45 protein-coding genes (2 of these 45 only partly in view) are annotated in these 57,671 nt (G+C 57.4%); 14 read left to right on the top strand and 31 right to left on the bottom strand.

What is annotated here, in order from left to right; genetic code table 11:
- The 3 genes from RBB76_RS05165 to RBB76_RS05155 form a co-directional block, all read left to right on the top strand.
- Positions 1 to 1,770, top strand: partial view of a CRTAC1 family protein gene (locus tag RBB76_RS05165; protein WP_429628476.1) — the 3' portion only. Its footprint begins 105 nt before the window's first position; 1,770 of the gene's 1,875 nt are visible here — the last part of the coding sequence; its start codon lies off the left edge, out of view; its stop codon occupies positions 1,768 to 1,770.
- 114 nt (positions 1,771 to 1,884) lie between these two features.
- Positions 1,885 to 2,466: a YceI family protein gene (locus RBB76_RS05160; protein ID WP_429628477.1), complete on the top strand. Its 582-nt coding sequence runs from the start codon at positions 1,885 to 1,887 to the stop codon at positions 2,464 to 2,466.
- Between the two features lie 344 nt (positions 2,467 to 2,810).
- Positions 2,811 to 3,587, top strand: a complete 777-nt coding sequence (locus RBB76_RS05155; protein WP_429628478.1) for a hypothetical protein — start codon at positions 2,811 to 2,813, stop codon at positions 3,585 to 3,587.
- Between the two features lie 24 nt (positions 3,588 to 3,611).
- Here the strand turns inward: RBB76_RS05155 and RBB76_RS05150 are convergent, their stop codons facing one another.
- Together RBB76_RS05150 and RBB76_RS05145 are read right to left on the bottom strand one after the other, a co-directional pair.
- A complete protein-coding gene (locus RBB76_RS05150; protein WP_429628479.1) occupies positions 3,612 to 4,136 on the bottom strand; it encodes a hypothetical protein in 525 nt (174 codons plus the stop codon).
- Between the two features lie 151 nt (positions 4,137 to 4,287).
- A complete protein-coding gene (locus tag RBB76_RS05145) occupies positions 4,288 to 4,548 on the bottom strand; it encodes a GlsB/YeaQ/YmgE family stress response membrane protein (protein ID WP_183978459.1) in 261 nt (86 codons plus the stop codon).
- A gap of 268 nt (positions 4,549 to 4,816) precedes the next feature.
- On the opposite strand from RBB76_RS05145, the gene RBB76_RS05140 reads away from it, so the two are divergent.
- A complete protein-coding gene (locus RBB76_RS05140) occupies positions 4,817 to 5,548 on the top strand; it encodes an MgtC/SapB family protein (RefSeq protein ID WP_429628480.1) in 732 nt (243 codons plus the stop codon).
- 269 nt (positions 5,549 to 5,817) lie between these two features.
- On the opposite strand, the gene RBB76_RS05135 is transcribed toward RBB76_RS05140, so the two are convergent.
- From RBB76_RS05135 to RBB76_RS05105, 7 genes are all read right to left on the bottom strand, one after another.
- Complete coding sequence (locus tag RBB76_RS05135) at positions 5,818 to 6,333, bottom strand: DUF3617 domain-containing protein (protein ID WP_429628481.1); 516 nt, start codon at positions 6,331 to 6,333, stop codon at positions 5,818 to 5,820.
- A 187-nt stretch (positions 6,334 to 6,520) separates the two neighbouring features.
- Positions 6,521 to 7,621 carry a YXWGXW repeat-containing protein gene (locus tag RBB76_RS05130; protein WP_429628482.1) on the bottom strand — a complete coding sequence of 367 codons (1,101 nt, stop codon included), beginning with the start codon at positions 7,619 to 7,621 and terminating at the stop codon, positions 6,521 to 6,523.
- Between the two features lie 129 nt (positions 7,622 to 7,750).
- The gene (locus tag RBB76_RS05125) at positions 7,751 to 8,095 is read right to left on the bottom strand and encodes an STAS domain-containing protein (protein WP_429628483.1); all 345 of its coding nucleotides are present in this window, start codon (positions 8,093 to 8,095) and stop codon (positions 7,751 to 7,753) included.
- Positions 8,096 to 8,235: 140 nt separating this feature from the next.
- On the bottom strand, positions 8,236 to 9,234 hold the full coding sequence (locus tag RBB76_RS05120; RefSeq protein ID WP_429628484.1) for a carboxypeptidase-like regulatory domain-containing protein: 999 nt from the start codon (positions 9,232 to 9,234) through the stop codon (positions 8,236 to 8,238).
- A 168-nt stretch (positions 9,235 to 9,402) separates the two neighbouring features.
- Positions 9,403 to 10,329 carry a transporter gene (locus RBB76_RS05115; protein WP_429628485.1) on the bottom strand — a complete coding sequence of 309 codons (927 nt, stop codon included), beginning with the start codon at positions 10,327 to 10,329 and terminating at the stop codon, positions 9,403 to 9,405.
- Positions 10,330 to 10,449: 120 nt separating this feature from the next.
- Positions 10,450 to 10,650, bottom strand: a complete 201-nt coding sequence (locus RBB76_RS05110; protein WP_429628486.1) for a hypothetical protein — start codon at positions 10,648 to 10,650, stop codon at positions 10,450 to 10,452.
- A 123-nt stretch (positions 10,651 to 10,773) separates the two neighbouring features.
- Entirely contained in the window at positions 10,774 to 11,451 is a 678-nt protein-coding gene (locus RBB76_RS05105; RefSeq protein ID WP_429628487.1) for an HAD family hydrolase, read from the bottom strand.
- 257 nt (positions 11,452 to 11,708) lie between these two features.
- Between RBB76_RS05105 and RBB76_RS05100 the strand changes: the two genes are divergently transcribed.
- Entirely contained in the window at positions 11,709 to 12,314 is a 606-nt protein-coding gene (locus RBB76_RS05100; protein ID WP_429628488.1) for a hypothetical protein, read from the top strand.
- A gap of 149 nt (positions 12,315 to 12,463) precedes the next feature.
- On the opposite strand, the gene RBB76_RS05095 is transcribed toward RBB76_RS05100, so the two are convergent.
- The 8 genes from RBB76_RS05095 to RBB76_RS05060 form a co-directional block, all read right to left on the bottom strand.
- Positions 12,464 to 12,892, bottom strand: a complete 429-nt coding sequence (locus tag RBB76_RS05095) for a hypothetical protein (RefSeq protein ID WP_429628489.1) — start codon at positions 12,890 to 12,892, stop codon at positions 12,464 to 12,466.
- 270 nt (positions 12,893 to 13,162) lie between these two features.
- Complete coding sequence (locus RBB76_RS05090) at positions 13,163 to 13,399, bottom strand: hypothetical protein (protein WP_429628490.1); 237 nt, start codon at positions 13,397 to 13,399, stop codon at positions 13,163 to 13,165.
- A 142-nt stretch (positions 13,400 to 13,541) separates the two neighbouring features.
- Positions 13,542 to 13,964 carry a hypothetical protein gene (locus tag RBB76_RS05085; RefSeq protein ID WP_429628491.1) on the bottom strand — a complete coding sequence of 141 codons (423 nt, stop codon included), beginning with the start codon at positions 13,962 to 13,964 and terminating at the stop codon, positions 13,542 to 13,544.
- Entirely contained in the window at positions 13,957 to 15,003 is a 1,047-nt protein-coding gene (locus tag RBB76_RS05080) for a hypothetical protein (RefSeq protein ID WP_429628492.1), read from the bottom strand. The genes RBB76_RS05085 and RBB76_RS05080 overlap by 8 nt, the downstream gene beginning before the upstream one ends.
- A gap of 5 nt (positions 15,004 to 15,008) precedes the next feature.
- Positions 15,009 to 16,022: a trypsin-like peptidase domain-containing protein gene (locus RBB76_RS05075; protein WP_429628493.1), complete on the bottom strand. Its 1,014-nt coding sequence runs from the start codon at positions 16,020 to 16,022 to the stop codon at positions 15,009 to 15,011.
- Positions 16,023 to 16,174: 152 nt separating this feature from the next.
- Positions 16,175 to 18,520 carry an SIS domain-containing protein gene (locus RBB76_RS05070; RefSeq protein WP_429628494.1) on the bottom strand — a complete coding sequence of 782 codons (2,346 nt, stop codon included), beginning with the start codon at positions 18,518 to 18,520 and terminating at the stop codon, positions 16,175 to 16,177.
- A 9-nt stretch (positions 18,521 to 18,529) separates the two neighbouring features.
- Positions 18,530 to 19,321, bottom strand: coding sequence for an FkbM family methyltransferase (locus tag RBB76_RS05065; RefSeq protein ID WP_429628495.1), 792 nt, complete (start codon positions 19,319 to 19,321; stop codon positions 18,530 to 18,532).
- The gene (locus tag RBB76_RS05060; protein WP_429628496.1) at positions 19,318 to 20,526 is read right to left on the bottom strand and encodes an O-antigen ligase family protein; all 1,209 of its coding nucleotides are present in this window, start codon (positions 20,524 to 20,526) and stop codon (positions 19,318 to 19,320) included. The genes RBB76_RS05065 and RBB76_RS05060 overlap by 4 nt, the downstream gene beginning before the upstream one ends.
- A 253-nt stretch (positions 20,527 to 20,779) precedes the next feature.
- Here RBB76_RS05060 and RBB76_RS05055 point away from each other — a divergent pair, with 253 nt between their 5' ends.
- Positions 20,780 to 21,979 carry an acetate/propionate family kinase gene (locus RBB76_RS05055; RefSeq protein WP_429628497.1) on the top strand — a complete coding sequence of 400 codons (1,200 nt, stop codon included), beginning with the start codon at positions 20,780 to 20,782 and terminating at the stop codon, positions 21,977 to 21,979.
- Positions 21,980 to 22,043: 64 nt separating this feature from the next.
- Positions 22,044 to 24,467, top strand: a complete 2,424-nt coding sequence (locus tag RBB76_RS05050; RefSeq protein WP_429628498.1) for a phosphoketolase family protein — start codon at positions 22,044 to 22,046, stop codon at positions 24,465 to 24,467.
- Positions 24,468 to 24,542: 75 nt separating this feature from the next.
- Here the strand turns inward: RBB76_RS05050 and RBB76_RS05045 are convergent, their stop codons facing one another.
- Positions 24,543 to 27,956, bottom strand: coding sequence for a TonB-dependent receptor domain-containing protein (locus RBB76_RS05045; protein ID WP_429628499.1), 3,414 nt, complete (start codon positions 27,954 to 27,956; stop codon positions 24,543 to 24,545).
- 499 nt (positions 27,957 to 28,455) lie between these two features.
- Here RBB76_RS05045 and fabF point away from each other — a divergent pair, with 499 nt between their 5' ends.
- The gene (gene fabF, locus RBB76_RS05040; RefSeq protein WP_429628500.1) at positions 28,456 to 29,709 is read left to right on the top strand and encodes a beta-ketoacyl-ACP synthase II; all 1,254 of its coding nucleotides are present in this window, start codon (positions 28,456 to 28,458) and stop codon (positions 29,707 to 29,709) included.
- Between the two features lie 2 nt (positions 29,710 to 29,711).
- Here the strand turns inward: fabF and RBB76_RS05035 are convergent, their stop codons facing one another.
- Complete coding sequence (locus RBB76_RS05035) at positions 29,712 to 30,530, bottom strand: glycosyltransferase family 2 protein (protein WP_429628501.1); 819 nt, start codon at positions 30,528 to 30,530, stop codon at positions 29,712 to 29,714.
- Between the two features lie 37 nt (positions 30,531 to 30,567).
- Positions 30,568 to 31,080, bottom strand: a complete 513-nt coding sequence (locus tag RBB76_RS05030; protein WP_429628502.1) for a hypothetical protein — start codon at positions 31,078 to 31,080, stop codon at positions 30,568 to 30,570.
- Between the two features lie 163 nt (positions 31,081 to 31,243).
- Between RBB76_RS05030 and RBB76_RS05025 the strand changes: the two genes are divergently transcribed.
- Positions 31,244 to 32,791, top strand: coding sequence for an MFS transporter (locus RBB76_RS05025; protein WP_429628503.1), 1,548 nt, complete (start codon positions 31,244 to 31,246; stop codon positions 32,789 to 32,791).
- Between the two features lie 30 nt (positions 32,792 to 32,821).
- On the opposite strand, the gene RBB76_RS05020 is transcribed toward RBB76_RS05025, so the two are convergent.
- The gene (locus RBB76_RS05020; protein ID WP_429628504.1) at positions 32,822 to 34,057 is read right to left on the bottom strand and encodes a beta-ketoacyl-[acyl-carrier-protein] synthase family protein; all 1,236 of its coding nucleotides are present in this window, start codon (positions 34,055 to 34,057) and stop codon (positions 32,822 to 32,824) included.
- Between the two features lie 409 nt (positions 34,058 to 34,466).
- On the opposite strand from RBB76_RS05020, the gene RBB76_RS05015 reads away from it, so the two are divergent.
- Positions 34,467 to 35,048 carry a hypothetical protein gene (locus tag RBB76_RS05015; RefSeq protein WP_429628505.1) on the top strand — a complete coding sequence of 194 codons (582 nt, stop codon included), beginning with the start codon at positions 34,467 to 34,469 and terminating at the stop codon, positions 35,046 to 35,048.
- A 12-nt stretch (positions 35,049 to 35,060) separates the two neighbouring features.
- Here RBB76_RS05015 and RBB76_RS05010 read toward each other — a convergent pair whose 3' ends face one another.
- The 5 genes from RBB76_RS05010 to RBB76_RS04990 all read right to left on the bottom strand — a co-directional run bounded on the left by RBB76_RS05010 (position 35,061) and on the right by RBB76_RS04990 (position 40,633).
- On the bottom strand, positions 35,061 to 36,506 hold the full coding sequence (locus tag RBB76_RS05010) for a PP2C family protein-serine/threonine phosphatase (RefSeq protein ID WP_429628506.1): 1,446 nt from the start codon (positions 36,504 to 36,506) through the stop codon (positions 35,061 to 35,063).
- Positions 36,507 to 36,782: 276 nt separating this feature from the next.
- On the bottom strand, positions 36,783 to 37,043 hold the full coding sequence (locus tag RBB76_RS05005) for an acyl carrier protein (protein ID WP_429628507.1): 261 nt from the start codon (positions 37,041 to 37,043) through the stop codon (positions 36,783 to 36,785).
- 91 nt (positions 37,044 to 37,134) lie between these two features.
- Positions 37,135 to 38,280, bottom strand: coding sequence for an NAD(P)/FAD-dependent oxidoreductase (locus RBB76_RS05000; protein WP_429628508.1), 1,146 nt, complete (start codon positions 38,278 to 38,280; stop codon positions 37,135 to 37,137).
- A gap of 223 nt (positions 38,281 to 38,503) precedes the next feature.
- Entirely contained in the window at positions 38,504 to 39,580 is a 1,077-nt protein-coding gene (locus RBB76_RS04995; RefSeq protein WP_429628509.1) for a type III polyketide synthase, read from the bottom strand.
- 171 nt (positions 39,581 to 39,751) lie between these two features.
- Positions 39,752 to 40,633, bottom strand: coding sequence for a hypothetical protein (locus tag RBB76_RS04990; protein ID WP_429628510.1), 882 nt, complete (start codon positions 40,631 to 40,633; stop codon positions 39,752 to 39,754).
- A gap of 451 nt (positions 40,634 to 41,084) precedes the next feature.
- On the opposite strand from RBB76_RS04990, the gene RBB76_RS04985 reads away from it, so the two are divergent.
- Positions 41,085 to 41,798 (top strand): PEP-CTERM sorting domain-containing protein, encoded by a 714-nt coding sequence (locus tag RBB76_RS04985; protein WP_429628511.1) that lies wholly within the window; start codon positions 41,085 to 41,087, stop codon positions 41,796 to 41,798.
- 123 nt (positions 41,799 to 41,921) lie between these two features.
- Here RBB76_RS04985 and RBB76_RS04980 read toward each other — a convergent pair whose 3' ends face one another.
- On the bottom strand, positions 41,922 to 42,893 hold the full coding sequence (locus RBB76_RS04980) for an SDR family oxidoreductase (protein WP_429628512.1): 972 nt from the start codon (positions 42,891 to 42,893) through the stop codon (positions 41,922 to 41,924).
- A gap of 393 nt (positions 42,894 to 43,286) precedes the next feature.
- On the opposite strand from RBB76_RS04980, the gene RBB76_RS04975 reads away from it, so the two are divergent.
- Positions 43,287 to 44,654 carry a nucleotide sugar dehydrogenase gene (locus RBB76_RS04975; RefSeq protein WP_429628513.1) on the top strand — a complete coding sequence of 456 codons (1,368 nt, stop codon included), beginning with the start codon at positions 43,287 to 43,289 and terminating at the stop codon, positions 44,652 to 44,654.
- A gap of 118 nt (positions 44,655 to 44,772) precedes the next feature.
- On the opposite strand, the gene RBB76_RS04970 is transcribed toward RBB76_RS04975, so the two are convergent.
- On the bottom strand, positions 44,773 to 50,130 hold the full coding sequence (locus tag RBB76_RS04970; RefSeq protein ID WP_429628514.1) for a beta strand repeat-containing protein: 5,358 nt from the start codon (positions 50,128 to 50,130) through the stop codon (positions 44,773 to 44,775).
- A 565-nt stretch (positions 50,131 to 50,695) separates the two neighbouring features.
- Positions 50,696 to 51,871, bottom strand: a complete 1,176-nt coding sequence (locus RBB76_RS04965) for a glycosyltransferase family 87 protein (RefSeq protein ID WP_429628515.1) — start codon at positions 51,869 to 51,871, stop codon at positions 50,696 to 50,698.
- Between the two features lie 349 nt (positions 51,872 to 52,220).
- Here RBB76_RS04965 and RBB76_RS04960 point away from each other — a divergent pair, with 349 nt between their 5' ends.
- Positions 52,221 to 53,192 carry a class I SAM-dependent methyltransferase gene (locus RBB76_RS04960; protein WP_429628516.1) on the top strand — a complete coding sequence of 324 codons (972 nt, stop codon included), beginning with the start codon at positions 52,221 to 52,223 and terminating at the stop codon, positions 53,190 to 53,192.
- A gap of 39 nt (positions 53,193 to 53,231) precedes the next feature.
- Positions 53,232 to 54,134: a glycosyltransferase family 2 protein gene (locus RBB76_RS04955; RefSeq protein ID WP_429628517.1), complete on the top strand. Its 903-nt coding sequence runs from the start codon at positions 53,232 to 53,234 to the stop codon at positions 54,132 to 54,134.
- Here RBB76_RS04955 and RBB76_RS04950 read toward each other — a convergent pair.
- Both RBB76_RS04950 and RBB76_RS04945 read right to left on the bottom strand, forming a co-directional pair.
- On the bottom strand, positions 54,131 to 55,918 hold the full coding sequence (locus tag RBB76_RS04950; RefSeq protein WP_429628518.1) for a hypothetical protein: 1,788 nt from the start codon (positions 55,916 to 55,918) through the stop codon (positions 54,131 to 54,133). The genes RBB76_RS04955 and RBB76_RS04950 overlap by 4 nt on opposite strands.
- Before the next feature lie 161 nt (positions 55,919 to 56,079).
- A protein-coding gene (locus RBB76_RS04945) for a putative Ig domain-containing protein (RefSeq protein WP_429628519.1) crosses the window boundary here: on the bottom strand, positions 56,080 to 57,671 show its 3' portion. It continues 1,087 nt past the right edge of the window; 1,592 of the gene's 2,679 nt are visible here — the last part of the coding sequence; its start codon lies beyond the right edge, outside the window; its stop codon occupies positions 56,080 to 56,082.

Genomic DNA, 57,671 nt, shown 5'->3' with positions numbered 1-57,671 from the left:
CCAGCGAAGGGCATAGGCCCGCAGGAACGCAGCTATGACGCAAAGCCCGCACCTCCGCCGCAGGGAGAGAAGTCTCCAATAGAGGACACGCCGTTGGGGGTGAGTTTCCTCGACGTCGCGAAGGAAGCAGGCCTTACGGCGAAGACGATCTATGGGGGCGAAGCAAAGAATAAATATCTGTTGGAGACCACTGGTTGTGGTTTGGCGTTTTATGACTATGACAATGACGGCTGGCTTGATCTGTTCCTCGTGAACGGATGGCGACTGGAGGGTTTTCCTACGGGACAGGAGCCTCGTTGCCACCTGTTCAAAAATAATCGGGATGGAACGTTCACTGATGTAACTGCCGGCTCCGGCCTGGAACATAAGACGGGCTGGGGGCAAGCCTGCTGCGTTGGTGACTATAACAACGACGGCAATGACGATTTGTTTGTGACGTACTACGGACAGAACGTCCTGTATCGCAATAACGGCAACGGAACCTTTACCGACGTGACGCAACAGGCAGGTCTTATTCAGCCTGGACCGAAGGTGCGCTGGAATACGGGATGCACGTTTGTCGACTACAACCGTGATGGACACCTTGATCTGTTTGTAGCGAACTATGTCGATTTCGACTTGAAGACCGCGCCGTTGCCGGAGGATGGACCGTGTACTTATAAAGGGATGCTGGTGGCGTGCGGCCCTCCGGGCCTACCTGGCGGCCGAAATATTCTTTATCGCAACAACGGCGATGGGACCTTCAGCGATGTCAGTGAGAAGTCCGGAATGTGGACTGCTGTAGGAACCTATGGGCTTAGTGTTGCTGCGTCGGATTTGGATAACGACGGTTGGCCGGATATCTATGTTGCGAATGATTCGGCGCCAGCTACGCTCTATCTGAACCAGAAGGACGGAACCTTTCGCGATATCGCAATCGAGGCCGGGGCGGCACTGTCGGCCGAGGCCAAACCGCAGGCAGGGATGGGCGTCTCGATCGGAGATTATAGCCACAGCGGCAACCTCGACATTGTGAAAACGAATTTTGCAGGTGACACGGATTCGCTGTACACCAACATGGGAGATGCGACGTTTGAAGATCACACCTATCCTAGTGGTCTGGGCGAAAATACGCGGTTGCTCGGGTGGGGGGTTGGCTTCTTCGACATGGATAACGATGGATGGCTCGATATTCTGATGTCCAATGGTCATGTTTATCCTGAGGTCGACAAATCGAAGGCCGACCTAAAGTACGCAGAACATAAGTATCTTTATCGGAATTTGCGCAACGGCCGTTTTCAGGATGTCACGAATAAAGGTGGCACTGGGATTCTGGAGGATGTGCCCGCTCGCGGCTGTGCTTTCGGCGACTACGATAACGACGGGGATTTGGATATTGTCGTCAACTGCATCAATGCGGGGCCTCAGCTTTTGCGTTGCGACTCGACGCTGAATCGAAACTGGATCAAGATCAAACTGGTTGGAGTGAAGTCCAATCGTTCAGGGATTGGAAGCCGTGTGATTGTAACTGCCGCAACAACACCTGATGCGGCGAAGCCTTCGAGACAGCTCGATGAGTTACGGAGCGGCGGAAGTTATTTTTCGCAAAACGATATGCGTATGCACTTCGGGCTGGACCAGGCGAAGAAAGTAGATTCGGTGGAGATTCGCTGGCTTAGTGGGCAGATCGATGTCCTTAAGGATCTTGAGGTCAACCAACTCTATGTCGTTCAGGAAGGTGGAAAGATCTTGAAAGCGGGCCCACTCAAAGCGGGAAAACGAAAAGCTTAGTCGCTTAGGTTCGCCTCCATAGCGCGAAATTTGGTTTAGTCCTGAAGGAATCGTAGCTCGTTTGGTTACATCTTCTGTTGACAGCGAGGCAGAGACCGTTCAAACTCAAGCACCATGCGACTATCTATTCTAAGTCTTGCGGCAATCGTTTTGCTACCGTTGCCAAGCCGGGCACAGGTCCCTGTCTTCAAAACGACTCCAGAAGGCAGCGCAATCAAATTCTATGTTAAGGCTTCAGTCGCTCTCGTCGGAAAATTCGACAAGTGGGATGCCAATCTGACCTTTAGCTCTTCGGATGTAACGACAGGTGTTCTGGATATTAAGATTGCTGCAGCTACAGTGAACACTGGAAGCGGGGTAAAGGACGGCAAGCTGAAGAGTAAGGATTTTTTCAATGTCGAGCAGGATCCGACGATCGAATTTCGATCGACAAAGGTTGTGCAGACTAGTCCAGACACTTTTGATATCGTGGGGAATTTTTCCATCCGGGGTGTCTCCCGACCCGAGACGTTGAAGCTGACGGTTACGGGCAAGGGCACTGGCGCGGGCTTTATCAAAGGTGTTATGGCGTTCGATCGGAAGGATTATGGCATGACGAGTGGGATCCCGTTTGTGAAGATCGCCGACCGCGTTGAGGTAGATGTGGATCTGAAAGTACAGCAGGTTAGCGGGCCCCGGCTGGTCTACAAAGAATAAGCTGTTCGTTTCTGATTTCTCCGTGCATGGCTGTTAATGGGTAGAGCCGCAGTCAAATCCTTCTTTGAATTCAGATACCGTTGTCTCCCCAAACAGTGGGTGCTGGCGAGACTGCGCCGCGAGAGGATCGATACTTGTCTTCGAGACCTGTCCGCGCACAAACTCGTCGCTTCTTGCGGACCTATTCGACTTTTCTAATATGGTTTTGGGCACGATGGGAGTAGAACGGTTTTTGACGTTGCGGTGGCTATGTCAAATGTCGCTGAGGTGGATCTGGTACGCGCGATTGAATGGTGAATCAATGGTGTCAAGGCTGGTTTCGGTAGCCACGAGCGGGGGCGGAGATGGTTCACATTCGTTGCATGATCTTGGCGGGGTTGGTTTGCGAAGTGGTGTTGCTGACCGCATTGCCGGGACACGCCTGGCAACAGGACCAGCAGAAGGACGGCATGGCCGGAATGAACATGAGTGGCGGCAAGGGCAACATGAACGATATGGCTGATATGAAAAATATGGGGCCGAGTATGGCTGCCATGGCCGGTCACATGACTATTACTCCGGTGTGGCCGAAGCAGCCTGGCGATGAGGCGCGGGCGAAGGAGGTAGTGGCCGAAGCCAAGGCGACCATGGAACGTTACAAAGACTATCGAAAGGCTTTAGCCGATGGATATGTGATCGCGAATCCGAAGCTCGAACAGCCGCAGTACCACTTCACGAAAGAGGACAACGCCCGAGTGGCGGATCTGCACTTTGACCCAACCAAACCGACGTCGCTGCTTTATCGTAGAACTCCTTATCAGCAGTACAAACTAGAGGGCGTGATGTATACGGCTCGGCCAAACGCAACCGAAGAGGACCTGAACGGCCGCATTCCGCTCAGCATCGCGCGCTGGCATGAGCATACGAACTTCTGCGAGGCTCCTGCAGACCGGGTTAAGGACTACCAGGCCGCCCATCCGAAGTTCGGCATGTTCGGCTCCATCAACACGAAAGAGGCCTGTGAGGCCGAGGGGGGCATCTTTCACCCTTATATGTTTACCTGGATGATCCATGTCTTCCCTTATGAGAGTGACTTTAAGGACGTCTTCTCGATGAATGATGACGTGCCTCATGTCCACTGACACTCTTCGGAAGCAGGATGATTGCTATCTCGAGATCACGAAGGATTTCAGGTGGGTGCCATCGTAGTAGAACTGATTTGCTGGGCCTACGAGTTTTTCGTAAACGAAGGACTCTCGGGAGATTGTGGCTTTGGTGCCGTATAGGTCCTGGTAGTGGCCGGGTCGGAGTTTCCAGACGACGAATGGGTCCGCGACCTGGGTGGGAGGGACGACGACTGCGGTGACGGGGAGGTCTTTCTTAAAGAAGACGAGGGTGAGCTTCTCAGTCGGGTTTTTCTGATCGTCTCGGTGGATCGTCGCGACCAGATAAGACGACTTTCCTTTGGGGTAGAAGTTTCCAACAGTTACTCCCGGGCATTCGCCTGGATGATTGACCCGGAAGATTTGAGGATCGTTGCCTGAGAGATCCTGCGGTTGCACGATCGTCCAATTGTCCTGCTCAACGGCCGACCTGACAGACTGGGGCAGGTTACTCAGGCAGTCTTCTGCGCGGGAATATGTGGCGAGGCAGGTGAAGATTGCCAGGAGCATGCCTTTATAAAAGCTCATGGGATTAGCTTCATCCCGCGTGCTGGGTTTGGGCGATACATCCTTTGGGGGAGAGAGAACGGTTGGGATCCAGCGAAGACCCCCACATCTCCGAGTCGAGATGTGGGGGCGGTGGAATGCCAGGCGTCTTCGCCAGTGACGGCGACTGGAGTTAGAGGTTTCGAGCTCTGTTACCGGTTACCAGGCGCAGGAGCAAGGTGAGGAGAACAGCTCCGACAATAGCTACGATGACGGTGTAGATGAGGCCACCGGAACCGGCATAGCCGAGTTTCTGCATGATGAAGCCGCCGACGATGGCTCCGATGATGCCGATGACGATATCTCCGATTGCGCCGTAGCCGCTGCCCTTCATGAGCTTTCCTGTGAGGAAGCCAGCGATGAGGCCTACGATGATCCACCAAATGATGAACATTTGTATTTCTCCTTATTATTTTTGAATTGGGCCCGCGTCGAGTGCCTGACAGACAAGCGGAATGGCGTCCGATCATTACTTGCGGCTCACTCCGGCGTCTTAGGTGTCAGACCCGTTTCTTTCGCTGTGGGTTGTTTGTCTTCAATACTTTATGCATAAATTCGACGGATGACTCACGAAAAAACTTCGGGGATTGCAGCATCGCCGATGGCTGCCCGGCGACCATGGACGGGATGCCTCCCGCGAGTTGTGACGTAAGATTGCCTGCGTGATAGCAAATCATCTTCCCTGGCACTCTGCGGTGAGCGCCCTGGGGCAGACAACTTTTGGGCGACTCCTATCGGCCTTGACGCTTGGCGCTTGTGTGGGCGCGGAGCGCCAGTGGAGACAGCGCGCGGCGGGCTTGCGCACCAATACCTTGGTCTGCTTTGGGGCTGCGGCTTTCGTCGATCTAGGAGTGACGATTGCGCCGGGAACGACGCAGGTGATCGCATATGTAGTGTCTGGTGTGGGATTTCTCGGCGCGGGCGCCATCATGAAAGACGGTGGGAATGTGCGCGGGTTGAACACGGCCGCGACACTGTGGTGCTCTGCCGCTGTTGGGGCCTATGCTGGCGCAGGCAAGATCTTTGAGGCTGCTTTTGTTGCGGCTTTGCTGGTGGCGATCAATTCGGTGCTTCGTCCACTGTCGCGGTTTATCGATCGACGTTCTCTTTCGGTGGTGGAGACGCATGCGCTTTACCGATTGAGGCTTATCTGCGATGTGGAACATCAGACGGAGGCGGAGTATGAGTTGACTCGCGCGATCGCGGAACGTTCCCTTGTGCTGCAAAAGACGCACGCGGAGCGGGTGGAAGATACGGATCACTCGATTATCCAGGTGATTCTGGAATCGCCTACGCACGATGCCAGTGTTTTGAATGCGCTGGCGGCGGAGATGCGGGCGTATCCGTGGACGGAGTCTGTGGAATGGACTGAGACTGGAGGCGAGGCGGAATAGAACGTTGTGTTTTCGTCGACGGAAACATGGTGTGCGCCGCATTATTTTTTCTGGCGGGAGATTCTGTGGTTGTGCTGGGTATTTTGCGGAAAAGCATGTTTCGATATGGTTTTTTGGTGGTGAGAACGTGGTGGAATGCGTGGTAAACGTGGTGTTTTGGCAGTCGCTTTTTCGGTGGTGAAAAATGCGCCAGGTTTTTGGGATTTATTTTTCGGCTTCCCGTCTTGGGAGGCTAAGCTCGAGTGAGCGTCGGGAGCGTGCTGTTGGATTTATTTTTGGGGAGATTGGTCGGTGAGGGGTTTGACGTCGCCGCAGTTTGAGGAGAGAAACTTTGCGGTGAAGGTTTTGCTCATCTCCATGTTGATGGGATGGTCGTGGGAGGTGCCGATGACTGTGGAGTGACTGGTGCCGGTGAAGTGTTCGGAGTCCGCGAGTTGGAAGTCGGAGTGAGACTTTGAAGTGGCGTTGGGGCCGGTGCAGGTGGTGTCGAAGGCGATCTGGTTTGCGGTCTGAACCTTGTTGGACATGGTGCACTGGACGTTTGGCGCGGATTTGGTCATGGCGGCGAGATAACCGCTGATGGTGGTTCCGGCGGTGAAGCAGGCCTGGCTCACGATGGGTTCGTTGTCGTTGTCATTAAGGCCGATCTTTGCGACGACCTGGGTATTCCAGAGTCCCGGTTTGATGGGGATGTCGGCGAGCTGGCCGGGCAAAGCTGAGACGCCGATGAGGAAGAGCGATGCCGTGCAAAGGGTGAGGTGGCGGGAGGGTCTCCGAGGGTTCATTTTGGATGCTCCTGGAGTGGATGGTTACCGGTGCACGGGAGGAGTTTAGCACGCAGGTTTACTGACGGTTGGAGCGGAAGAGAAGCGCGCTGCTACACGAATGCTCACTCGTACGATGAAGCCGCATGAGTGAGCACCGTGGGATCGAGGACGGCTATCGCTCACAGCTGGGTCATCCTGGCCTTTGTCATTTTGGATGACCCTCGCTGTGGTTTTCCGGCTGGCGTTGTTGCAGCTGTTGCTGTTGCGCGGTGTGGCGCTGTTCCATTTGCTGAGTTTGCTGTTGGTGCCGTTGCTCCATCTGCTGTTTTTGCGCGTCGTTTGCGGCCTGCTGCGTCGCTCGCTGATGCTCAGCATCCTGTTTTTGCTGAAGCTGCTGGTGCTCCTGGTTCTGTTTTGCGATGAGTTGGTTCTGCTGCTGCTGATATTTTTGATCGAGTTTGGCGTTTCCAGTATTGGGCGGTGGAGGCGCCTGGTGGGGCTGTACCTCGCTCGCATGGTTCGTGTTCGTTGGGTGAGATTCTGTGTTGGGTCGATTGGCCGGTGGGTGATAGGGCGCACCTGCTTCGTGAGCGGCGACGACGTCATGGCCGCTAAACTCGCCGGGTCTCGCGGTTGCGGCGATTGGAGGCTTGCCCTGATTTGCGGAAGCGCGGAGCTGTGGGTTGGAGCGTGCTGCCTGGAGATGTTGCACCTGCGCGGGGACGGGTGCGATGTGCCGTTCGCGCTCCGCCGCTTCTTCTTGTGGGGTAGCACGTGCTTCGATGCCGCCATTGCCACCGTTGTAGCTGACGCGGTTGATGACGGTGGTGTTGTGAACGATGGTGGTGTTGTAGGTGTTGTGAATGTTGGTGACGTTTATGTTGTTGACGGTGCGGTTATAGAAGAAGTGTCCACCGTCCCATCGGCCTCCCTCGTAGCCGTTTCCGAAGTAGCCGAAGCCGTAGCTGATGCCGCCGTAGAAGCCGACCTGGGAGCCCCAGTAGCCCTGATGAAAGAGGAATCCGCTACCACCCCAGCCCCACCAGCCGGGGGTCCAAAGATAGCCAACCTCGGGGGCGAGAACCCAGGTGCCTGGAACCCAGTAGTAGTCGCCGTAGTCGGGGTCCCAGGCCCAGTAGCCGGGGGTCCAGATGTAGCCGTCGCCCGGGCAGAGGGGCTGCGTGTAGACGGGGAGAGCGGGTGGTCCAAAGGAGACGGAGATGCCGATCTGCGCGAAGGCAGTCGAGGAGATGACTGCTAAGAGGAAGCCGAGTAAAAGATTTCGAATGGATGGTTTCGTGCGCATGGTGTTTGCTCCTGAGAGAAACTCGCGTTGCAATTATGAACGAGGAAGTTGAGGTTTAGTTGTCGTTATCTTTGACAAAAACGGTCGCCCCTCGTGCGCCGTAAGGTTAGTCCACAGGAGCCTGCGGTGTCACATCCTTATGTCGTGTTCTCCGACGATGGTGAAGGCCGGGAGCAGGTTGGTCATAATGAGGAGGTCTCGAACCTTTTTGCCAATGTGGCGCAGCTCGAGCTCGCAGCCCTTAGTGCGGGCAGAGACGTAGATGCGGACGAGTGCGCCGAGGCCCATGCTGTCCATGTGGGTGAGGTCGGAGAGGTCGAGGGTAACGCGCTGGTGTGTGGGGAGGAGCTGGGAGACAGGAGCGTAGAGCAGTTCGGTGTGGCCGGCTAGCAGTTTGCCGTGGCAGCGGACGACGGCTGTGCTGCCGCGGTCTTCGATCTCGAGCGTGAAGGGTGGAGTGGCGGCGACAGACATGGGAGCTCCTCTTGGAAGCCCATTCTATCTTTCCTGAATCGAAGAATGGTTCGTGCTTTCGCACAAATGCTTACATCTCAGAATCGAGAGATGGAGCACCCGATTTAGAGGCTAACGGTTAGATCTGGCGACGCGCACGGTTAGTTGCCTTTGTCTGCGTGGCGGGTGTATTTGCGCAGGACAAACTCCTGTACCAGGGCGTTGGCGATTCGGCCACCGGAGTTGATGAAGAAGCTGGAGAAGACGATGCCTGGACCACGATTGCTATTCGGATAGTAGGTATTGGTGAGGGACGATGCGATCAGGTCGCCGCCCATGCTGGAAAAATTGATTTCGTTTTTGCCATTGTCCCCTTTGCAGATGAATGGGGCTGAGATGGCGTGAAGGGCGCGAGATTTTTTGGTGCCGGTGCCCTGGTAGAAGTAGCGCGGGTCCTGATGCAGGAGCGAAGGTAGAATAGCTCCGCCGATCATGATGTTCGAGAAGCTGTCGGCATAGGCGGCACCGAAGCGCTGACCGTAGCCCTTCCAACCTTGCTGATAGTCGGGATAGTCGGCTGCCTGATTGAGTCCTGCGATGAAGAAGTCGCCGGCGATGCTGGCCACATCGGTACCGGCTTTGAAGGCGAGTTCATACTTCAACTTCGAGGTGAGCGGGACGGGGTTTTTTTCGTAGGAGACGTAGAAGTTGGGGATGATGCCAAAGACTCGTTGCTTCTCTGCTTCCTTTGTCTGTTCGAGAGCGAGCTGCTCCATGGTGACGGCGGAGACTGTGGTTTCGACGATTGCTGCCTTGAGCTTGATGTCGGTGAGTTCGAATGACTGGCCAGGACTGATTGTGACGGAAGGCGAAGTCCAATCGCCGAACCCATTCGCTTTGATGACAATCTTGTGAGGGATCGTCGGGTCGATATTTCTAAGGACAAAAAATCCTGTTTCGTTCGCCGTGACGGTCTGAGAGTCACTCGAAGATGGTTCGTCGACTGTGATTGTGGCGTCGGGGATAACGAGGCCATCGACATCGGTCACGTCGCCGCTGATGGTTCCGCGCTGCGGTCCGGTCGTGCCGGCCTGTTGGCCTGACGCGGTGATCGGAGCGACACCCAGAATCAGTGTCAATAAAAGTCGGCGGAAGTGCATTCAGATTAGCCCTTTAGCGATGGTGTCCTTAAAAGGATGCGGCAGCCTTGCTGAAAGGTTCAGTCATTCCTGATTGTTTAGACGACGGAAGCGTCGTGCGCGTTTGTTGCTTAGCTTATGTTGAAGATCACAGGCGCTTTATCAGGGGCGGGCGTTCCACCGCTGATTTTAATTTGGTTTGCCGAGCCAGGAGTATTGCCACGCTAGCGAGACGTTCTGATAGTTTCCGCCGAAGCGGATGTAAGTGCCGTTGCTGTAGTTGATCTTGATGGATTGATGCTTGCCGAGCGGGACGGAGGCTGTGCCTCCTATGCGAGAGCCGGTCTGCCTGGTCTGCAGATTTTGTATGCCGTTGAGAGTGGTGACACCGCCAAACCAGAAGTTGCCATCGAGCGAGATCCAATAGCGCGGCTTCAAGTCGTAGCTTAGGTGGCCTTCCAAGGAGCCGATCGGTGCTTCGGTCTGAGGCTTTGGTGTGGGTTGATCGTAGGACGCGGGATTGGTGGTGTAGAACCACGCTCCGCCGTAGCCGTCGAGAACCCAGTGGTTCCAGCGTTTTGAATAGCCGAGCTCCGGTTTGAAGGCCCAGCGATTGATTCCCCAGTTCACCAGCTTCGTTGGTTCATATTGTCCGGTGGGGGCGATGATCTTTACGCTTAGGCCGATCAATGTCTTTTGTTTCCACTTCGAGAAAACTTGTGGCGTCATTGCTGGACCGCCTCTGAGGTTTACGGAGAAACGGATGGATGTGTCCAAGAGGCCGGAGCGATAGATTGATTGCTGTTGGCCCATTAGCGTACCAGTGAAGTTTCCAACTGCGTAAGGCAATGACGCGGTGAGGTTCGCAGAGCGTCTGAAGAAATTCAGAGTGTGGTAGAGGCTGAAGATGGGGACGTTGTAGGTGCCGGTTGCGCCTGAGATGGGGACTGTTCCATTGAAATCTACACCTCCGTCAAAGTAGGCCCAGGTGAGGATGACTGCGTTCGTGTGAATGGGCGTGATGACGTAGGCTCGCGGCGACAGATCCTGGGCATGGATCGCCGCGGCCAAGAATGCGAGCAGGCTTGACAAGAGCAGGACGGAGCGACATCGCATGGGATACCCGCTCCGCCACTATACCAACCCCTTGAAGGCGTTCCGTTCGCTCCTACGGCGAGCTGCGGGACACCACTGCGGCCACGCTCTTCGGACGCTCTGATCGTCTTGTGGTTGCTTTTAGATTTGTTCGCGGAGTAGCTGGGTTAATGACTGAAGACTGTGCTCAGAGAGGCTGGCGTAGTGACGTACCTTTTCCGGGTGCTCCGCGTCTTCGCAGATAAGGTAGATGAGGTTGGAGAGAGCCTCAGCGTGATTTGCTGCGCTGCGGATGAATAGCTCGTGGTCCGCCCAAGGGATGCCTGTTTCGAAGTCTTCCATATTTTGCCTTATCCAGACGCGTGATTGCGTGCGGCCAAAGCCTACTTGCTGAATAAAGATGCGTTGGGTAAGTGTTGAGATGTATGGAGTTAAATGTGCCTGCTGGCCGACATAATGCGAAGGCTATTTCGAGGGGCCGTAGTGGGTGAGGGCGCTTTGGTCGAAGCGGTCGAGGAGTTCGGCTACGTCTTTGTAGACCTCGATGCAGCCGGCGTCGAGGAGTTCTTTGCGGGACCAGCCGCCGGTGGTGACGCCGATGGTGCGGATGCCTGCTTTGCCGGCGGACTCGGCGTCGTAGGGGGTGTCGCCCAGGGCGAGGACGCTGGTGGGTTTGGCGTGTAGCTTGTCGAGGGAGGCGGAGAAGATGTCGGGATGGGGCTTGGAGCGGGCGGCGTCGTCGGCTGAGGTGGTCTCGTCGACGAGGTCGGAGATGTTGGCGATCTTCATGTAGGTGTCGAGGTCGGCTTTGGCGGAGGAGGAGGCGAGGGCGGTGCGGATTCCGGATTGTTTGAAGCGGAGGAAGAGGTCGCGGACGTGGGGGAAGGGTGTGACTTGGTGGAAGTAGTCCTGATGGAAGAGGAAGCTGCGGTAGGTTTTGAGGGGCTCCTCGACCATGGGGCGTTTCCACCAGGGGACGAAGACGGGGATGAGCTGGTCGCCGCCTTTGCCGATCTGTTTGCGGAGGGTTTCGATGTCGAGGGGGATGTCGATGACGGCGAAGGCGTCTCTCCATGCGGCGGCGTGGAGCCAGTTGCTTTCGACGAGGGTTCCGTCGATGTCGGATAGGACGGCTTCTACCATGTGGGCCCACCTTTGGGAGTGCAGATGGTGGGTTAGATGCGATTCGTGCTTTCGTGCGAATGCCCAGTCGTGTGGCTTCGAAAGTGGTATCTAGAGTTCCATTGAAAGTGGATATGCACAAATGCCACAAGCTGAGTCAATCTCAATAGTGGCATTAGCTCAGTGTGATTCCGGAGGGGACGATGGACGCGTATCGGCGAAATGGAGTTGAAGCGTTGGTGAGAGTTGGCTGCCGCCGCAGTTCAAAAGGGGGCATCGTGAGTATTTACCAACCTTCGGTCATGATCGCGGTGCTGAGTCTGTGTCTGGCAGCGCCTGGACAGTTGGCCGCACAAACGCACCAGGATTCGGGCCCGGGCGTGAATCAGACAGACAGTGCTGTCCCCGGTCTTTCCCGTCTTCACGACTTCGACTTCCTGGTTGGTCAGTGGCACGCCCATCATCTAAAGCTGAAGCAGCGACTCGCCAATAGTCACGAGTGGATTGAATTCGACGGCACGTTGTCGAGTCAACCGCTTATGGGGAGTTACAGCAATGTGGACGATACAGTGCTCAACGTTCCCGGTGCTCCTTATCGCGGTGTCGCTCTGCGCTCCTTCGACGCGAAGACCCATCAGTGGTCCATCTGGTGGCTCGACAGCAGGACACCATCCGACCGATTGGATCCGCCGATGGTTGGAGGCTTCCACAATGGCGTCGGCACTTTCTATGGGGAGGATATGGTCAAGGGAAAGCGAGTTCGGGCGCGCTTCCTCTGGTCCAACATCACTCCGACGTCGGGCCACTGGGAGCAAGCGGACTCGCCAGACGAGGGCAAGACCTGGGAGACAAACTGGGTTCAGGACATCACGCGAGTTCGCTGATTGGCGGTTCGTGCTTTCGCGCGATGCCCACATCTCAGAATCGAGATGTGGGGCACCCTGGGTCAGATCTGGGCCACCCGCCTGTAGGTCGGCGGGGGAGATGGGGCGTTGGGGGTTTGGATGATGTCTCTTGCCATGGGCCAACCGCCCTAGTTGCCTTTTTCTTGTGCTTCAATTCGCTTTTTGAATTCATCAAGGTCCAGGCGCGTTTGACTACGAAGCGGCTGGTCTTTAGATACAGTCCAGAGTTCATTATCAGTTTGATCGCGTACTGAGAGAATTACGGGGGTAGGTGATATGTCTATATCATTGCGTGGCGGCATGGGTCTGCCTTTGGTGTTTGCTGTGAACCGAAGGACCAAATCGGCGTCCTTTGCGTCCTTCACGATTTTGAATCGCCCCCACTTAGTTAATGCATCGTAGGCTCGGTCTGAAATTTCAGGGTGGCCCGTTTGATTGTCAATGTAGACGGTTTTTGCAGCTATCACGCTGGCCGGGAGCGGAGCATATTTATCCTTCGCATGAATCGGCGACACGGCGAGAACCAGGGCAAGTGCTACTGTGCTTGCTGCTTTCATGCGATCTCTCCCTAGAGAACTATAGTCCACAGACTTGTGGAGCACACTCATAGTTGCGGATGACTTTATCGGCTTTCGCCAGAGCTTCGGCTCGCATCTCTGCGACTGAAGGTGATGAAGTGGAGTCGTCCTGTGTTCTGACGTCGTTCTAAGCCTAAGGGCATGGATGGATTTTATCGGCTGGGGAGGGAAGGCGGTTCGTGCTTTCGCACGAATGCCCACTCATGCGGTGAGACTGCATGAATGGGGCACCCAAGGTTGTGTTTGGTTTTATGTATGGGCCACCCGCCTGCGGTAGGTTTTGAGGGGCTCCTCGACCATAGGGCGCTTCCACCAGGGGACGAAGAGGGGGATGAGCTGGTCGCCGCCTTTGCCGATCTGTTTGCGGAGGGTTTCGGTGTCGAGGGGGATGTCGATGACGGCGAAGGCGTCTCTCCATGCGGCGGCGTGGAGCCAGTTGCTTTCGACGAGGGTTCCGTCGATGTCGGAGAGGACGGCTTCTACCATGGGGATCCACCTTTGGGAGTGCAGGATGGTGGGTTAGATGCGATTCGTGCTTTGGCACGAATGCCCACTCATGCGATGCGACTGCATGAATGAAGCACCCAAGGTGTGGGCTGGTTTTATGTATGGGCCACCCGCCCCTGATCTACTTCACTTTTGGAAATAGAGCTGTCACGAACAAGCCCGTGTACACACCAAAAATGCCCTCAAGCAGTCCAATAACAATTTTGAATTGGTCGAATGTATCAAACCCGATATTCACGGCCTTGAGAATAGTCGCAGTGAAAAGACAGACAACGAAAACTGACGGGATAAGCAAGGAAAAGAGCGCGTAGTCTTTTGAGACTTCACTGGATGTTGCTATGGCCCGAGTCCTTGTGGCAATAGTGGATCTAACTATAGTTGCTGTGTATGTAGCGAACATCGGAACAATTAGGGCTACTGTGGTTGTCATCTCGGAAAAAGTGAAACCATGAAAAACCCACAAAATCATCACGAGCAGTATTATCGACAGATGAGAGAGGACCAACCCTCTCGAAACGTACTGGCGATTCTGATCTTCAGTCATGTCGCTCTCTTTTCTGCAAGTTCACAACGAGGCCTTGCATGAATCTTCCCACCTCGTCCTGCATCTTTCTGGTGTAAATCGGTTCAAGATCTTGGAAGGAGGAATCGGATGGCTCGTTCGGTCCTACCCCGGCCGCAAATTGACCGTCCATCACGCAACGTATTTTGATCTCTGCGGCATTTGACCTATAGATGATCAGAGAATACCTAAGCTTCTCCCAATAGTTTTCTTTGGTTACTGTGCCCTTGACGTTCTCAATCAGGAATTCGAAGAATTCTCCTCCTTCATCCGAGTCGTTACTCACAAGAGAGATTCTTGAATGGCCTTTCGCATAAAAACCATTGAAGACATCTGACACCCACTCAATAGTCGGAAGCTGTGATCCCGAAATAGCAGCTCTCTTAGGAATCTGAGTAGATTTTGGCCGTTTACCAGTGGCAGGCTTGACATCTTGTTCCGGTTCACCGCGTATGGTTGTTGATGTTTGAACCGACGTCTGCGCTGGCCACGCCTGATAGTCGGCAAATGCGACGTCGGGCTCAGACTTCCAAATAGCGAGCCATTCATTTTCGGTTCCGGGCACCACCGAAATCGTTGCAGTGGGTGGTTCTATGAGCCATTTTGGCACGATGCCGCTTGGAAGAAGTGAAATGAATTTGTCTTGCAGCGCAGAGTCGTGCTGAAGGTCCCCGTAGACTCTAAAAGTCGTTTGATCGGGAGCCAACGGTTGATCGCGAGTCTTGACAATGACGCTGCGCCCCAGCGTATGTTCCCGATTGAGATTTCCAGTGAATGTTTCTATTTTTTCTCTGGAGTCTTGAGTGTCATCTATCAACAAAAGACCAAAGACATGTTGCGAATATAAATCGAACTTGACCTTATAAGATCGCAGTATCCATCGAGCTTCGGAATCTGAAGTCCCTTCCTTGAAACTGACGACAATGGAGCCGGGTACCGACTGTCCATCCGATCTGATGGACGCGAGACATACAAGAACGACCAGAACGATGATTGATCGATGTGGAAATTTGTTTTTCATTTCCTCTACTGACGAATCGGCATCTTCGCCACAAACGAATCTCTCATTTGTTGTAATGGTGCTGTATCTAGGAGGTCTTTAAGTTCGTCGACGGGAATCACCGTGGATATGCCACTATTTTCTTTACTAGATTCAGGCAAAGTGGGGCTTACCTCTATTTCAAACTTTTCGGACTCGTTCATGTATCCGCTGACCACTCCGAGTAATCGAAATGGAAAGCCCCCGAAAGTGAGTGCCCCATTGTGCAACCCCCCGACATTTACGAACATGGGCGACCCGCTGTTCCCGTTAAACACGTGCACATCCGCAAGATAGAGATCGCCCGGCTTGTGCATTGTTGTTGTCATCTTTTCTTCTGGCATCATCGCTAAAACACCTTCTCGAACAATGGGCTCGTTCTTCTTGAGACCTGAGAATTGATAAAAAAAACCTGCAAAGAGAATCGAGTCTCCTTCGGCTATGGATTGAGACTGCACTACATCTCTTGTTGCCATCAGGGACGTAGGAAAGGCTGAGTAGTCGTATATCGCTTGATCAGGCGCCAAGGGTAGAACAGCAAGATCTACGGAAGGGTCGTCGTCGCGAAAGTACCAGTGGGAACTGTTGATAGGGAGCATCGCTTCAAATGCGGTGCTTGTTCCATCCAATGATCGCTTGTTAAGCTTCAACGAAAAATTGGTCACAGCGAATGGTGCACCATCTTCAAATCCGGGCTGTACCATATGGCGGTTTGTAACTAGATATACGAAACCCTGACCTGGACCAAGCCGCTTGTCCTCGTAAGCAACAAAAAATGATGTGCCCCGCTTCTGCATGATGCCTATGGGCGTTTGATATGTGACCGTTAGAAAAGCGACCATTTTTTTAATTTGCGAAATGGGTGAGATAGTGACTGGGCGAGTGGGCTGGGAATTTGGAGCCGCTGCTGCTGGCGGTGTGGAGCTGGGCGCTGGAGGAGACACCTGAGCGGGCAACTGAACTAACGCCACCGCTGTAAAAGACCACACCAAAACTGCCACACTTCGTAACTTCACGGATCGATCTCGCACTTGCAACTCAGCTTAGTTTGATCTGGATAACATCCCTGGATGCTGAACATAGCAGTCGGCAGCTTTATAAACAACATAAAAGTTTCGTTTTAGGGTCATCAGCCGATCGCAACCTTTAGCGATTATTCCACTGTTACGCTTTTGGCCAAGTTTCTGGGTTGGTCTACGTCGCAGCCTCGGCGTACGGCGATGTGGTAGGCGAGGAGTTGGAGGGGGACTACTTCGAGGATGGGTAGGAGTAGTTCGGGGGCCTGGGGGATGTAGATGGTCTGCTCGACGAGCTGGCTGATCTCGGTGTCGCCTTCGATGGCGATGGCGATGACGCGGCCAGAGCGGGCGGTGACCTCTTGAATGTTGCTGAGGGTTTTTTCGTACTTGAGGACGCTGCTTGGGTCGTTCGGATCTTTTGTGGCGATGCAGACTACGGGGAGGGATTCGTCGATGAGGGCGTTGGGGCCGTGCTTCATCTCGCCGGCGGGGTAGCCTTCGGCGTGGATGTAGGAGATCTCCTTGAGCTTGAGTGCGCCTTCGAGGGCGATGGGGTAGTGGATGCCGCGGCCGAGGAAGAGGAAGTCGTCGGAGGTGTGGAAGAGGCGGGCGAGCTCTTCGCACTGGACGGAGAGTGGCTGGCGGGGGGTGGCGCGGCGGTCGGGTGCTGACCATTCCGGCTCTGTGGGATTAGGCGGTAGAGAAGCGGGTTTCTCCACTCCGGCGCTTTGCGCCTCCGGTCGAAATGACAGATCTTTTGTAGGGTCGGAGGGGGTGCTTTGCGTGTTCGGTCGAAATGACAGATTTTGGTTAAGGCCAGAGGGTGCGCTTTGCGGCTGCGGTCGAAATGACAGATTTTGGGTGGGGCCGAGGCGGGCGTTTCGGGTGGGGCCTGTGGGTGCGGCGACGCCTTCGGAGGAGCCGGGGGCGTCGGGTGAGTTGATGTTGAGCATGGAGGCGAGCTTGCCGGGGAGTTTGGAGAGCTCGGTGACGAGATGGAGGGATTCTTCGTCGGAGATGGTGCCGCGGACCTGCGCGAGATGGAGGGCGAGGATGAAGAGGGCGGTGAGCTGGGCGGTGAAGGCCTTGGTGGAGGCGACGCCGATCTCGGGGCCGGCGTTGGTGGTGAGGGTGCCCTGGGCTTTGCGGGTGATGGCGGCGCCGACGACGTTGCAGATGGCGAGGGTTTTGGAGCCTTTGGCAGCAAGCTCGGCCTGGGCGGCGAGGGTGTCGGCGGTTTCTCCGGACTGGGTGATGAGGAGGCCGATGGCGCGCGGGTCGGCGATGGGGTCGCGGTAGCGGTATTCGCTGGCGTAGTCGACTTCGACGGGGAGGCGGGCGAGTCGCTCGATCATGAACTTGCCGGCGAGGCCAGCGTGCCAGGAGGTTCCGCAGGCGGCGATGGTGATCTGGCTGGCGTTGCGGAAGTCGGCTTCGGAGAAGTCCATTTCGGGGAGATGGACTTTGCCGGTTTCGAGGGAGACGCGGCCGAGGGTGGTGTCGCGGATGGCGCGGGGCTGCTCGTTGATTTCTTTGAGCATGAAGTGCTTGTAGCCGGACTTTTCGGCCTGGATGGGGTCCCAGGTGATGCGCTGGACTTTGAGGGGGAGCGGGTTGGCGTCGAAGTCGGTTAGAGCCACGCCTTCTTTGGTGAGGATGGCGACTTCGCCGTCGGCGAGGAAGTGGATGTTGCGGGTGTGGTGGAGGATGCCGGGGACGTCGGAGGCGAGGAAGAACTCGCCGTCGCCGATACCGATGACGGCGGGTGGGCCCATGCGGGCGGCGACGAGCTTGTTGGGCTCGTGTGCGGAGAGGACACCGATGGCGAAGGCTCCGGTGATGCGCTTGACGGCGCGGCGGACGGCTTCTTCTAGGGGGATGGTGGGTTTGGTGCTGAGAGTTAGGACGGCTTCGGACTCGTTGGCTTCGGGTGCGTCGGAGGTTCGGGTTTGAAAGGTACTAGCGGCCTTGGTTGTGCCGAGTGCTTCGGGGTCCTTCGGCTGCGCGCTGCGCGCTGCGCTCAGGATGACGCTGTCTTGATGATGGGCGCTTTTGGCGGCGAGGTTTAGCTCGTCTTCGATGAGGTGGGCGATGATCTCGGTGTCGGTTTCGGAGACGAACTTGTGGCCCTTGGCGATGAGGGCGCTTTTGAGGGAGAGATAGTTTTCGACGATGCCGTTGTGGACGACGACGAGGGTGCCGGAGCCGTCGCGGTGGGGGTGGGCGTTTTCTTCGGTGGGGCGGCCGTGGGTGGCCCAGCGGGTGTGGCCGATGCCGAAGGTGCCGTCGATGGGGGAGTCGTGGATGACGGCTTCGAGGTTGCGGAGCTTGCCGGGGGCGCGGCGGAGCTCGAGGCCTTTGGGGCCTCCGGCTACGGCGATGCCGGCGGAGTCGTACCCGCGGTACTCGAGGCGGCGAAGGCCTTCAATGATTACGGGGACGACAGACTGAGGGCCAATGTATCCAACGATTCCACACATGGAATGAGTTTAGATGGCGACGGCCGATTCTGCCTCACGGAAGGGCTGGGACTTTTGGGGGAGGGGTTCTGCGAGGGCTGAATTGCGGACGAAGATGGCGTCGACCTGGAGGAGCCTGCCGGTGGTCGGGTCGCGAAAGGAGGGCTCGAGGTCCCAGAGATGGAAGCCGTGGTCGGACATGGCAGCGGACATCTCAGGCATGAGGGTTTCGCCCTGGTAGAGAGGGAGGAGGGACATCTCCAACTGCACGGCGAGGGCCTGGGAGAGGATTCTGGGGGCGCCGGTGAGGACCTGAAGTTCGAAGCCCTGAACGTCGAGCTTGAGGAGGGTGCGACTTTTGAATGCGGGGGGAGGGAGGACATCGTCGAGGCGGCGGATGAGGACTCTTTCTTTGTGGAGGTAGCCGGAGCGTGGCGCGGCGGAGAGGTGCGAGTCGAGCATGGGGAGGATGGAGCTGCAGAAGGAGTCGGCAGAGACGTTGATCTCGGTTTCGCCGGTGGTGGCTCCGAGGGCGATGCCGGCTACTGTCCAGAGGGGATCGGATGCGGCGGCGGTTTGGAGTCTTTGATAGGCGGTGCTGCTGGGTTCGAAGGAGAGGATTTTGCCGCGGTAGTCGACGGTGCGGCAGAGCTGTGCGAATTGGCCGGCGTTGGCACCTACGTCGAGGATGAGGTTGAGGTTGAGAAGAGAGAAGAGGCGGCGGTAGCGGAGTTTTTGTGAACTGTATACGTCGGTCTTCCGAATCTGATGTCCGGTGGCTTCTACTACGGAGCGGATGGAGTGTCTTATGGAGTGCGTCATGTGGTTGTTGTCTCGAGAATGGCGCTTTCTTCCGGCTGCGTTTGGGGAGTGTGGCAGGCCAGCAGGATGGAGAGCATGGTGAGGAGCCAGAGCGGGTAAGAGAAGTCGTAGATCTGGGTGTCGGTGAGACCACGTACGAGAGCGAGGAGAAGTATGGTTCCTGCCAGCGTTTTGAGGTTAGATGCAGAAGCGCGACGGATCTGGCGAAAGAAGGTCCAATAAACACCGATAGTTAAAAGAACCCCGATGGCTCCGAAGGAGAAGAACTGCTGGAGGAGTTCGTTATGAGCTTGTTGAGCTTCGAAGGTCCCAAATCGCGGGACGATGAAGCGGTAGGAGTAGAACCCGTAACCGAAGATGGGCTTTTTGAGGGCGTACTCGAAGGAGACGGCCCAGATGAAGGTTCTGCCGGTGAGCGTCTCTGGATCTGTGCCTGCGGTGTAGGTGGTGAAGTAAGCCTCGAGGAGACCGGAGAGCGAGGCAACAATGAGTCCGGCAAAGATAGCGAGTCTGATCTTGATCTTGCGCGATAAGGCTGAGTCGCGGATGAGATAGATGCTGAATGCGATAAGGAACGCGAAGATGGAGCTTTTGCTGATGGTGCGGAGAAGCGTGCAGGCGAGGAAGAGAGCGGGCCATCGCCAGAGCGTGGTTTCGTGGGCGAGGTGGACCGCCAGTAGTGTGGCAATACTAAAGACAAAGCCGAGTACGTTTGGATGCAGGAAATCCAGATCGCCCAGACGTAGATCGAACGCTGCCGGGATAATCCAGGCGATGATCGCGACGATGCAGGCTCCACTGACAAAGCCTTTCATGATGGCGGCGCCCTTGACTTCAGGGTCTGCGTCGCGAAGGAGAAACCAGACGGTGGCGACGTCTGCTGCCCAGGAGAGCCAGTAACCTGCGGCTGCTTCGATGGGCGCCTCAGACCATAAGAGACTGACGAGGCTAAAGCCAAGGATGGCAGCGGCCCAACGGATTGGGACGGTGCGATAGGCCGTGGGTACGGTGACGGGGCTGCTGATAGAGAACAGCATCGCGAGAGTGAGAAGGGCCAAGCTTAGCGCCAGCCAGACGATGGTTCCGGTTTGCGGCTCGTCTTGAAACCAGAGATAGGTCAGGCAGACTCGGAAGGCAAAGATAAAGCCAGTTGTGGCGGAGAGAAGCGGGAGGTCACCGCGGATTTTTTCAACTGTGGATGCCATAGTCTGCTTCACGGGTGGTTGCTGTGGGGGCAGGGCTGCAGGATGCAACGGCGCTGCTCGTCCGCATCTCGTTTGAGTTTATGGGTTGGTAGAGGTGGTGAGTCGAGATTGAGTCTGACGCTGCAATCTTTTTACAACGACGAGACAAATGCTCGACAGTTGAGCGGCATCTAGTAGATGAAAGCATTTAGGCCTGAATTTACGGGTTTGTGATGGCCCGGGTGTAACGTAAGGGCTTACGACCGGGAGTGCTGTGCACATACTCGTCATCAATAGTGGATCTTCGTCGATAAAGTTTTCCCTGTTTGAGGCGGGAGGAGACGAGGTTCGCTCGTTGTTCGAGGGAGAGGTGACCGGGATTGGCGGAGCGCAGGGCGGCTTCAAATTTCGCGATGCGGGTGGGCTGGATTTGAGCGGTGGACGTAGCGAGGTGGAGGCGAAGACGCCGGTTCAGGCGATCGGGCTGGTAGTGGGGGCGGTGAGTGGGGAGGGCCTGCCGCGGGTGGATGCGGTTGGATATCGGGTGGTGCATCCAGGGGCGAAGCTGGACCGGCATCAGAGGATCACCGATGAGGTGCTGAAGGATCTTGAGGAGGCAGTGGTGTTTGCGCCGCTGCATGATCCTGCGGTGATTGAAGTGATCAAAGATATGATGGCCAAGTTTCCGAGTGTGCCGCACTACGCTTGCTTCGATACGGTGTTTCACCAGACGATGCCGGAGGAGGCGACGACGTATCCGATTCCGATGGAATATCGTGAGCGGGGAGTTCGCCGGTATGGGTTTCATGGTCTGAGTTGTGAGTCGATTGTGCGGAGTCTGCGAGCGGAGAAGACGATTTCCTTCCCGAAGCGAATGGTGATTGCGCACCTGGGGAGTGGATGCAGCGTGACGGCGGTGGTTGATGGATGTTCGATCGATACGACGATGGGGCTGACGCCGACGGGGGGCGTGGTGATGGGGACGCGGCCGGGAGATCTCGATCCGGGGCTGGTGCTTTATCTGCTGCGGGAGACGAAGGGAAATCAGGTGGGGGCGCTTGAGAAGATGCTGAATCATGACGCGGGGATGGTGGCTCTCTCGGGGATGCCGAACGATATGAAGGCTGTTCGCGAGGCTGCGGCGAAGGGCGATGCGCGGGCGAGGCTGGCTACCGAGATCTTTACTCGAAGTGTAAAGAAAGCGCTGGGCGGCTTTATCGCGTTGATGGGCGGGATTGATGGGGTTGTCTTTGCGGGCGGCATCGGGGAGCACGATGCGCGGTCGAGAGAAGAGATTGTTGCAGGAATGCAGGGCTTAGGGATCTCGATTAATTCTGAGTTGAACGAAGGCAGGAGCGACGCGGTGCGGGTCGTAAGTGCATCAGACTCCTTAACGGCGGTGATTGTTGTCCCGACGAAAGAGGATTGGATGATCGCGATCCATGTGCGTGAACTGGCCGGATCGGCGAATTAGTTCTTTGTAAGTTACAAAACTATTTTTCTTTTCCAATCAATGGATTTCGACTCAAGGAGCTTTTATGAGCAGCGTGGTGAAAGAAAAAGAATTGTCTAAGGATAAGAGCCAGGGTGGTAAGCCGCTTTCGGCTGAGGAACTACGGAAGATGGACGCTTACTGGCGGGCGTGTAACTACCTTTGTGTTGGGATGCTGTATTTGCGAGCGAATCCGCTGCTGCGCAAGCCGTTGGAGCCGGACCATATTAAGAATCGGCTGCTGGGGCATTGGGGATCGGACCCGGGGCAGACGTTCGTTTGGGTTCACTTGAATCGGCTGATCAAAAAATATGATTTGAATCTGATCTATCTCTCGGGGCCGGGACACGGCGCGCCGGCGACACTCTCGAACAGTTATCTGGAAGGTGTTTATTCAGAGGTGTATCCGGATAAGAGCGAAGACGTTGCCGGAATGCTGAAGTTCTTCAAGCAGTTTTCGTTTCCTGGTGGAATTGGGAGCCACTGTACGCCGGAGACGCCGGGGTCGATTCATGAGGGCGGCGAACTGGGATATAGCTTGTCGCATGGGTTTGGTGCGGCGTTTGATAATCCGGACCTAATTGTGACGGTGGTGGTTGGGGATGGAGAGGCGGAGACGGGACCGCTGGCGACCTCGTGGCACTCGAATAAGTTTTTGAATCCGGTGCGGGATGGTGCGGTGCTGCCAATACTGCACCTCAATGGTTACAAAATAGCAAACCCTACCGTATTGGCGCGCATTTCGCCTGAAGAGCTGGAGTGGATGTTCAAGGGATATGGCTGGGAGCCGCATGTTGTCGAAGGAGATGATCCGGCGACGATGCATCAGCTGATGGCGGGAGTGATGGAGGATTGCGTGACGGAGATTCGCGCGATTCAGAAGAAGGCGCGGAGTGCTCCTAAGGGAACAGAGCCGGAGCGGCCTCGGTGGCCGATGATTATTTTGCGTTCGCCGAAGGGATGGACCTGTCCGAAGGAGATCGATGGACACAAGCTGGAGGGGTCGTGGCGAGCGCATCAGATGCCGGTTCTCGATCCGGTGACGAATCCGAAACACTTGAAGCTGGTTGAAAAGTGGATGAAGAGTTATAAGCCTGAGGAGTTGTTTGATGAATCGGGCAAGCTGATCGCTGAGTTGAGAGAGATGGCGCCGGTAGGACAACGGAGGATTACTGCAAATCCGCATGCGAATGGAGGGTTGCTGCGGAAGCCTATGGAACTGCCGGACTTTCGCGACTATGCGGTGAAGGTGGAGAAGCCTGGGCAGATCGAGGTTTCGCCGACTGATGTGTTGGCGCACTTTTTGCGCGATGCGATGAAGATGAATATGACGAGCTTTCGTGTCTTCGGGCCGGATGAGACGGCTTCGAACAAGCTGCAGGCTATTTATGAGGCCAGCGGAAAGACGTGGATGGCGAGGCTGCTGCCGGAGGATGCGGACGGCGGAGATCTCGCACGCGATGGCCGCGTGATGGAGATTTTGAGCGAGCACACTCTGGAGGGATGGTTTGAAGGCTATGTGCTGACGGGGCGACACGGATTCTTCTCGACGTATGAATCGTTTGTGCACATCATCGATTCGATGTTCAACCAGCATGCGAAGTGGTTGGAGAAGAGCAAGCTGGAGCTGAGGTGGCGGGCTCCGATTTCTTCGATCAATCTGCTGATTACTTCGCTGGTGTGGCGACAGGATCATAACGGATTTACACATCAGGATCCGGGGTTTCTGGATGTGGTGACAAATAAGAGTCCGGAGATTACGAGGATCTATTTGCCGCCGGATGCCAATTGTCTGTTGAGCGTGGGAGATCACTGTCTGCGCAGTGCAAACTACGTGAATGTGATCGTCGCGGATAAGGCACCGCATATGCAGTATCTGAATATGGATGATGCGGTGAAGCATTGCACGAAGGGAATCGGTATATGGGATTTCGCGAGCAACGATGCAGGAGATGAGCCGGATGTGGTGATGGCTTGCGCGGGAGATATCCCGACAGAGGAAGCGTTGGCGGCGGTGGCGATTCTGCGAGAGCGCTGTTCGGACGTGAAGATACGGTTCGTTAATGTAGTGGATCTGTTCCGGTTGATGCCGGAGACGGAGCATCCGCATGGGCTTTCGGAGAAGGAGTTCGATGGACTGTTTACAAAGAACAAGCCGGTGATCTTTAACTTCCATGCGTATGCTTCGCTGGTTCATAAATTGACTTATAAGCGGACGAACCATGAGAACTTTCACGTGCGCGGGTACAAGGAGAAGGGGAATATCAACACACCGCTGGAACTCGCGATCCTGAATCAGATTGACCGATTCAATCTGGCTATTGATGTGATCGATCGAGTGCCGCGGCTGCAGTTGACGGCGGCGCACACGAAGGAGTGGCTGAAGGGACAGATCATCGAAGCAGTGAACTATGCGCATGAGAACGGCATCGACAGTAAGGAGATTCGGGAGTGGAGATGGCCTCTGTAGATCGGTCGTGAGGAAGAGAAAAGCCCCTGCCGCGATGTTCTGCGACAGGGGCTTTTGGTTTGGTTTGGTGTTTGGTTAGAAGAGGACCTTTAGAGCGAACTCGGTGTTGAATGGTTCTCCGGGGCCGATGGTGGGATTGCCGAGGTATGGTCCAAGGGTTGAGCCGATGGTTCCACCCTCGCCGGTCGAGGGGAATCCGACTGGAGCAAGGTTGGTGTGGTTGACGAGGTTGTACATGTTGGCCGTGAACTTGATCTGCACTCTCTCGGTGATTGCGGTAGTTTTTGAGGCGGCGAGGTCGAAGTCTTCGTAGCCCGGGTTAGAGTTCTGTCCGCGACGGGTGGGCGAGTAGGTTCCGGTTGCCGGATCGACGAAGGCGTTTGGATTAAACCACTGAACAGAGCCGCTGACGATGGAGTGGGAGACGTTGTTGGGGTTTGCGATGACCTGGACTGCGCGATCAGCACCTTCGCCGTTGCCGCTGACGTTCGAGCTGGCGACGACGGTGTAGGGTGTTCCGCCATGGAAGGAGAAGCCGGAGGTCAGCTCCCAGCCGTGGGTGAGGCGTTTGGGCCCGCGGAAGACGGGAACGGCGTAGCTGAAGTAGCCGGTGAAGGTGTTGCGGACGTCGTAGTCGGAGTTGCCGTATTCGGCCTTCTCGTTGGTCGGGTCCTGCGGGAGGTAGGGAAGGAGGCCGGTCTCATAGTCGAGCGCATGAGACCAGGTGTAGTTGAGCTGTGAGGTGAGGCCGTGCCAGTTCTGCACGCGGAGGGTGGACTGGAGGGAGTGGTAGATGGAGCCCAGGTTGCTTCGAGCTTCGTCGATGACCCCGAAGTTGGGGAACTGTGAGTTGTAGGGGCGGGTCTCCTGCTGGGTGTTGACGTTGCAGGAGCCGTCCGCGTTGGATTCACCGGGCGGGCAGGGAATGTAGGCGCTGCCGAGAGCGGCGGCGTTGATATCAAACATGCCCCACAGATGGGTGCCTTTGGAGCCTACGTAGCCGATCTGCATGATGACGGAGTTGGTGATGCTGTGCTGAATGTTGAGGTCCCAGATCTGGGTGTCGGAGGGTCTGAAGTGCTTGTCGAAGGTGGAGATGCTCTGGCTGCCAGGCGAGGGGTTCTGGCTGGCTTCGTTGATGGTGGGATAGATGTCAAGGCCCGGCTGGATGACCTGATTGAGTCCCTGAGCGTTGACGACCAAGTTGCTGCCTGCGGGATTGAGACCGGGGCCGAAGACGGAGATGTTCTGGATTCCGTTGTTCTGGAGGATGGCCTTTACATAGACCGAGTCGTAGTAGTAGCCATAGCCTCCGCGAAGAACGGTGTTGCCGGTGTCATCGAGTTGATAGGCGAAGCCAACGCGAGGGCTGACGCCACCCCAGAACTTGGGATAGATGTTGGAGACGGTCTGCCCGGCGACGGCGAGGCCGGAGGGTTGAGTGGGATCAAAGATGGAGAGGTTGGGGTAGTTGGAGTGGACAGGGCCTGCGTAGTCGTAGCGAACGCCGTAGTTGAAGTTGAACTTCTTGTTGACTTGCCAGCCGTCCTGCGCATAGACGGCCCAGGAGTTCCCGAAGACCTGCCGCTTCGGATTCCCGAGGATGATGCTGGATGCCGATGGGTTGATGCATCCTGCGAGGAAGTCTGCGAGGAACAGGACGTTCGATGGAGTTCCGTCGGGGGCTGCTACTCCCTGGTTCTTGGTTGCCAGAGCAGCGCATGGGGTTTGCGCGGCACCGTTAACGAAGTTTGCTGTGGTCCATGGCCCCTGGGAGCCATCGAAGTAGAGGGTCCCGCGCTGTCCGGTCTGGTAGAAGTCATCGACCTGGGCCTGGCGGAACTCGCCGCCGAAGTGAAGTTGATGAGCTCCTTTGGTCCAGGTGAGATCGTCATCGAGATGTCCAGTGATGTCGTTTCTTCCGGAAGGAGCGGTGACGCCGGTGGGGTCAAAGCCTGTGTTCCCAGCGGTGAGGCCCGAGCCGCTGCCGGTGGGGCCGATGATTAGGTGCGGTGCGCCTGGCAGAGCCGGATCTGTGACGCCGGTGTTGAGGCCGAGGCCGATCGGATCGAAGCCGGTATCAGAGTCGCTGAAGACCTGGTTGAAGTAGCTGACGCCTGCGGAGAGTTGGTTGGCCATCGAGTTGGAGATCACGCGGTTGTAGATGATGGAGTAGTTCTGAACGTGAATAGGCGCGTTCTCAAAGTAGGGGGTGAGGTCAGAGGAGGTTGGCGCGGTCTGGGTGCCTTGTGCGACGAACCAGCGGGCGGATATATGGTCCTTGTCAGAGAGTTTGTAGTCGAGTTTGATGAGGCCGTTGAAGCTATGTCCTGTGAGGTTTCCTGTGGCCTGGTAGTTCTCCGGCTGGGCTGGTCCAGTCAGAGCTTCCGTTGGCCAGAGACCAGCAAGAGTGCCGTTTCCGTTCAGGAGATTGGCGGCGACGGGGCTATGGGGGACGCCGTAATAGTCGAGTACGCTATATGCCTCGGTCTGGTAGGCGGCTGACGGTTCTGTGGCGTGGTTGAGAGCGCCGATAAGGAAGTTCTGGTGTTCTCCGGCGAGAAAGAAGAAGAACTTGTCGTGGATGATAGGCGCGCCTACGGAGAAGCCGTAGTCCTGAAGCCTTGATGCGGGCTTGACGTCGGAGAATGGGTTTTGGCGCTCGAAGAACTCGTTGTGGTTGAAGTAGTAGGCGGAGCCGTGGAGGGAGTTGGTTCCGGATTTGATGACGAGGTTTGCGGTGCCGCCGGGGTTGCGTCCAAGCGAGGTAGAACCGGTGGTGACGAAGTTGAAGCTCTCGATGGCGTCGATGGGGAAGATGACGCCGGCGATGGCGGAGACGCCGCCCTGGTTGACGGCTGGGATGTTCCACCAAAAGTCGTTGTTGTCGGTGCCTTCGATCTGCCAGTTGACAGAGTTGGTTCTGGTTCCGTTGACGCTGGAGACACCACCGCCGCCGCCGGTGTTGAGGCCGGCGAATCCGGTGGTCTGGGCGACGAGCTGGGTGAAGTCGCGACCGCTGTTGGGGATGTTCTGCACGACGACTTCAGGCAGTACGGTGGCCTGGACGTCGGAGGCGGTGTCGAGGGTGATTGCCGCTGCAGTTATTTCAACTGTCGAACTGGTGGAAGAGAGTGCCAGCTTCGCGGAGATGAGGTAACTGCTACCGGCTTCGATCTGGACCTTGTCGTATTTGGCGGTGGAGAAGCCCGTGAATGCGATGGTGACGGTGTAGCTGCTGATAGGAAGATTGGTGAAGCTGAATTCGCCGGCACTTGTGGATACGGTCGTGTAGGTCTGGTTGGTTGCGGTATCGATCGCAGTGACGGTTGCGTTGGCGATGGCGGCGCCGGTGTGGTCGGTAACGCTGCCATTGATCCCGCCGCGGTAGGTTTGAGCGTGCGCGAACGGCGTTGCAAGGATGGTGAGCAGAATGGCGGCGAGACTGTAGAGCACAGCCTGTAAGGGCGTTACCGAAAACCTACGCATAGAACCTCCGAAAAAAGACAAAGAATCTCCTTGATCGCTCTGGGCGATTTTTTTGAGGTCGATTTAAACAACAAGCCTGCGTCGCAGCGGAATGCTGCGAGTACGTCACTGTGTTCCAAGGGCCAAGCGGCTGCTAGAAGTGTGGCGAAAACGGCAAATTAAGAAAGAGTGAGCCAACCGTAAATGGCTTTCGCGAATATTGCAAGAATTTTTTTGAGATATCACGCAATGAGATTGGGTGGACTTGAGGGGTTCGGAGTGCGATTCAGCCAGGAGATTTGTAACTCCGAGAGGTCCGAACGAATCTCATCGTGTGCTGAAAGCTGGAGAACTGGCGGAACGATTTGGCCGCGGGCGCAGTGACCGCTACTCTGCGAGAATAAATTATGATTGTCATGTAAACGGAATATTCGTCGAACCGGCTTGTCGACTGAGGATGATGTTGCGAGGACCGCTGGCCGCAACAAAAAGAGGGAGTTACGTGACTTCGAAGACAAAGATGAGAGAACAGTTTCGCGTGGTCGTGACGGGCGTTGGATTAGTGAGCCCGGTGGGAATTGGAACTGAGGAGAGCTGGGTCGCGTTGTTGCGTGGGGATTCCGGCATCGACAGGATTTCGCTGTTTGATGCAGGGAAGTACAGCTGCCAATTTGCAGGAGAGGTGAAGGGATTCGCGCCTGAGAACTACGTCGATCGCAAGGATGTGAAGAAGATGGGACGCTTCATCCAGTTTGCGATGGCAGCGGCACAGTTCGCGATGGAGCAGTCGAAGCTGGATATGTCTGCGGAAGATGCGGAGCGCGTGGGGGTGTATGTAGGGAGCGGGATCGGCGCGTTCGAGGTGATCGAGCGCGAGCATACGAAGCTTGAGAGCAGCGGGCCGGATAGGATCTCGCCGTTCTTTATTACGGCGACAATCGCGAATCTGGCGGCCGGACAGATCTCGATACGTTATGGGGCGACGGGGCCGAATTTAACTTGTGCGACTGCGTGCACGACGGGTGCGCATGGAGTGGGCGAAGCGTTTCGGATTATTCAACGGGGCGATGCGGATGCGATGATCTGCGGAGGGAGCGAAGCAGCTGTTACTCCTCTGTCGGTGGGCGGGTTTAGCGCGATGCGGGCTCTGTCGACACGAAATGACGATCCTGCGCGGGCTTCGCGGCCCTGGGATCGCGGGCGCGACGGGTTTGTTGTGGGTGAGGGTGCAGGGGTTCTTGTCCTTGAGGAGAGAGAGCACGCGCTGAAGCGGGGAGCCACAATACTGGCGGAGATCGTGGGGTATGCGGCGAACTCGGATGCGTTTCATACGAATGCTCCGCCGGAGGATGGGCGTGGAGTTCGCCGGGTGATGCAGTTGGCGCTCAAAGATGCTGGTCTCGAGCCGAGTGCGATTCAGTATTTGAATGCGCATGCTACGTCTACTCCGCTGGGAGACAGGGCTGAGGCGAGGGCGATCGCGGAGACATTTGGCGATCACGCAAAGTGTCTTCTGGTGAGTTCGACGAAGTCGATGACGGGGCATCTGCTGGGTGGGGCGGGCAGCCTTGAGGCAGGGATTACGGTGTTGGCGTTGCGAGACCAGATCGCTCCGCCGACAACGAACATCGAAGATCTCGATGAGGTATGTCAGTTTGGATTGGTAAGGGATAAAGCGGCCAATGCTCCGATGGAGTATGCGATGTCGAACTCGTTCGGCTTTGGCGGGACGAATGCTTCGCTGATTTTTCGGGTGCATCATCCTGACGTGTGAGCTTATGCTCCGCCACGGCGAAGCTCCTTGGTCTTGAGGACGATGAGGTACTCGTAGAAGGCCTGCAGGGTGGCGTAGGTGAGGCCGGCGGCACCGTCGAGGATCGCGCCGCGAAGGAAGACCATGTAGAGCCACTTGATGAGAGGACGGCCGGGAAGGCGGTAGAAGATGGCCTTCTGGTGGAGGCGGCGGGTGTGGAAGTCAGGGTCGCGGAGGGCTGTGACGAGAGAAGGGTTTTGCAGGCCCTGGTTGCGGACGATCAACTCGGCTTCCATGGTTGAGTAGAGATTGTGCTTCTTGACCCAGCGGGCGATGCCTTTTGAGAAGGGGAAGTGATCGAGCGGATAGCTGAGCTCGGCGACGGGGCCGTCGATCTCGAGGACCTCGTTGATGGCCCGGGTGTAGCGGGCGCGTTCGGGTCGGACGAGACGGATATAGAAGGGCGAGATCTGGGCGTGCTGGAGCCAGGTGTCGAAGAGGAAGTCGCGGCGGCGTACGCGAAATGCTGCCGTCTGATCGGGGGCCGCGAGCGCGATTTGCTGCATCTCGCGGGATAGGTCCGGGGAGGGGCGCTCATCGGCGTCAGGGAGGAAGACCCAGGGGTGTTTGAAGGGGATGCTGGTGAGGGCAGCGTTGCGGTGGGTGGCGTAGTCGTCGAAGGTGCGGGTGTGGACATGGGCTCCGGCAGCTTTGGCGATCTCTACGGTGTTGTCGGTGGAGTGGGAATCGAAGACGTGAATGTCGTCGGACCAGGAGACAGAGGCGAGGCAGTCGGGGAGATCGCGCTGCTCGTTGCGGGTGAGGATGAGAACGGAGATCATCTATCGGGTATGGTATCGCGACGATCTCCGGTTACGGCTAGAAGCGGATGACGAGCCCGGTGGTGAGGCTTTGCGGATGACGGGTGACGCCTTGTTGGGAGATACCGGCGGGGCTGTAGCTGTAGTCAGCGATGCGCCAGTCGAGGTGGGGGAGGATGGTTGTGTCGACGCCGCCTACCAAGCGGTAGTTCGCGCTGGTGGTGTCTTTGGCGCCGTTGTTTGTGCTGCTGTAGGAGGAGAATCCGCCGAGAACCTCTACATAGGGTTTGAGGGGGAAGAGAGGAAGCTGAAGGGCTACACGTGGGCCGAAGAGACCACTGTTGATGTTGTCGGAGAGATCTCCGCGGGCATCGACGGAGATCCTGATGGGCCCGGCCTTGAAGAGTCCGTAGTAGAGGCCGAAGGTTCCGGCGGTCGTCCAGCCTTCGTTTGCGACTTCGGTCTTCTCGCCGCCCACCGTTCCGTAGATCGCGAGTTTTGCCTGCGCGTGGAGGCTTAAAGTGAGAGCTGTGGATAGAGCGATGGGGAGGAATAGCTTTCTGCAGTTCATAATTAAGGGTATCCGTAAGTCTTGAGGCTGCACAAGTAACGGACTTTGGTCGAGATTTTTGTAGTAGGCGGCAGGAGCGAAAACTACGAAGAGAATGAGGGGGCGGCGTCCGTTCGTAGTTGCTGATTTGCTGGTATGATCGGCGGCGGTGGGGTGAAGGACCATGCCGAATTTGCCTTGTGAAGAAGGCGCGATCCGTAGTGTGGCCCACGCGCCAGACCAGACACGTAGAGGGAGGTGGGTTCTCGCCGCTACGATTCTAGGGTCAAGCATGGTGTTTATAGATGGGACGGCGGTGAACGTCGCGCTGTCGGCGTTGCAGCGTGCTCTAAATGCTACGGTGACTGATGTGCAGTGGGTGGTGGAGTCGTATGCGCTGTTTTTGGCGGCGCTGCTGCTCGTGGGGGGATCGCTAGGCGATCTTTATGGGCGTCGGAAGATTTTTATCATTGGGGTGGCGATATTTGCAGCGGCTTCGGCGTGGTGTGGATTTGCTTCTGACATACGTGCGTTGATCGTGGCTCGCGGTCTGCAGGGTGTGGGTGGGGCATTGCTTGTGCCGGGAAGCCTGGCGTTGATCAGCTCGTCTTTCTGCGAGGAGGAGCGTGGGCGAGCCATAGGGACGTGGTCTGGGTTTACGGCGATAACGATGGCGCTGGGGCCGGTGCTGGGTGGGTGGTTGATCGATCAGCTCTCGTGGCGATGGGCGTTCTTTATCAACCTGCCGCTGGCCGGTCTAGTGGTATTGATTTCCTTGGCGCGAGTGCCGGAGAGTCGCGACGAGAAGATGGTTCAGAAGCTGGATGGTTGGGGTGCGGTGCTGGCTACCGTGGGACTGTGTGGGATTATATTTGGCCTTATCGAGGCTGGGCGTGGTGGATGGCGGGCGCTCGTTGCTGGTGTCGTTGGGGTGGTGGCGCTTGCGTTGTTCTTTGTGGTGGAGTCGCGATCTGAGGCCCCGATGTTGCCGCTGGGGCTGTTTCGGTCGCGGACGTTCAGCGGTGCGAATCTGATGACTTTGTTTCTGTATGGTGCGCTGAGTGGGGTGCTTTTCTTTCTGCCGTTGAATTTGATACAGGTTCAGCACTACTCGGCTACGGAGGCTGGCGGGGCATTGCTTCCGCTTATTTTGCTGGTCTTTTTGTTGTCGCGGTGGTCGGGTGGGTTGGTTGCGAAGTATGGTGCCAGGCTGCCGCTTATTGTTGGGCCGTTGATTGCTGGGGTGGGGTTTGGCTTGCTTGGCCGGGGTGGAGTCGGTGGTTCTTATTGGGTTACGGTGTTTCCAGCTGTGATTGTGCTGGGGTTGGGGATGGCGGTAAGTGTTGCGCCGCTGACGACGACGGTGATGAATTCGATCGATCAGAGCCGGGCGGGTGTGGCCTCGGGGATCAACAATGCGGTGTCGCGCGTGGCAGGATTGCTGTCGATTGCGGCGATGGGGCTGGTGTTTTCGACTGTGTTTTATGGACGGCTTGAGCGGGGGCTGGACGGGTTGGGACTGTCGGCGGCGGAGCGTCAGGGGGTGGAGTCTCAGAGGGCGAAGCTGGCTGCTGCGCGGAGCGAGGATGTACGGGTGCAGCGGCTGATCGGCGAGTCGTTTGTTGGGGCTTATGGGGTGGTGTTGTGGATTGCGGTGGGACTTTCGGTGGCGAGTTCGTTGAGTGCGGCGGCATTGATTGAGTCGAAACCGAAGCCGCAGTCAGCTGTGTGACTTTTCTGCTGGCGCGTTGGTGCGGTCGGACTACTCGGCGGGGCGGATGGCCAGGACGGCGTTCAGGCCTCCGAAGGCGAGGGAGTTTGAGAGCGCGATTCTGGGGGTGACGGCGCGGGGGGAGCCCAGGATGATGTCCAATTTAATGGCGGGGTCGATTTCGGTGACGCCGGCGTTGGCTGGGAGGCGGTTTTCTTCCAGGGCGAGGACGGTGGCGAGGGCTTCGAGTGCGCCGCTGGCTCCGATGGAGTGACCGTGGAGCGATTTGGTGGAGCTGACGGGGATCTTCGCGGCGTTGGGACCGAAGACTTGATAGATGGCGGCGGCTTCGGTGGTGTCGTTGACCTGGGTGCCGGTGCCGTGGGCGCTGATGTAGCCGACCTCGTCGGGCGAGGCGTTGGCGTCGCGGAGTGCGTTGCGCATGGCGGCGGCTGCGCCGTCGGGGTGGGGCTGGGTGACGTGGCTGGCGTCGGCGGTGCTACCGGTGCCGACGATTTCGGCGTAGATGTGGGCGTTGCGCGCGCGAGCGGAGTCGAGGGTTTCGAGGGTAAACATGGCGGCGCCTTCGCCGAGGGTCATGCCGTCGCGGTCGGCGGAGAAGGGGCGGCATTGGGTGGGGGAGACGACGCGCATGGAGTCCCAGGCGCGGAGGAAGCCGAAGGTGAGGGGGGCTTCGTGGCCTCCGGTGATGGCGGCGTCGATCATGCCGGCGCGGATCATCTGGAAGGCGAGGCCGATGGCGTGGGCTCCGGAGGCGCAGGCGGTGGAGATGTTGAGGGAGGGGCCGGTGATCTTCTGGTCGATGGAGATGTTGCTGGCGCCGGCGGAGGCCATGGTACGGACGACGGTGAGGGGATGGACGCGGGCGTCACGGGTGTAGAGCTTGTTGGTCTCGGTCTCTTCGGCCTGGCGTCCACCGCAGGCGCAGCCTACGACGATGGCGATCCGGTCTGGTGCGTAGTGGTTGGTTAGCTGGGACTCTGCGACGGCCTGGCGGGCGGCTACGACGGCGAAGTGCACGGTGCGGTCGGTGGCGGTGATGACGCCTGAGTCGAGGTGCTGGGTCGCGTCGAAGTTTTTGACGGCGGCGGTCTGGGTGAAGCGGAGGCCCTGGGTCTTGTCGTGAGCTTCGCGGGCCGGGGCTTCGGGGTAGGGCGGGAAGGGGGCGATGCCGGTCGCTCCGGCGAAGAGGGAGGTGCGGAAGTCCGCTACGGTGTTGCCGATGGGGGTGATGCATCCGAGACCGGTGACTACGACACGATTCACTTCTTCTCCTGTGGTGCTCTGGTGATTGTAGATTCTCTCGGAGGACTAGCTTACCCTCCCCCCTCCCCCCCTGGGGGTATTTTGTGGCTAAAGTACTTGTTTTGATGAGTTTGCGGGTGGTGGGTGTCTGTAAAATATTGCATCCAAAGGGGTTGGCTGCAAAATATTCCATCGAAAGGGGTTAGGGGTCTGAAAAAGTAAAGCCCCTGTGGGTGGCAGGGGCTTTTTGGTGGTCTTGTTTCTATTATAGCTGGGTGAGTGTAACTGATACGCAATGCGTTTGTGCTGGATTGGCGCGGGGATTTGACGGTTGGGGGCTTGACAGAAGTTGGAGAGGGCAGCGGATGAGAACTTTAAATAGAAGCGATCCGTATCTTCTTCGAAATAATTCACTTCAGATCGGACCTCAATGACAAATCGGCTTCGTTCGTTCTTTCGAGTCTCTTCTTGGATAACTTGTACCTCAGTTTTGCTTTGCGGAGCCAAGGGGGCGCTCTCGCAGAAGCCGGGCACGAATGTGGAGTTGCATGCGAACTCACACATTACAGCGAGGGATATCGGTTTGCCTGCGTATCCGGGAGCGACTCTGCTGAAGGACGACGATAACAGTTCGTCGGTGGATCTTGGGGTGACCTTCGGCGACTTCCACTTCAAGATGATGGTTGCGAACTATTTGACGGGACACTCTCCGACAGAGGTTCTAGCGTTTTATCGCAAATCGCTGTCGCATTACGGGGAGGTGCTGGAGTGCGATCATGGCAAACCAGTTGGCTCTGTGACTGCAACGCGCAGCGGGCTGACGTGTGCGGACGACGAGGGCGGACATGTGCAGGTAAATGACAGCAAAGACTCCTCCAACGGTCACGAACTTCGTGCGGGATCTCCGCTTCGATATCGGCTGGTTGGGATAGATAAGCCGAAGGACGGTGCAACTCATTTCGGGCTTGTGTATCTTGAGTTGCCGAAGGACAGTGACGAAAAACAAAAGTAGGCGGAGTGGTTTTCAAAGCGCGGCTTCGTACGTGATGGGAAGACGTGTGGCTGGCACTGGGATATTCGCAGATTGGTAGTCGCAGATGAGGAGGGTCAGGTCGTCGGTCCGGGCGCTGGAGGACCATTGTTCGAGGGAGGAGATGATCCGGTCGGCTGAGTCTTCGGCGTTGAGGTGGGCGGCGTCTTTGAGGAGGGTGTGGAGACGGGTCGATCCGAACTCTTCGCCCTGGGGGTTGGTGGCTTCGAGGATGCCGTCGGTGTAGAGGAGGAGTCGGTCGCCAGCTTGAAGGGGGTATTCGGCTGTGGTGTAGGTTGCGAAGGAGAAAGCTGCGAGCATGAGGCCGTTTTCGGTGAGTTCGGTGATGTCTCCGGCGCGGAACAACATCATGGGTGGATGAGCGGCGGCGGAGTAGCGCAGGGTGGAGGATGCGGCATCGAGGTAGACGTAGGCGGCGGTGACGAACTGATCCTGCGTGTTGCCGCAGAGGACGGAGTTCATTCCGGAGAGGAGCAGGGCGGGGTCGGCGGCGTTGGTTCGCTGGGAGGTGGCGGCGAGTTTGACCATGGAGGCGATGAGCGCGGCGGGGACGCCGTGGCCGGAGACGTCCGCGATGAGGAGGCCGGCTTCGGTTTCGCTGCTGATGAGGAAGTCGTAGAAGTCTCCGGCTACGGCGGTCATTGGGACGTAGCGCGCGGCTACGTGGAAGTGGGCGGATTGAGGGTAGGGTGACGGGAGGATCGAGGTCTGGATGCGGCGGGCGATCTCGAGTTCTTTTTGGAGAGCGTTGAATTGCTGATCGCGATGGAGGCTGCGTCTTGCGGCGACGTAGCCCAGGGCTGCGAGGAAGAAGGCAAAACCGATGGGCTCTTTTTGCGGGAAGCGTCGGAAGATTCCCGCGATGTTGTCGAATAGAGCAAATGCAACGAAGACCATGATGCCTACCCTGACGATGGTGAAGTCTTTGTCGACTTGCTTGCGTCGGATCGATTCAATGGTCAGGGCGGCGAGCATGATGATTATGATCGCGTTGTTGATGTAGACGAAGACCAGCGAGTTGCCGAACCAGAGGTTTCCTATGGTGATGCAGAGAAACGGAAGCGTAAGGGCGATAGCAATTTTACGTCCGCGGAGACCCAGGAATCCGGCCTCTGCGAAGTAGAAGAAGGCGGGGATGGGGACCAGATAATTTGCGGCCCTTGGCAAACGATTGAAGAAAGCTGTGTTTGGCAGGAGCAGGGCAAAGAATCCTCCGCTGAGCCAAAGGCGCGTTCCGTAGAAGATTGCGAAGAGGGCGAGCCAGAACAGTACTGCGTCAAACTTGCGACTGAGGAAGGCGAATGCCATGGAGACAAGCCCGAGGGAGGTGAAGGCTGCGCCGAGGAAGAGGTAGAGTTCGTCGTGTTGAAAGGTCCGTAGGACCTGACCGGCGGTTAGTTGGGGGTCGCCTACGTACATACGAGCGAATGATACACGGGTGGGTCGGGACCAAACGACACTGGGTGTTGATGCGGTTGAAGAATATGGCAACCGCAGACCCCTTCGGGAATGACAACAAGAGAGGCAAAGACAAGCGCAAAAGCAAAAATGCGGGGGTCTGTTCGCTGCGCTGTTCACGGTGAGACTGGGAACAGCAACGGTCGGGATGACGACTCTTTTGTTGTTTGGAAGGGCGATGAGGCTGCGCGACTTCGGTCGAGAAGACGGCGCTTTTTGGCGCAGTTGAGGGATTTGCTAGTGGGTGGTGATGGTGGAGGGGGTGGTGGCTGTGAGCTTTGCTACGCCTTGGACCATGTCGCCTACGGTGCGGAGAGTGCTGAGGGCTTCGTCGGGAATCTCGATGTTGAAGGCTTCCTCGACCTCGAAGGAGATGTTGATCTTGTCGAGGGAGTCGATGTTGAGCTCGTCGAAGGTGCTGGCCAGGGAGATGGTGTCCGCAGGAATGCTCTTTGATTTGGCGATGATGTCGATGCAGCGTGTGGCGATGTCGTTCATGTTGCTCCGGCGTCCTGGGATAGCCCCAACTTACAGGGATGCAAGGGCCGCTGTAAAGGTTATGGGGGCCACCCTGATTAACTTTAGCTTGTCAGCAGGTGTAATCCGGTTGCAAGGCGTTCGTCAATACGCCAAAAGGGCAGTGCCGATGACCGATGTGGAGATGGAGGAGATATTCGAGGAGGATGGGATGGCGTTGAAAGGAGCTGAGGGTGAGGGTGCGGAGGTGAGGGAAGCTGTCGAGGAGGAGCAGACCGTGGGACATGATGCGGGCGGGACGCTGGATGGTGCGGTGAGCGCGCTGGTAGAGGGCGAGGTCTTCGGTGTTGAGAGAGTTGGCGAGGGCGACGGCTTGACGGAAGCAGAGGCCGAGACCGGAGCCGGTGATGGCGTCGACTGATCCGGAGGCGTCGCCGATGAGGGCAATGGTGTTTGATGTGATGCGATGGAGAGAGCGGTCGAGTGTGATGGATCCGCGAGGGGCGCCGCTGGGGGTTGCTGAGGCTAGCTGGCGTTGCAGGGCGGGGAAGTGGGCGAGGGCGTGGTTGACGGTGGGGAATTTTTTGTTTGAGACGAAGGCGACGCAGATCTCGTTGGCGGAGGTTGGAGTGACGTAGGCCTGGCCGTGATTGCTCCAATAGACTTCGACGAAGTTGGTCCACGGGGCGATGGAGTAGTGCTGGCGGAGGCCGATGCGACGGGAGTAGATGGTGGCTTTGGCGAGGCCGGCCCACGTGGCGATGCGGGAGTGGTGGCCGTCGGCGCCGATGAGGTAGCGGGCGCGGAGGGTTTGACGATTTGTGCGGAGGAGATGACCGGTGGTGGTTGGCTCGATGCCTTGGACGGAGTTCTCCCAGTGGAAGCGAACGCCGAGAGCGAGAGCGCGGTCGAGTAGAAGCTGATGGAGGGCGATGCGGCGGATGCCTCGGCCGGGGCTTGCGGGGAAGGTGGCTTCGGCAGAGGTGGCCGCTTGCTCGTTGTGGAAGCGGATGCCGCGGAGGAGATGGCTTTCGACTTTGCGGAGATCGCGATTGAGATTGAAGCCAAGGCCCGCGAGGGAACGCATGGCGTCGGGCATGAGGCCTTCACCGCAGGCCTTGTCGATGGGGGGCTGCATGGCGTCGATGACTTCGACGTGGAGGCCCTTGTTTGCGGAGGCGATGGCGGCAGCGAGGCCAGCGGGGCCAGCTCCTACGATGAGGACATCCGGTTGTGTCGTTGGAGTGTGAAACGGCATGGAATAGCGGGGGCCCTCTGTGGATAGGACGTCGCCGGGATAAGGAAGATACAGGGCTTACAAGCAAATGACGAGACTGAGACGAGAGTTTGACGGAAGGTGTTTGGTGGGAGCGCGCCTTCAGTTGCGGCATAGACGCTTTGAGTTGCTGCATAGAAAGGAAGACGGCTGAATCCTGGGGGGATTCAGCCGTGGGTTTTGAAGATGAGGTTTTAGTTGGCTGCTACCACTGCAGGAGAACGAGTTCCGAACAGAAGGCGGGCCCCATCGCTGCGAGGATGCTGTAGGTGCCGGGCTTGCCGGGGGCGTTGACGAGGACGTCTTCGAGGACAGCGAGGACAGAGGCGGCAGAGAGATTGCCAACCTCGCGAAGGCTGCGCCAGGATGGCTCGAGGGCGTTGTCGGGGAGGTTGAGCGTGTTCTCCATCGCTTCGAGGACCTTGGGGCCGCCAGAGTGGAAGATGTAGCTGGAGATGTCGCTGAGAGAGAGGCCGTTGTCGGTGAGGAAAGACTCGACGTTGCCACGGAGATGTTCGTTGACGACCTTGGGGACGTCGGGGGAGAGGACGATCTTGAAGCCCATGTCTCCGATGTCCCAGCCCATGATGTGCTCAGTGTGCCGGTAGAAGGTGGAGCGGGTGTCGAGGATTTTGGGGCCGGAGATGCAGGTGGCGCAGGTGCGCTTGGCGAGCGCGGTGTCGCTGCCGGCGATGACGACGGCAGCGGCGCCGTCGCCGAAGAGGCCGCAGGAGATGAGGTTGGCGATGGACTGGTCGTTGTCCTGCCAGGTGAGGGAGCAGAGCTCGACGGAGAGGAGCAGAGCGTATTGGTTGGGGAAGGCGCGAACGTAGTCGGAGGCGCGGGAGATGCCGGCGGCACCGGCGACGCAGCCGAGGCCGAAGATGGGCGTGCGCTTGATGCTGGTGGGGAAGGGCATGCGGTTGATGAGGCGCGCGTCGATGGTGGGGCTGGCGATGCCGGTGACCGAGGCGAAGAAGATGGCGGAGATGTCGGCTGGGGTGAGGCCTACGCGGGCGAGGGCGGTGTCGATGGCTTTTTCGCCGAGTTCGACGGCGGCTACGATCCAGGCGTCGTTGGTGGGGCCGAAGCCGGAGAGATTCTCATAGACGTCGAGGGGGAAGACGAGGTTGCGGAAGTCGACCCCGCAGTTGACGAAGAGCCGGTTGATGAGGCGAGGCTCTTCCATGCGATCCTGCCAGCGCGCCGTGAGTGCTTCTGAGATTTGTGCCTGGGAGTAGCGATGAGGTGGATAGGCAGTGCCGACGGATGCAATACGCATGCTTGTGAGGACCCTTTGTGGTGACTTTCTAAATCGAAATGCAGTGGCAATGGTACGCCATTAAAGTTGCACGCCTGAGATGGTTTCATGAGGCGTGGGTTTGTCCGATGGGTTAAAGGTACACGCTGAGTGAGATTCAGTGTTGAATTTCATGGGCGAATGGCGCGGCGGCTAGTGGAGGCGGGCGATCTGACGCTGGTAGAGGGTGTTCTTGGGGAACTCCTGGGAGAGGCCGATGAGGATCTGTTTGCCGGATTGGGTGCGGCCGTCGCGAAGCTCTCCGACTGCCAGCATGAGGCGGGCGAAGGGGGCGAGGTAGTGGCCCTGCTCGGCTGTGAGTTTGAGCAGGCGCACGCCCTCTGCCTTGTTGGTGCCGGCGCCGGCCATGCCGAGGAACCAACGGATGGGCGCGGCCTTGAGGCTGAGCATGTAGTTCTCGATGCCTACGGCCAGGTTGGCGTCGTAGAGGGTGGGGTTGATGGCAAGGGCCTGCTTGGCGTATTTGCTGGCGAGCTCGCTGTATTTGAAGGCGCCGTACTCGTGGCGGTCGATGAGCGAGGCCCAGTCGGCCTGCATGCCGGAGGTGACGGCTTTGCAGTAGAGCGCGTTGGAGTCATTGGGATTGCGCTGGAGGGCTGCGTCGGCGAGGCGATTGGATTGATCGATGCGATCGTTGAAGCCCTTCTTGAGAGCCGGGTCGACGGGGGGGCGGCTTCGGGACTCGAAGCGGTTGTCGTCGGCGAAGAGTTCGATATCGAGCACGCCGAGGAGGTTGAACTCCGTGAAGATGTAGGCGGCGGCGTCGGAGGCGGAGCCGAGGCAGTCCTCGGGGTGGGCCGTCATCCATTGACCGAAGTGCGCGTGGGCGGCGTCGAAGTCAAGGTTATAGAGGGCGTAGTAGCCATCGTTCAGCGGGGTTCCGGTAAGGGGCGCGCTGAAGGCGAAGACAGAACCTGTGAGGAGAAACAAGAGAAGACTTCCGGAGAGCGCGATGCGCCGGGCGATTCTGGCCAAGGACGGAGCGGGTGCTGCTGCCGGAGATGGAACATGCATTCTTTTCTTTTACCTCATGGGCCCGAAACATCGTCTTTTGATTTGGTGGTTTTGCGCAAGGAGTTTTTCCGGCGCGAGGGATGCCAAGCCTGCTTCCATGACTGAGATGCAAAAGCGAGACCGTGGAACGGGAGGCAAATGTCGGAGAACTTGAGGCATGACCGCGTGGGAAATGAGGAAATTTTGACTCAAAAAGTGGCAAACATTTTCACTTTGGCAGCTTCATTATGCAATAGTTTGCGGTTCATGTTTAATTTTCGCTCCTAAGTTATTGATAGGGAATGAGATTCATTTGGGTCAAAAGCTGCATAGGTAGTTGCATGATCGCCTTTCCTGACTCGCCACAGAGAGACTGCCCTGACGACCGGGCAAAGACGGGCGCGCATGTACGAGACCGTGGCAAACCACGGTTCAGGAGTAACCGCCTTTACGCGGAATCCAGGAGGCCCTTGTGAAGCTGTTTTCAAAACTTTCTGCCTTAGGAGCGGTGTTCGTGGCGGCAACCACGTTCGCTTCTGCTGACACACTTTTTCTGGCCAGCTATGGCCAGGATGCAGGTAATGGAGGCAACAACAACTCGGCGTTGGCGGTAATTGCGCCACCAAGCTATGCGTACAACAATGGACTGCCGGACTTTACGGCTCCGGTAAGCCCCTACGGAACGCTGTATCTTCCGGTCACAAACAGTTCGGTTTGGAGTTTGCCGATCGGCAATTCGAGCTGGGTCTCTTACAACACGACCGGTCCCGAATCAAATCCATTCGTCAATACTCCGAATGGCAACTACTTTTTTACCAGCACGTTTGATATCGACACCAAAGATCCATCGATTTACAACGGTTCTCTGTCAGTCCTCGCGGACGATACCGTGGCAGTGTTTCTGAACGGCCAGTTATTGAATACACCGACGGGGACGGCTTACCCCCATTGTTCCAATGGGACGCCAACCTGCACGGGCGACGGCACGCTCATCTACCTTCCTTCGAATGACTTTGTTGATGGTACGAATACTTTGACGTTCCAGGTTGTTCAGGCTAATAAGTCAGATTTCGGGCTCGACTTCTATGGGTCGGTCTCGACGGTCCCTGAACCAGGGTCACTGCTGCTGCTGGGAACCGGCCTGATGGGTTGTGCCGGTACCCTTATGCGCAGGATGCGCGCGTAGGTTCGATTTGCTTTGTGGGTAGCAGACTGGACACCAGCAAATCGCCCACTGGAAAACAATTGAAGTGCAGATTCGACGGCTGCCGGACCCTCCGGCGGCCGCCGTTTTGTCATGGCTCGTTTGTTATGACTTGAGAGCGACCACTTCCTTTTTCTGTTTTTCTTCGAGGTACCAGGCGACGGTCTTCTTCAGGCCTTCGTGGAAGTGGGCCCTGGGTTGGTAGGAGAGCTCCTGGGTGGCACGTGTGATGTCGGCGAGGGAGTGCTGAATGTCGCCTGCTCTTGGGGGGCCGTAGTGGGGCTTGGCCGTGAAGCCGAGCTGGCCGGCGATGGCGGCGTAGACCTCGTTGAGAGTATGGCTCTTTCCGGTGCCGACGTTGAAGACGCGGCCGGTGGCCACTTCGCTGGGCGCGAGGCAGGCGAGGAGGTTGGCGCTGACGGCGTTGTCGATGTAGTTGAAGTCGCGGCTGGTGAGGCCGTCGCCGAAGATGGTCGGGGTGATGCCTTCCATCATTTTGAAGGTGAACTGAGCGATGACGCCGGAGTAGGGCGAGTCGGCTGCCTGACGCGGGCCGAAGATGTTGAAGTAGCGCAGGCAGACGCCTTCGAGGCCGTAGGCGCGATAGAAAGATTGGATGTAGTACTCGCAGGTGAGCTTCTGGACGGCGTAGGGCGAGAGCGGCCGTGGGAGCATGTCTTCCTGCTTGGGTTGAGTGGGCTGGTCGCCGTAGGCAGACGACGAGGCCGCGTAGACGATGCGGCGAACCTTGGCGTCGCGCGCTGCGATGAGGAGGTTCAGGGTGCCGTTGATATTGGATTCGTGCGAGGTGAGGGGATCTTTGACGGAGCGTGGGACCGAGGCGAGGGCCCCCTGATGGAGGATGTAGTCGATGCCTTCGCAGGCGGATTTCATGCCGGCTGCGTCCTGGAGGTCCATCTCCTGGAAGTCGATGGAGCGGCGAATGTCGGCCAGGTTGTCGAGATCTCCGGTGGAGAGATTGTCGATGCCGCGTACGTCGTGTCCCTGTTTGACGAGTTCGTGGGCCAGTGACGAGCCGATGAAACCTGCGATTCCGGTGATGAGATAACGGGCCATCTTTCCTCCGCCCAGACGTAACGTGCTGGGATCTTCAAAAATGTGTCGCGCTGGGAGCTTCCTTTATTATCAGGGTTCGCGGGATGAAAGTGAGTGCAGGTCGCGGATTGGACACATGATTTAAGTTTGGCGACCGGGAGGATTCAAGTCAATGCGACTTTTGTGCGACGGAGACGACGGAGGGGGACTGATTGATTTGCAGGGAGATCGAATAGAAAGAGAGTAGCGTCTTCTTGAAGCCTCTTTTTCAAAGGGTATGCCGTATTGTTCCACGCGGTTTGAGTTGCCGAAGAGGATGGAGTTGGCAGACAGAATAATTTCTCGGGAATTCGATCGTTTTTGTCGAGTTTCGGAAGATGGAAGCACAGAAGGGTGGATGCGATAATCGAGACTATGTCGACATTGAGTCAGGTTGCTTTACCGAAGATTGCACAAGTGCGCATGACGCGCCTGGAGAATCGTACCGCGAAGATCGGAGTGATCGGGCTTGGGTACGTGGGGTTGCCGTTGTCTCTGCTTCTGTCTGAAGCGGGTTTCAAGGTGACGGGATTTGATATTGATACTAAAAAGGTTACAGATCTCGAGGCTGGGCGATCTTATATCTTTAGAATTCCCGCGGAGGAGATTCAGAGCGCACGCGCGCAGGGTTTCAAGGCTACGGCGGACTTTGCCGGGCTGGCGGATCAGGACGCCATCATTATGTGCGTGCCGACGCCGCTCACGGAGCATCGTGAGCCGGATCTGAGCTATGTGGAGAATACGGCGAAGGCGGCCGCTCCGTGGCTGCAGGAAGGGCAGCTGGTGGTGCTCGAAAGCACGACGTATCCGGGTACTACGGAGGATCTGATGATCCCGATCCTCGAAGCGGAGAACCGCAACGGGCTGAAGGTGCAGAGCAAGGGGACTGCCGCTGAGCAGGGAGTGTTTTATGTGGCGTTCTCGCCGGAGCGCGAAGATCCGGGCAATACGACGGTCGCGCGACGCGATATTCCGAAGGTTGTGGGCGGTCATGAAGAGATTGCGACGGAGCTCGCGGCGGTGATGTATGAGGGCATCTTTACTCGCTCGGTGCGGGTGTCTTCGACGCGCGCGGCTGAGATGACGAAGCTGCTCGAGAACATCTATCGCTGCGTGAATATTGCGCTGGTGAATGAGTTGAAGGTACTGGCGCTGAAGATGGGGATGGATATTTGGGAGGTGATCGATGCTGCGGCGACGAAGCCGTTCGGGTTTCACCCGTTCTATCCCGGGCCGGGGCTGGGTGGACACTGCATTCCGATTGACCCGTTTTATTTGAGCTGGAAGGCGAAGGAGTACGACTTCAATACGCGCTTCATCGAACTGGCGGGCGAGGTGAATGAGGCGATGCCCGCGCATGTGGTGCAGTATGTTGCGAAGGGGCTGAACCAGAATAAAAAGGCTGTGAATGGGGCGCGGATTCTGATGCTCGGAATGGCTTATAAGAAGGACATCGATGACCTGCGGGAGTCGCCTTCGCTGACTGTGATTGAGCTGTTGCGGGAGCAGGGGGCGGAGGTGCTTTATAACGATCCCTACTTCCCGACAGTGGGCAGAGGGCGGCACTACAACCTGAATATGACTTGCACGCCGCTCGATGATCTTGGGCAGTATGACTGCGTTTTGATCATGACCGACCACACGGACTACGACTACAAGGATATTGTGAGCAAGTCGCGGTTGGTGGTGGACTCGCGCAATGCAACGAAGGGGATCAAGTCGGACAAGATCGTTCGTTGTTAGGGGAGACGTCGCTCTTGATCGAGAGCGATTGTTCCCGTTGGGTTTGGTTTAGTGAAGCTGTATTAACTCGGAAAGGCCGGCCGCGTGGGATTACGCGACCGGCCTTTCTTTGGTTTGTTTATGGTTCCATGGCGCCGATGGCTGGCGGGTTGGCTCTGGTTTTTCCGTTGAAGTCGGTGGTGATTCCGGAGATTGCGATGCCGGAGTTGATCGCCGCGCTCGAAGAAGTGAGATTGGGATTAATGTGGTTGATGTCAGACTCCGCCGCCATGGCGGGATCGCCGCAGGTGTAGATCGTCTCAGTGCCAATCGTGCTGTCCGGGCATCCGGTATCCATCGTGCTCCACAGGTTGTGGTCGGCTACCGAACCGGCGTTGGCGAAAGGATTGCCCATTCCGAAGTAGAACCCGGAGGCAAGCCTGTTTCCGTTGCCGGGATCGGGATATCCCTTGCTGATGTTGTTTTTGAAGATAAAGGTCGCTCCGTTGGAGAAGCAGTTCGGTGCGAGCGCAGCACAGCCGACGTCGTACATGGTGGTGCCGTAGCCAACGGAGGTATTGTTCTCCATCGTGATGACCGTGCCGTTGTTCTCCTGGAAGGACCATTCATCACCCGCGGCCCGGCAGGAATCTGCTCCGTCCAGGGTCCAGCCTGAGGGGTTGAGAGGGAACGCGGAGGCGATGGTAAGAATCCGGCAGTTGCTGATGGACACATTGTTGATGGCGGTCGAGGAGGCTCCGGCTCCGATCTTGAAGGTTGCACCGGCATTGCCCTCCGACCAGGATGTTGAGATGTGGATCGCCGGAGAGGTCTTCACGTCGTCACTGAGATGGAGCCCGTCGAATCCGTCCTGTGTATTCCAGCGGAAGTAGCTGTGATCCACATTGAGGCTCATGTTGCCTGCGGCGATCTGGACGAATCCGTCGCCGTAGCCTCCGTCACTCTGACCGTAGCAGTAGTTGAAGGCGTTCTGCGTATCGGGCTTGGTCATGTCGTAAGGCTCGACGGCGACGCAACCATTCCAGTCGATCGTCGCGTAGGAGATATTCATGGTGCCAACGGTCTCGCAGGAGGTGCCGCAACCTCCGCCGTCGCCATTCCAGCCTGCTCCTCCGTTGCCGATTACATAGATATCGGTTGCGGAGAAGACATCGCTGCTGGATTTGTTGAGATGGCTTCCGAGGATGCCGCTTCCTGCCAGGCCAACGACGGCGACATCAGTCAGGGTCAGGTTGGAAGGACCCTGATCGGTCCCGTAGTTGAGAATGAGGCCGCCGTAGTGGACGTAGTTATTGGAGTCGGTGCACTGTCCCCTTCCTACGGTGGCGGTGCAGGTGTCGGGCTGGGTGATCTCGATGCAAGAGATATCTACGTAGTTCGTTCCGCGGGTATCGAGAACAGCGAAGGCGTTATCGATACCACTCAGTACGGTCGGATTGACTAAGTGAGTGTGAGCGGAGTCGTGGCAGCTGCCTGCATTCTGGCCGAGGATTCGGGTGTGCTGTGCGGCTGTTCCCGAGGGAGGAGCAGGAAGGATGCAGCTTGAACCAGCGCCGCCACCGGCATTCGCCGCGGCGCAGAGTCCCCCGAGCTGCGTGTGCCAGTCTGTTCCAACGCCCGCATTCTGCTCGCCCATGTAGTAGGTGTGTGCGGCAGAGGAAGGGTCGGCAAACTGGATGGTGTCGCCGCCCACCATGTTCGCCCAGCCGCCAGAGTAGTTCAGCATCTGGTAGGGATGGTTGAAGGCGCAGGCTTGATTGGTGCCAGATCCGGGATACGCCGCGTTGGTCTTGCCTGTGCACTGCGTGTTGGAGCCACCGTCGGCGCGGATGTACCACGTCGTGCCGGGGCCAGGAGGCGGCTGTGCTGCACCCAGCGTGATCGACACCGAGACTGACTTCGTCTGGACGGGATTGCCGTTGTCGCTTACGGTTGCGGTGAAGCTTGTTGTGCCAGTGACCGAGGGCGTACCGGAGATCACGCCGGTAGTTGCTGCGAGCGTGAGTCCGGCGGGCAGGCTGCCGGTACTGATCGACCAAGTGTAGGCAGGTGTTCCTCCGCTTGCCTGCAGAGTGCCCGAATAGGCTGAGCCGTCGGTGCCTGAGGGCAGAGTGGAGGAAGTGATTGTGAGTGTGGGAACGACAACGACCAGTGGTATTGTGGCCGATGCGGTCTTGGCTGGGCTCTGACTATCGGTGACGGTGACAGCGAGAGAGAAGTTGCCGGTTGAAGTGGGGGTTCCGGCGATGACGCCGTTGCCGCCGAGGCTGAGTCCTGTGGGCAGCCCGGTGACGGACCAGGTGTAGGGGGCAGTTCCGCCGGTAGCGCTGAGTGTGGCGTTGTAAGAATGGTTGGAGGTTGCGCCTGCGAGTGTGGTGGAGGTGATGCTGAGAGGCGCGATGGCCGCCGCTACCGATAGAGGGAGGCTGGCCGATGCGGTCTTGGCCGGACTCTGACTATCGGTGACAGTGACGGCGAGAGAGAAGTTGCCGGTTGCGGTGGGAGTTCCGGCTATGACGCCGTTGCTGCCGAGGCTGAGTCCTGCGGGTAATCCGGTGACAGACCAGGTGTAGGGGGCGGTTCCGCCGGCAGCGCTGAGCGTGGCGCTGTAGGGCTGGTTGGAGGTCGCGCCTGTGATTGCGGTGGAGGTGATGGTAAGAGGCGCGATGGCTGCGGTTACCGAGAGAGGGAGGCTGGCCGATGCGGTCTTGGCTGGGCTCTGACTATCGGTGACGGTGACAGCGAGTGAGAAGTTGCCGGTTGAAGTGGGGGTTCCTGAGATGACGCCGTTGCTGCCGAGGCTGAGTCCTGCGGGTAATCCGGTGACAGACCAGATGTAGGGGGCGGTTCCGCCGGCAGCGCTGAGCGTGGCGCTGTAAGGCTGGTTGGAGGTCGCGCCTGAGATTGCGGTAGAGGTGATGGTGAGAGGCGCGATGGCTGCGGTTACCGAGAGAGGGAGGCTGGTCGATGCGGTCTTGGCTGGGCTCTGACTATCGGTGACAGTAACGGCGAGGGAGAAGTTGCCGGTTGCAGTTGGGGTCCCAGAGATGACGCCATTGCCGCCGAGGCTGAGCCCTGCGGGCAATCCGGTGACGGACCAGAGGTAGGGAGCGGTTCCGCCGGTGGCGTTGAGCGTGGCGCTGTAAGAATGGTTGGATGTCGCGCCTGCGACTGTGGTGGAGGTGATGGCGAGAGGCGCGATGGCCGCGGTTACCGAGAGAGGGAGGCTGGCCGATGCGGTCTTGGCCGGGCTCTGACTATCGGTAACAGTAACGGCGAGAGAGAAGTTGCCGGTTGCGGTTGGGGTCCCGGAGATGACGCCGTTGCCGCCGAGGCTGAGTCCTGTCGGCAGCCCGGATACGGACCAGAGGTAGGGGGCGGTTCCTCCGGTAGCTCTGAGTGTGGTGCTGTAGGGCTGATTGGAGGTTGCGCCTGCGACCGCGGTGGAGGTGATGGAGAGAGGTGCGATGGCCGCGGTCACCGAGAGAGGGAGGTTGACCGATGCGGTCTTGGCTGGACTCTGGCTATCGGTAACGGTGACGGCGAGAGAGAAGTTGCCAGTTGCGGTTGGGGTTCCGGCGATGACTCCGTTGCCGCCGAGGCTAAGGCCTGCAGGTAAGCCGGAGACGGACCAGGTATAGGGAGCAGTTCCTCCGGTGGCGCTGAGCGTGGTGCTATAGGACTGGTTGGAGGTTCCTGGTGCGACTGCGGTGGAGGTGATGGTGAGAGGCGCGATGGCCGCAGTTACCGAGAGTGAAAGGTTGGCCGATGCGGTCTTGGCTGGGCTCTGACTGTCGGTGACGGTGACGGTGAGGGAAAAGTTGCCGGTTGCGGTTGGGGTTCCCGAGATGACGCCGTTGCCGCCGAGGCTGAGGCCTGCAGGAAGCCCAGAGACGGACCAGGTGTAGGGAGCGGCTCCTCCGGTCGCGTTGAGTGTGGCACCGTAGGGCTGGTTGGAGATGGCGCCTGCGACTGCAGTGGAGGCGATGGAGAGAGGCGCGATGGCTGCGGTTACCGAGAGTGGGAGGCTGGCCGATGCGGTCTTGGCTGGGCTCTGACTGTCGGTGACGGTGACGGCGAGGGAGAAGTTGCCGGTTGCGGTTGGGGTTCCCGAGATGACGCCGTTGCCGCCGAGGCTGAGTCCTGCGGGCAGCCCAGAGACGGACCAGGTGTAGGGGCCGTTCCCTCCCGTCGCGCTGAGTATGGCGCTGTAGGGCCGGTTGGAGGTTCCGGGTGCGACCGCGGTGGAGGTGATGGTAAGAGGTGAGATCGTCGAGCCTACCGAGAGTGGGAGGATGGCCGATGCGGTCTGGGCGGGGTTCTGGCTGTCGGTGACGGTAACGGCGAGGGAGAAGTTGCCGGTTGCGGTTGGGGTTCCCGAGATGACGCCGTTGCTGCTCAGGCTGAGTCCTGCGGGAAGTCCGGAGACAAACCAAGAGTAGGGAGCGATTCCTCCGTTAGCGCTGAGTGTAGCGCTGTAGGTTGAACCATCCGTGCTTGAAGGCAACTTGACGGAGTTGATTGATAAGGATGAGGGCGCGATCGAGAGAGATAGCGTAACCGACTGCGTCAGTGCGGGGGTGGAGGAATCTGAAACCGTCAAGGTTACAGAAGTGCTGCCGCTCGAGGTTGGATCTCCGGAGACTGCGCCGTTGCTGCCGAGACTCAGTCCTTGGGGCAGTGCGCTCGATGACCAGGTGTAAGGCGACGTACCTCCACTTACCTGCAGCGAACCGAAGTACATCGAGCCAACTGCGCCGGCGGGGAGTGAAGGCGTGATTTGTAACGGTGTGGGTGCGGTCGGAGGGGGAGGCGTCGAGACAGGAGGTGGAACTGTCAAGCCGAATTGCATTGCTGCGGTTTGCGTCGGGGAACTGGAGTCCGACACTGTGATAGTGAATGAAAAAATTCCGTTCGAAGTCGGCGCGCCGGAGATAACTCCTGTCGTCGAAGACAGGCTAAGTCCAGAGGGTAACTGTCCTGCTGTGACGGTCCAGTTATATGCGGGAGTGCCTCCGCTTGCGGCCAACGCCACGCTATATGCAGTGCCTAGAGTGGGCTGGGGGAGAGATGTCGTCAAGAGCGACAGCGGAGAGACCGAAGCGCCGTTCGCGGGCGACGTGATTACGACGGGCACAGAGGTTGAAGAAGCTTTTGTAGCGGTGTTCTGAACCTGCAACTCAACCGTGGAGGGCGTTGCAACGATGCTGCTTGCGAGGGGGCTCGAGAGAGTGTTTGAGTCAACGACGGACGTTGCGATCGCGCTGCCGTTCCAGAGGATGACGCTGTCACTCGTGAAATTCGTTCCCGAGACCTTGAGGGTCAGGTTTTTTGAACCCGCGGCGATCGTTTGGGGAACGACCTGGTTGATACTGGGTGCGGCCTGTGTTTGAACCAAGCCGGCGCCGCAGCCGAGACAGAGATGAAGGAGCGCGAAGCTTACGGTCGCCGCAATCGCCTGAGAGAGTTTCGCCAATTCGCACCTCGATCTACTTCAAGACTTATCGACACTGGAACGACTTAGAGTTTGTGAAAATTACTCGAAGTGGTCGCATCAACTGAAAACTACAGTGAGAAAGTGGTTACTACAGCTACCCGATAGGGGATGCTGGAGTGCCGCTTTCGTGTGATTAAGGCAAAATTGTCTCGGCTTTCGGCGCAAAAACGCCTATGCAGAGAGAGGAACAATGTGGCAGGCGAATCAGAGGTACTAATTTGGTCGGAGACAAACCGAAGTAATACCTGCCAAGTATCGAAGAACTACCGCTGCTGGGGACATACCACGGAAGTAGTAGGTGAGATAAAGCGGCCTATCCAGCTGTCTCTATTTCGGACACGATCGATCCGGACCAAGGAATCCGGCGATTTGCTACTGCATAAGTTACTTATTTAAAAGGGATGGTTTGTGTTCCAAGAATTAGCTCGTGAGCGTTCAGGAGACAGGCAGATCCTCAACTCTTGCGAGGCAAATAAGTCTCACAAGCATGCCGAAGAGTTTTGCTTCAACGAGTGATTTGGATTGAAGGCGGGGAAACGAGCATCTAGGAAGCTGTCGTCAGCGTCTCTGTCGACGGCACCGGGGAAGGAGCGCCCGCGGCTTTCGTGACAAGGTAGGTTGTGAAGATTAGGAGTAGCGCGAGCAGGCAGCAGTTAATTGCAAGATAGGTATTGGTATCGTGCAGAGAACTACGATCGAGAAGAGGGAGAAGGAACCAGAAGGTCAGGACCCCGCCGAGGAGAATTCCTTTAATCTTTCTGCTCTCCTGGGTAAGGACGAAGCAGAGCAGGACAACCAGAAATATGTAATCGTAGACGAGGTGTTTGACGAAGAAGAGGCTGGCAATTGAAATGAGGGTGAATTCGGCGGAGCGCGAGAGCCTGAATCGGCTCAACAAGAGAGCATAGGCCGCACTGCCGAAGAGCCCGATCGCATAGGCTAGCTGACGTGCGTGAGAGACGTGGGATTTGAGAGTTTGCTCAAGCAGGGTCATCAAGTCCGCGAAACCGGGGCTGACCGCGGTGGGAGAAGCGGAGACTGCAAGCGGTTCGAGCGCAAGTTTGAGAAATGGCGTCTTGACGAGCAGCCACACGCCAACCAGCCCAACTAAAGGAACAACGGCAGCATAGAGAAGAAAACGAAGTCGACCACGGAAGAGGAAGAGCATGACGGCCGCTGGCGAGAAGCTGTATTTCGCCAAGCTGACACCAAACGACAGGCCGCCGAGTGCGGTCGAAGCAGCGAGAAACGCGCCGGTGAGGAAGAACAGTTCAAAGAATGACATTTGGCCGACCTCCAGCGTGACGCGGAAGGGAGAACTCATCCAGAGCAGGCAGAGCGCCAGCAGGGTGTGGAAGCGGCTCAGATGGAAGAGCGATTGAAGCATGAGAACGCAGATGATCGACAAGATGACTGTGGTTGCCGTCCAGACAATCTCAGCAGATTCGAAGCTAAGAAGACCGAAGGGGAACAGGAGGAGATAGAGGGAGTGAAGATAGTTGGGTGTGACGAAGTGATCGTAGTGGTGAGGGAAACGCGCGAGTTCTTCTTGCCACGGATCAATCCCTTGTCCAACCAGACGGACGCCCATCCACTGGAGATCGTGACAATGGTACTCGATGGCGTGGCGGATTCCCGTGACAAGCGAGATAAGCGCAGCGATACTAAACGGGACAAGGATAGCGCCCTGCATTCGATCTAGCTTCCAGGCATTGCGCATCGAACTTCCTCATCTCTTCAGGCAATTGAAATGGTCTTTGTTGCCTTTATTGAGCAGCAGAATAGCATAAGAGGAAATGCTGCTTCCGTGTGATGCTGGTCGTCATACAGATGGTCATTTCATGCTGTTCACCGATCATTACTTTAAGTAAGATGGCGGATGTGGGACACCCTTCTTCCTTCCAGTAACGACACGCAGCGAGTGGGGATAGAGTTGAAATGATAGTTGGTTGCGATGAGCCACGATCTAGAGATTGAAGGGCTGGCGTTCGAGATTTTTCTGAAATGTGAAGTCAAGTGGGTATCGCGTTCACACCTGGCGGCTCAAGGTTCTGATTGGAGATGAAACGATGTCGTTCATTGATCGCTCACCGATACTGGCTGGGCTCAATTACACAAAGGGTCAAGTTCTAAACCGGCTGAAGCTACGTGGGCATCTTTCGGGGTCGACCGGTCTTAGCATGTCAGTCGAAGACGCGGCCAACTATGCGCGCCGAGTAGTCGCCGACTACATTACGTACGGAGCGGATGGCGACCCGGAACGATTGAAGGGGAAAGATGTTCTTGAAATCGGACCAGGGGACAATCTGGGGGTTGCTTTTCTCTTGCTGGCACGGGGCGCGCGCACGGTAACTTGTATCGACGGATTTGCGCCGAGCTTCGATGCCCAACACAACTCACACATCTACCGGGCGATCTATGACGGTCTCAGCGCTGCGGAACGGGAGCGCGTTCACGACGTTGTAACGCTTCAGCCTGATGGAACTGCGACCGTCGGGGGGGACCGTCTCATCAGCCGCTACGACGTGCCGATAGACGCAGTTGCGACGCCTCTTGAAGCCAGAAGTTACGACATTATTATTTCTCGTGCTGTGTTGGAGCATCTAGGAGACCTGAAGAGGGGTTGGAAGAATATGGTCGCGTGTCTCCGCGTGAACGGCGAGATGTGGCATAAAGTGGACTTCCGGAACCACAATCTCTTCGGCGAAATTCATCCACTCTACTTCCTGACTATCTCCGACAACCTTTGGAATCTGATCTCACGTCCCGACCCGACCCTGAATCGTCTTCGAACGCCTACGTATCGCGAACTGGCCGCTCGCGATTTTCATGATTCGCGTTGTTATCTCACGCACATCATCGGTGAGAGCGAGATCGCGCCTCATGTTGACAACCTAGTTCCGGGGACGCACTACAGCCAACGACACCTTGATATGGTTCAAGCGATTCGGCCGCGGCTACTACAAGATTTTTCTGATTACAGTGACGAAGACTTACTTGTGACGGGAGTATTTCTCATCGTTCGCGGTGTCCGCACGTAGGCAATTCCAAAAGATTTTTAAGGTGTGAAAGTACGCAAGATGGCTAAGGTCGACGTTGTTATCCCCGCGTTCAATGCTGCTCATTACTTGCCGTTGGCGATTGAGAGCGTCGTCTCGCAGACGTTTGAGGATTGGCAGATTTGGATCGTGGACGACGGCAGTACCGACAATACTGCGGAGGTGGTGGCTCCCTACCTTCTCCGTCTCGGATCGAAGATGAAGTACATCAAACAGGAGAATCAAGGACAACCAGGGGCGAGAAACACTGCCGTTCGCGCCTCAACAGGCGAGTTCGTTGCCCTGCTCGACGCCGACGATATCTGGTTGCCTTGCCGTCTGGCCGAATCGTTGAAGACCCTTGCAGAGCGACCGGAGGCTGGTCTTGCTTACGGCCTGGTGACAAACATCGACGCGGAAGGCCGGCCTGAAGGGACATTTCGGGGAAATCCAAAGTACTCTGAAGGACACATCGCCCCGCACATTTACATGCGCAAGGTTGAGCTTCCGTGTCCTACGGTTACGTTCCGAAGGCGATGCATCGACGAGGTGGGTGTCTTTGACCCGGCGATGAAAACGATCGAAGATCGCGATCTTTGCCTTCGTATCGCGTTGCGACATGAAGTTGCGTTCATCCCCAAGGTCATCGCCTACTATCGGGTGTCTGCGGGTTCTATGTCGAGCGATCCCGACCGAGTCACGAGGGCGCAGTTAGCGTTCATTCGCAAGCACTACGGCGAGGAAGGTTGTGGATTGCGCGAGCGACAGATCTCTTTGGCGCGAGTTTACAAGCAGCGAGCAGAAGCGTTGAAGCGGCAGAGGCGGCCATGGGCAGCCCTGATGAGTTCCTTGCGAGCTGTAGCCCTCTATCCCCTAGACGTAGATAATCCGAGGACCGCAGGGTCACTGCTCCTAAACCTGATTGTGCACCCCAGGCTTAGTTAGGCCTTCGTTGCTCGCCCACGCAGGTATCGCCATGCCTGCCATACGCCTGTCACGAACACTGCTGCTCCCAGGGACTCCATCACGGTAGAAGCATGCGAGGTCGTGTTAGGAGTTTCAGATGAGGGCTGCGAAGAGCTCTTGTTTACTGTTTTGGTAGGTGAAGCATCCCCGTAGCCGTATGGATGCCAGGTTTCATCCTTCAGATGCGGGTCACTACAGCTTCCATTGGTCTCATGCAGCCGGGTCGCAGGACACTTCCAATCGCTCTTTGGTCGGAAGGTGACATTGTTGTTGAAGCTGGCTCCCGGATTGGTCAACATCTTCAGATCGGAGTTGCTGTAGATCGGCGACGGGTTGTTCCCTTCCGAGTTGGGGAAGCCGATAAAGATGTTGTCGTCATATTTGATTGCGGCCTTGGGTGAGGGATCGCCTGCGTACTCGACCTCCAAAGCAACGTGGTTATTGGAGTAGATAATGTTGTGTTGGAAGATCGCAGGCCGATCTTCCGGCATGGTGATGTCGATAGCGGTGTCGCCTGCGCGGCAAAACAGGCCCAGTTTGGCGTTGTACCCGGGAGGTGTGCCTGGGATCGCATGCGACATAGCGTCGCAGTTACCGACGACGTAGTTGCCGATCAATGTCGCCGTCGCGCCACCTACTTTAAGCTGCTGTCCCATGTTGCTGAAAGCGAGGCTGTCCGTAACGGTCATGCTGGATCCGGCTCCGCCGATATGGAGCGCGTCCAATCCGTCCTGCGTGTTGTAGCTGGCAGTTCCCTTATCGAAGTGCACTTGCCAGCCGGGAGGGTCACTATCTTTTGTGGCCGTTCCGAAGCCGTCGCCATATCCGCCATGGTCCTGATCCGTGCAGTCTCCATAGGGCAAGGGATGCACAATGGGGTATTCTTCGGCGCAACCATTCCAACTGATGTCGTAGTGTTGCACCAGCAGGCTACCTTTGCCGGTTATTCCGTCGTTCGCGTCGGCGTTCCAACCAGCACTGGCGTTGCCCAGGATGTCGATGTAATCCATGACCACGCCATCTCCGGTCGGGCCAGCGATTCCTGAGCCAGCGAGGCCGTGAATATGAAGGTCAGTCAGGGTGAGGTTTGTCGTCTTGTTGGTGAGCCGGATTCCAACCTGCGCGAAGTCCTGATTCGAATCGCAGCCAAGTTTCTGCGAGGCTCGGCCGCAAGCCGAGAAGTCTGTAATGTCCAGACAAGCAACATCGACATACGACGTGCCGGAGAGGTCGAGAACGTTGGTGGCTGCCCAGCCGCCGTGAAGCTGTGTCTTGGCCGAAGCGCTTCGGCACGAAGCATAGTTCTCGCCGAGAATGCGGGTGTGCTGCGCGGCGGTGCCCGATGGCGGTGGAGGTGCTCCGGAGACGTAGGCGTCTCCCGCGATGCCCCAACAGGTGTTCTTCTCACAAGACCACGAGGGATGGTCCCACCCGACCCTGTAGGAAACACCTGTCCCGATCGAACCGCGGATGATAACTGTATCGCCGCCGGCGATGACCCATCCCCAGTTGGGAAATTTCGTACCCGTAGCGTAGCTGCCATCCTGCCACAACATACGAACGTCTTTGAACGCGCAGTGCTGATTGGCTTTTCCGCCAGACGGTGCAGCATCGGCCTTACCATCGCATTGACCGTTTGTAACGTTAGTGGAGTATCGAGTACCTCCATCAGGCCGCACATACCAGGTTGTGCCATAAAGCGGTAAGGAGACGCATCCCGCAATCAGTACGCAAAGCACCTTGAGACAACTGCGAAGGTTCATAAGCTCCAGTCTCGGACGGACTCTATGAGAGTTGCCAGTATAGACGGTCGAGATTGAAGGTCGTTGGCGAGTGCTGGCACAAGGGAGCAAGTGCGTTTAACGAGACGCAAAAAAGCCGGCCGTGTGGAGTCACGCGGCCGGCTGGTTGGTTTGTGGTTTGTTTATGGCTGCATAGCGCCGATGGCTGGCGGGTTGGGTCTGGTGGTTCCGTTGAAGTCGGTGGTGATTCCGGAGATGGCGATTCCGGAGCCGACGGCGGGACTGGAGGAGGTGAGGTTAGGATTGATGGCGTTTAAGTTGGACTCGCTGACCAGACCGGGATCGGCGCAGGTGTAGATCGTTTCGACCCCAACCGAGCTGTCCGGGCATCCTGTATCCATCGTGTTCCAGAGGTTATGATCGATCGCGGATCCGGAGTTGGTGAAAGGATTTCCCATGGCGAAGTAAAATCCTGACGCGAGCCTGTTTCCATTGCCAGAGTCGGGATAGCCCTTGCTGATGTTGTTTCGGAAGATGAACTTTGCTCCGTTGGACATGCATTTGGGAGCCAGAAAAGCGCACTCCACGTCATACATGGTGGTGCCGTAGCCCACGGAGGTATTGTTCTCGAGCGTGATGGTGGTGCCGTTGTCCATCTGGAAGGACCACTCATCCCCGGCGGCGCGGCAGACGTCGGAGACCCCGGCGTTCCAGCCGGAAGGGTTGTTGGGGAAGTTGGAAGCTGTCGCCATTACGCGGCAGTTGCTGATGGAGACATTGTTGATCGCCGTGGAAGCGGATCCGGCTCCGATCTTGAACGTCTGTCCTTCGTTGCCCTCCGACCATGAGGTGGAGATGTGGACTGAGGGCGAGGTGGTGACATCGTCGCTGAGGTGGAGCCCGTCGAATCCGTCCTGGGTATTCCAGCGGAAGTGGCTGTGGTCCACATTCAGGCTAAGGTTGCCGGCGGCGATCTGGACGAATCCGTCTCCATAGCCCCCGGTCGAGTCGTCGTAGCAGTCGGTGAAGGCATTGGCTGTGTCGGCCACCGACATGTTGTAGGGCTTGACGGCGATGCATCCATTCCAGTCGATCGTCGCGTAAGAGATATTCATGGCGCCCACCGATTCGCAGGAGGTGTCGCATCCTCCGCTATCGCCGTTCCAGCCTGCGGCTCCGTTGCCGATCACATAGACATCGGTGGCGGAGAAGACGTCGCTGCTGGATTTGTTGACCTTGCTGCCGAGGATGCCGCTTCCTGCGACACCAACGACCGCGACATCCTGGAGGGTGAGGTTGGAGGGGCCTTGACTTCCCGCGCCGTAGTTCAGGATAAGGCCGCCGTAGTGGACGTAGTTTGCATCGGATCCACACTGTCCTTTACCTACGCTATTGGTGCAGGTGTCGGGCTGGGTGATCTCGATGCAGGAGATGTCCACATAGTTGGTGTTGCGCGTGTCGAGGACCGCGAAGGCGTTATTGATTCCGCTCAGTACGGTCGGATTGACCAGATGAGTGTGCGCTGAGTCGTGGCAGTTCCCTGCATTCTGGCCGAGGATGCGGGTGTGTTGTGATGCTGTTCCCGAGGGAGGAGCAGGAAGGATGCAACTGGTTCCAGCACCGCCGCCGGTATTTGCGGGAGGGCAGATACCGCCAAGTGTGGAGTTCCAGTCGGTGCCGAGGCCGCCGTTCTGCTCGCCCATGTAGTAGGTGTGGCTGGCAGAGGCAGAGTCGGCAAACTGGATCGTGTCTCCGCCCACCATGTTCGCCCAGC

The sequence above is a fragment of the Tunturiibacter psychrotolerans genome, assembly GCF_051013365.1.
Lineage (GTDB): Bacteria > Acidobacteriota > Terriglobia > Terriglobales > Acidobacteriaceae > Edaphobacter > Edaphobacter psychrotolerans_A.
The sequence above is the reverse complement of the archived record's forward strand: the minus strand, read 5'-3'. Positions and strand labels throughout refer to the sequence as shown.

Coding starts and splice junctions, on each gene's coding strand:
- RBB76_RS05160 (WP_429628477.1), top strand. CDS start 1,885: ATGCGACTATCTATTCTAAGTCTTGCGGCAATCGTTTTGCTACCGTTG.
- RBB76_RS05155 (WP_429628478.1), top strand. CDS start 2,811: ATGGTTCACATTCGTTGCATGATCTTGGCGGGGTTGGTTTGCGAAGTG.
- RBB76_RS05150 (WP_429628479.1), bottom strand. CDS start 4,136: ATGAGCTTTTATAAAGGCATGCTCCTGGCAATCTTCACCTGCCTCGCC.
- RBB76_RS05145 (WP_183978459.1), bottom strand. CDS start 4,548: ATGTTCATCATTTGGTGGATCATCGTAGGCCTCATCGCTGGCTTCCTC.
- RBB76_RS05135 (WP_429628481.1), bottom strand. CDS start 6,333: ATGAACCCTCGGAGACCCTCCCGCCACCTCACCCTTTGCACGGCATCG.
- RBB76_RS05130 (WP_429628482.1), bottom strand. CDS start 7,621: ATGCGCACGAAACCATCCATTCGAAATCTTTTACTCGGCTTCCTCTTA.
- RBB76_RS05125 (WP_429628483.1), bottom strand. CDS start 8,095: ATGTCTGTCGCCGCCACTCCACCCTTCACGCTCGAGATCGAAGACCGC.
- RBB76_RS05120 (WP_429628484.1), bottom strand. CDS start 9,234: ATGCACTTCCGCCGACTTTTATTGACACTGATTCTGGGTGTCGCTCCG.
- RBB76_RS05115 (WP_429628485.1), bottom strand. CDS start 10,329: ATGCGATGTCGCTCCGTCCTGCTCTTGTCAAGCCTGCTCGCATTCTTG.
- RBB76_RS05110 (WP_429628486.1), bottom strand. CDS start 10,650: ATGGAAGACTTCGAAACAGGCATCCCTTGGGCGGACCACGAGCTATTC.
- RBB76_RS05105 (WP_429628487.1), bottom strand. CDS start 11,451: ATGGTAGAAGCCGTCCTATCCGACATCGACGGAACCCTCGTCGAAAGC.
- RBB76_RS05095 (WP_429628489.1), bottom strand. CDS start 12,892: ATGAAAGCAGCAAGCACAGTAGCACTTGCCCTGGTTCTCGCCGTGTCG.
- RBB76_RS05090 (WP_429628490.1), bottom strand. CDS start 13,399: ATGGTAGAAGCCGTCCTCTCCGACATCGACGGAACCCTCGTCGAAAGC.
- RBB76_RS05085 (WP_429628491.1), bottom strand. CDS start 13,964: ATGACTGAAGATCAGAATCGCCAGTACGTTTCGAGAGGGTTGGTCCTC.
- RBB76_RS05080 (WP_429628492.1), bottom strand. CDS start 15,003: ATGAAAAACAAATTTCCACATCGATCAATCATCGTTCTGGTCGTTCTT.
- RBB76_RS05070 (WP_429628494.1), bottom strand. CDS start 18,520: ATGTGTGGAATCGTTGGATACATTGGCCCTCAGTCTGTCGTCCCCGTA.
- RBB76_RS05065 (WP_429628495.1), bottom strand. CDS start 19,321: ATGACGCACTCCATAAGACACTCCATCCGCTCCGTAGTAGAAGCCACC.
- RBB76_RS05060 (WP_429628496.1), bottom strand. CDS start 20,526: ATGGCATCCACAGTTGAAAAAATCCGCGGTGACCTCCCGCTTCTCTCC.
- RBB76_RS05050 (WP_429628498.1), top strand. CDS start 22,044: ATGAGCAGCGTGGTGAAAGAAAAAGAATTGTCTAAGGATAAGAGCCAG.
- RBB76_RS05045 (WP_429628499.1), bottom strand. CDS start 27,956: ATGCGTAGGTTTTCGGTAACGCCCTTACAGGCTGTGCTCTACAGTCTC.
- fabF (WP_429628500.1), top strand. CDS start 28,456: ATGAGAGAACAGTTTCGCGTGGTCGTGACGGGCGTTGGATTAGTGAGC.
- RBB76_RS05035 (WP_429628501.1), bottom strand. CDS start 30,530: ATGATCTCCGTTCTCATCCTCACCCGCAACGAGCAGCGCGATCTCCCC.
- RBB76_RS05030 (WP_429628502.1), bottom strand. CDS start 31,080: ATGAACTGCAGAAAGCTATTCCTCCCCATCGCTCTATCCACAGCTCTC.
- RBB76_RS05025 (WP_429628503.1), top strand. CDS start 31,244: ATGCCGAATTTGCCTTGTGAAGAAGGCGCGATCCGTAGTGTGGCCCAC.
- RBB76_RS05015 (WP_429628505.1), top strand. CDS start 34,467: ATGACAAATCGGCTTCGTTCGTTCTTTCGAGTCTCTTCTTGGATAACT.
- RBB76_RS05010 (WP_429628506.1), bottom strand. CDS start 36,506: ATGTACGTAGGCGACCCCCAACTAACCGCCGGTCAGGTCCTACGGACC.
- RBB76_RS05005 (WP_429628507.1), bottom strand. CDS start 37,043: ATGAACGACATCGCCACACGCTGCATCGACATCATCGCCAAATCAAAG.
- RBB76_RS05000 (WP_429628508.1), bottom strand. CDS start 38,280: ATGCCGTTTCACACTCCAACGACACAACCGGATGTCCTCATCGTAGGA.
- RBB76_RS04995 (WP_429628509.1), bottom strand. CDS start 39,580: ATGCGTATTGCATCCGTCGGCACTGCCTATCCACCTCATCGCTACTCC.
- RBB76_RS04990 (WP_429628510.1), bottom strand. CDS start 40,633: ATGCATGTTCCATCTCCGGCAGCAGCACCCGCTCCGTCCTTGGCCAGA.
- RBB76_RS04980 (WP_429628512.1), bottom strand. CDS start 42,893: ATGGCCCGTTATCTCATCACCGGAATCGCAGGTTTCATCGGCTCGTCA.
- RBB76_RS04975 (WP_429628513.1), top strand. CDS start 43,287: ATGTCGACATTGAGTCAGGTTGCTTTACCGAAGATTGCACAAGTGCGC.
- RBB76_RS04965 (WP_429628515.1), bottom strand. CDS start 51,871: ATGCGCAATGCCTGGAAGCTAGATCGAATGCAGGGCGCTATCCTTGTC.
- RBB76_RS04960 (WP_429628516.1), top strand. CDS start 52,221: ATGTCGTTCATTGATCGCTCACCGATACTGGCTGGGCTCAATTACACA.
- RBB76_RS04955 (WP_429628517.1), top strand. CDS start 53,232: ATGGCTAAGGTCGACGTTGTTATCCCCGCGTTCAATGCTGCTCATTAC.
- RBB76_RS04950 (WP_429628518.1), bottom strand. CDS start 55,918: ATGAACCTTCGCAGTTGTCTCAAGGTGCTTTGCGTACTGATTGCGGGA.